66 protein-coding genes and 4 tRNA genes (1 of these 70 cut by a window edge) are annotated in these 54,870 nt (G+C 42.2%); 47 read left to right on the forward strand and 23 right to left on the reverse strand.

Features of this window, described 5'->3' with window-relative positions; translation table 11 throughout:
- On the reverse strand, positions 1-1,455 hold the 5' portion of the coding sequence (gene plsB / locus FTU79_RS06055) for a glycerol-3-phosphate 1-O-acyltransferase PlsB (RefSeq protein WP_180010517.1). It extends 1,119 nt beyond the left edge of the window; the window shows 1,455 of its 2,574 coding nt (coding positions 1-1,455); its start codon is at positions 1,453-1,455; the stop codon falls past the left edge of the window.
- A 287-nt stretch (positions 1,456-1,742) separates the two neighbouring features.
- On the opposite strand from plsB, the gene FTU79_RS06060 reads away from it, so the two are divergent.
- A complete protein-coding gene (locus FTU79_RS06060; RefSeq protein WP_180026061.1) occupies positions 1,743-2,615 on the forward strand; it encodes an acyl-CoA thioesterase II in 873 nt (290 codons plus the stop codon).
- A gap of 249 nt (positions 2,616-2,864) precedes the next feature.
- Positions 2,865-4,124: a dicarboxylate/amino acid:cation symporter gene (locus FTU79_RS06065; RefSeq protein ID WP_180049251.1), complete on the forward strand. Its 1,260-nt coding sequence runs from the start codon at positions 2,865-2,867 to the stop codon at positions 4,122-4,124.
- Here the strand turns inward: FTU79_RS06065 and FTU79_RS06070 are convergent.
- The 7 genes from FTU79_RS06070 to FTU79_RS06100 all read right to left on the reverse strand — a co-directional run bounded on the left by FTU79_RS06070 (position 4,121) and on the right by FTU79_RS06100 (position 11,504).
- Complete coding sequence (locus tag FTU79_RS06070) at positions 4,121-4,546, reverse strand: VOC family protein (RefSeq protein ID WP_180049253.1); 426 nt, start codon at positions 4,544-4,546, stop codon at positions 4,121-4,123. The genes FTU79_RS06065 and FTU79_RS06070 overlap by 4 nt on opposite strands.
- Before the next feature lie 220 nt (positions 4,547-4,766).
- Positions 4,767-5,711 carry a metal-dependent hydrolase gene (locus tag FTU79_RS06075; protein WP_180049255.1) on the reverse strand — a complete coding sequence of 315 codons (945 nt, stop codon included), beginning with the start codon at positions 5,709-5,711 and terminating at the stop codon, positions 4,767-4,769.
- Between the two features lie 157 nt (positions 5,712-5,868).
- The gene (gene yihA / locus FTU79_RS06080) at positions 5,869-6,729 is read right to left on the reverse strand and encodes a ribosome biogenesis GTP-binding protein YihA/YsxC (protein WP_180049257.1); all 861 of its coding nucleotides are present in this window, start codon (positions 6,727-6,729) and stop codon (positions 5,869-5,871) included.
- Between the two features lie 85 nt (positions 6,730-6,814).
- Positions 6,815-7,258: an Rrf2 family transcriptional regulator gene (locus FTU79_RS06085; protein ID WP_078192461.1), complete on the reverse strand. Its 444-nt coding sequence runs from the start codon at positions 7,256-7,258 to the stop codon at positions 6,815-6,817.
- Positions 7,259-7,344: 86 nt separating this feature from the next.
- Positions 7,345-8,553 carry an NO-inducible flavohemoprotein gene (gene hmpA / locus FTU79_RS06090; protein WP_180049259.1) on the reverse strand — a complete coding sequence of 403 codons (1,209 nt, stop codon included), beginning with the start codon at positions 8,551-8,553 and terminating at the stop codon, positions 7,345-7,347.
- A 150-nt stretch (positions 8,554-8,703) separates the two neighbouring features.
- Positions 8,704-10,287 carry a helicase HerA-like domain-containing protein gene (locus tag FTU79_RS06095; RefSeq protein ID WP_180049261.1) on the reverse strand — a complete coding sequence of 528 codons (1,584 nt, stop codon included), beginning with the start codon at positions 10,285-10,287 and terminating at the stop codon, positions 8,704-8,706.
- A 14-nt stretch (positions 10,288-10,301) separates the two neighbouring features.
- Positions 10,302-11,504, reverse strand: coding sequence for a PLP-dependent transferase (locus FTU79_RS06100; RefSeq protein WP_180049263.1), 1,203 nt, complete (start codon positions 11,502-11,504; stop codon positions 10,302-10,304).
- A 158-nt stretch (positions 11,505-11,662) separates the two neighbouring features.
- Between FTU79_RS06100 and FTU79_RS06105 the strand changes: the two genes are divergently transcribed.
- The 31 genes from FTU79_RS06105 to FTU79_RS06255 all read left to right on the forward strand — a co-directional run bounded on the left by FTU79_RS06105 (position 11,663) and on the right by FTU79_RS06255 (position 28,861).
- Positions 11,663-12,400 (forward strand): type 1 glutamine amidotransferase, encoded by a 738-nt coding sequence (locus FTU79_RS06105; protein WP_180008436.1) that lies wholly within the window; start codon positions 11,663-11,665, stop codon positions 12,398-12,400.
- Between the two features lie 268 nt (positions 12,401-12,668).
- Entirely contained in the window at positions 12,669-12,980 is a 312-nt protein-coding gene (gene rpsJ / locus FTU79_RS06110) for a 30S ribosomal protein S10 (protein ID WP_000070912.1), read from the forward strand.
- Between the two features lie 59 nt (positions 12,981-13,039).
- Positions 13,040-13,678, forward strand: a complete 639-nt coding sequence (gene rplC / locus FTU79_RS06115; RefSeq protein WP_078189280.1) for a 50S ribosomal protein L3 — start codon at positions 13,040-13,042, stop codon at positions 13,676-13,678.
- Positions 13,679-13,689: 11 nt separating this feature from the next.
- Positions 13,690-14,292, forward strand: coding sequence for a 50S ribosomal protein L4 (gene rplD, locus FTU79_RS06120; RefSeq protein ID WP_078189279.1), 603 nt, complete (start codon positions 13,690-13,692; stop codon positions 14,290-14,292).
- On the forward strand, positions 14,289-14,609 hold the full coding sequence (gene rplW, locus FTU79_RS06125; RefSeq protein WP_005012992.1) for a 50S ribosomal protein L23: 321 nt from the start codon (positions 14,289-14,291) through the stop codon (positions 14,607-14,609). The genes rplD and rplW overlap by 4 nt, the downstream gene beginning before the upstream one ends.
- 11 nt (positions 14,610-14,620) lie before the next feature.
- Complete coding sequence (gene rplB, locus FTU79_RS06130; RefSeq protein ID WP_078189278.1) at positions 14,621-15,445, forward strand: 50S ribosomal protein L2; 825 nt, start codon at positions 14,621-14,623, stop codon at positions 15,443-15,445.
- A gap of 19 nt (positions 15,446-15,464) precedes the next feature.
- Positions 15,465-15,740: a 30S ribosomal protein S19 gene (rpsS, locus tag FTU79_RS06135; RefSeq protein WP_004281508.1), complete on the forward strand. Its 276-nt coding sequence runs from the start codon at positions 15,465-15,467 to the stop codon at positions 15,738-15,740.
- A gap of 11 nt (positions 15,741-15,751) precedes the next feature.
- On the forward strand, positions 15,752-16,081 hold the full coding sequence (gene rplV, locus FTU79_RS06140) for a 50S ribosomal protein L22 (RefSeq protein WP_035265103.1): 330 nt from the start codon (positions 15,752-15,754) through the stop codon (positions 16,079-16,081).
- Between the two features lies 1 nt (position 16,082).
- Positions 16,083-16,835: a 30S ribosomal protein S3 gene (rpsC, locus tag FTU79_RS06145; protein WP_078189277.1), complete on the forward strand. Its 753-nt coding sequence runs from the start codon at positions 16,083-16,085 to the stop codon at positions 16,833-16,835.
- A 3-nt stretch (positions 16,836-16,838) separates the two neighbouring features.
- Positions 16,839-17,252, forward strand: coding sequence for a 50S ribosomal protein L16 (gene rplP / locus FTU79_RS06150; RefSeq protein WP_068909575.1), 414 nt, complete (start codon positions 16,839-16,841; stop codon positions 17,250-17,252).
- Positions 17,252-17,449 (forward strand): 50S ribosomal protein L29, encoded by a 198-nt coding sequence (rpmC, locus tag FTU79_RS06155; RefSeq protein WP_005012982.1) that lies wholly within the window; start codon positions 17,252-17,254, stop codon positions 17,447-17,449. The genes rplP and rpmC overlap by 1 nt, the downstream gene beginning before the upstream one ends.
- The gene (gene rpsQ, locus FTU79_RS06160) at positions 17,446-17,703 is read left to right on the forward strand and encodes a 30S ribosomal protein S17 (protein ID WP_078189275.1); all 258 of its coding nucleotides are present in this window, start codon (positions 17,446-17,448) and stop codon (positions 17,701-17,703) included. The genes rpmC and rpsQ overlap by 4 nt, the downstream gene beginning before the upstream one ends.
- 89 nt (positions 17,704-17,792) lie before the next feature.
- Positions 17,793-18,161, forward strand: coding sequence for a 50S ribosomal protein L14 (gene rplN, locus FTU79_RS06165; RefSeq protein ID WP_005012978.1), 369 nt, complete (start codon positions 17,793-17,795; stop codon positions 18,159-18,161).
- 9 nt (positions 18,162-18,170) lie between these two features.
- Positions 18,171-18,488, forward strand: coding sequence for a 50S ribosomal protein L24 (rplX, locus tag FTU79_RS06170; RefSeq protein ID WP_078189274.1), 318 nt, complete (start codon positions 18,171-18,173; stop codon positions 18,486-18,488).
- A gap of 15 nt (positions 18,489-18,503) precedes the next feature.
- Positions 18,504-19,040: a 50S ribosomal protein L5 gene (gene rplE / locus FTU79_RS06175; protein ID WP_180049265.1), complete on the forward strand. Its 537-nt coding sequence runs from the start codon at positions 18,504-18,506 to the stop codon at positions 19,038-19,040.
- A gap of 9 nt (positions 19,041-19,049) precedes the next feature.
- Positions 19,050-19,355 (forward strand): 30S ribosomal protein S14, encoded by a 306-nt coding sequence (gene rpsN / locus FTU79_RS06180; RefSeq protein WP_067762906.1) that lies wholly within the window; start codon positions 19,050-19,052, stop codon positions 19,353-19,355.
- A 12-nt stretch (positions 19,356-19,367) separates the two neighbouring features.
- On the forward strand, positions 19,368-19,763 hold the full coding sequence (gene rpsH, locus FTU79_RS06185) for a 30S ribosomal protein S8 (protein WP_078189273.1): 396 nt from the start codon (positions 19,368-19,370) through the stop codon (positions 19,761-19,763).
- Between the two features lie 13 nt (positions 19,764-19,776).
- Positions 19,777-20,310 carry a 50S ribosomal protein L6 gene (rplF, locus tag FTU79_RS06190; RefSeq protein WP_078189272.1) on the forward strand — a complete coding sequence of 178 codons (534 nt, stop codon included), beginning with the start codon at positions 19,777-19,779 and terminating at the stop codon, positions 20,308-20,310.
- A 14-nt stretch (positions 20,311-20,324) separates the two neighbouring features.
- Positions 20,325-20,675: a 50S ribosomal protein L18 gene (gene rplR, locus FTU79_RS06195; RefSeq protein WP_067762903.1), complete on the forward strand. Its 351-nt coding sequence runs from the start codon at positions 20,325-20,327 to the stop codon at positions 20,673-20,675.
- 2 nt (positions 20,676-20,677) lie between these two features.
- Entirely contained in the window at positions 20,678-21,175 is a 498-nt protein-coding gene (gene rpsE / locus FTU79_RS06200) for a 30S ribosomal protein S5 (protein WP_067762902.1), read from the forward strand.
- Positions 21,176-21,181: 6 nt separating this feature from the next.
- On the forward strand, positions 21,182-21,358 hold the full coding sequence (gene rpmD / locus FTU79_RS06205; protein ID WP_005012961.1) for a 50S ribosomal protein L30: 177 nt from the start codon (positions 21,182-21,184) through the stop codon (positions 21,356-21,358).
- 3 nt (positions 21,359-21,361) lie between these two features.
- Positions 21,362-21,802, forward strand: coding sequence for a 50S ribosomal protein L15 (gene rplO / locus FTU79_RS06210; protein ID WP_078189271.1), 441 nt, complete (start codon positions 21,362-21,364; stop codon positions 21,800-21,802).
- A 45-nt stretch (positions 21,803-21,847) separates the two neighbouring features.
- The gene (gene secY, locus FTU79_RS06215; RefSeq protein ID WP_171263746.1) at positions 21,848-23,167 is read left to right on the forward strand and encodes a preprotein translocase subunit SecY; all 1,320 of its coding nucleotides are present in this window, start codon (positions 21,848-21,850) and stop codon (positions 23,165-23,167) included.
- A 20-nt stretch (positions 23,168-23,187) separates the two neighbouring features.
- Entirely contained in the window at positions 23,188-23,304 is a 117-nt protein-coding gene (rpmJ, locus tag FTU79_RS06220; protein WP_000867907.1) for a 50S ribosomal protein L36, read from the forward strand.
- Positions 23,305-23,411: 107 nt separating this feature from the next.
- Positions 23,412-23,768, forward strand: coding sequence for a 30S ribosomal protein S13 (gene rpsM, locus FTU79_RS06225; protein WP_078189269.1), 357 nt, complete (start codon positions 23,412-23,414; stop codon positions 23,766-23,768).
- Positions 23,769-23,787: 19 nt separating this feature from the next.
- Positions 23,788-24,174 carry a 30S ribosomal protein S11 gene (rpsK, locus tag FTU79_RS06230; RefSeq protein WP_001040166.1) on the forward strand — a complete coding sequence of 129 codons (387 nt, stop codon included), beginning with the start codon at positions 23,788-23,790 and terminating at the stop codon, positions 24,172-24,174.
- 12 nt (positions 24,175-24,186) lie between these two features.
- Entirely contained in the window at positions 24,187-24,813 is a 627-nt protein-coding gene (rpsD, locus tag FTU79_RS06235; protein WP_078192454.1) for a 30S ribosomal protein S4, read from the forward strand.
- A 17-nt stretch (positions 24,814-24,830) separates the two neighbouring features.
- On the forward strand, positions 24,831-25,838 hold the full coding sequence (locus FTU79_RS06240; protein WP_004650465.1) for a DNA-directed RNA polymerase subunit alpha: 1,008 nt from the start codon (positions 24,831-24,833) through the stop codon (positions 25,836-25,838).
- Between the two features lie 18 nt (positions 25,839-25,856).
- On the forward strand, positions 25,857-26,222 hold the full coding sequence (rplQ, locus tag FTU79_RS06245) for a 50S ribosomal protein L17 (protein ID WP_005012953.1): 366 nt from the start codon (positions 25,857-25,859) through the stop codon (positions 26,220-26,222).
- A gap of 216 nt (positions 26,223-26,438) precedes the next feature.
- Positions 26,439-27,929, forward strand: coding sequence for an NAD(P)/FAD-dependent oxidoreductase (locus FTU79_RS06250; RefSeq protein ID WP_180049267.1), 1,491 nt, complete (start codon positions 26,439-26,441; stop codon positions 27,927-27,929).
- 134 nt (positions 27,930-28,063) lie between these two features.
- The gene (locus tag FTU79_RS06255) at positions 28,064-28,861 is read left to right on the forward strand and encodes an alpha/beta fold hydrolase (RefSeq protein ID WP_373685649.1); all 798 of its coding nucleotides are present in this window, start codon (positions 28,064-28,066) and stop codon (positions 28,859-28,861) included.
- 44 nt (positions 28,862-28,905) lie between these two features.
- Here FTU79_RS06255 and FTU79_RS06260 read toward each other — a convergent pair whose 3' ends face one another.
- Positions 28,906-30,078 (reverse strand): acyl-CoA dehydrogenase family protein, encoded by a 1,173-nt coding sequence (locus FTU79_RS06260; RefSeq protein ID WP_180049269.1) that lies wholly within the window; start codon positions 30,076-30,078, stop codon positions 28,906-28,908.
- A 182-nt stretch (positions 30,079-30,260) separates the two neighbouring features.
- Between FTU79_RS06260 and FTU79_RS06265 the strand changes: the two genes are divergently transcribed.
- The 5 genes from FTU79_RS06265 to FTU79_RS06285 all read left to right on the forward strand — a co-directional run bounded on the left by FTU79_RS06265 (position 30,261) and on the right by FTU79_RS06285 (position 35,574).
- Complete coding sequence (locus FTU79_RS06265; protein WP_078189264.1) at positions 30,261-30,518, forward strand: succinate dehydrogenase assembly factor 2; 258 nt, start codon at positions 30,261-30,263, stop codon at positions 30,516-30,518.
- Positions 30,511-30,897: a hypothetical protein gene (locus FTU79_RS06270; protein ID WP_180049272.1), complete on the forward strand. Its 387-nt coding sequence runs from the start codon at positions 30,511-30,513 to the stop codon at positions 30,895-30,897. The genes FTU79_RS06265 and FTU79_RS06270 overlap by 8 nt, the downstream gene beginning before the upstream one ends.
- Before the next feature lie 519 nt (positions 30,898-31,416).
- Positions 31,417-32,481 (forward strand): hypothetical protein, encoded by a 1,065-nt coding sequence (locus tag FTU79_RS06275; RefSeq protein ID WP_180049274.1) that lies wholly within the window; start codon positions 31,417-31,419, stop codon positions 32,479-32,481.
- Between the two features lie 43 nt (positions 32,482-32,524).
- Positions 32,525-33,097, forward strand: a complete 573-nt coding sequence (gene rrtA / locus FTU79_RS06280) for a rhombosortase (RefSeq protein ID WP_168379122.1) — start codon at positions 32,525-32,527, stop codon at positions 33,095-33,097.
- Between the two features lie 191 nt (positions 33,098-33,288).
- Positions 33,289-35,574, forward strand: coding sequence for a TRAP transporter large permease subunit (locus tag FTU79_RS06285; protein WP_180049276.1), 2,286 nt, complete (start codon positions 33,289-33,291; stop codon positions 35,572-35,574).
- An 87-nt stretch (positions 35,575-35,661) separates the two neighbouring features.
- On the opposite strand, the gene FTU79_RS06290 is transcribed toward FTU79_RS06285, so the two are convergent.
- The 6 genes from FTU79_RS06290 to rnr all read right to left on the reverse strand — a co-directional run bounded on the left by FTU79_RS06290 (position 35,662) and on the right by rnr (position 42,502).
- The gene (locus FTU79_RS06290; RefSeq protein ID WP_180049278.1) at positions 35,662-36,537 is read right to left on the reverse strand and encodes a DMT family transporter; all 876 of its coding nucleotides are present in this window, start codon (positions 36,535-36,537) and stop codon (positions 35,662-35,664) included.
- Positions 36,538-36,603: 66 nt separating this feature from the next.
- Positions 36,604-37,041 (reverse strand): hypothetical protein, encoded by a 438-nt coding sequence (locus tag FTU79_RS06295; protein WP_180049281.1) that lies wholly within the window; start codon positions 37,039-37,041, stop codon positions 36,604-36,606.
- Between the two features lie 15 nt (positions 37,042-37,056).
- Positions 37,057-37,266 (reverse strand): YheV family putative zinc ribbon protein, encoded by a 210-nt coding sequence (locus tag FTU79_RS06300; RefSeq protein ID WP_171256675.1) that lies wholly within the window; start codon positions 37,264-37,266, stop codon positions 37,057-37,059.
- Positions 37,267-37,306: 40 nt separating this feature from the next.
- On the reverse strand, positions 37,307-39,346 hold the full coding sequence (locus FTU79_RS06305) for a M3 family metallopeptidase (protein ID WP_180049283.1): 2,040 nt from the start codon (positions 39,344-39,346) through the stop codon (positions 37,307-37,309).
- Positions 39,347-39,420: 74 nt separating this feature from the next.
- A complete protein-coding gene (locus FTU79_RS06310; RefSeq protein WP_111885424.1) occupies positions 39,421-40,005 on the reverse strand; it encodes a hypothetical protein in 585 nt (194 codons plus the stop codon).
- Between the two features lie 79 nt (positions 40,006-40,084).
- Positions 40,085-42,502 carry a ribonuclease R gene (gene rnr / locus FTU79_RS06315; protein WP_180049285.1) on the reverse strand — a complete coding sequence of 806 codons (2,418 nt, stop codon included), beginning with the start codon at positions 42,500-42,502 and terminating at the stop codon, positions 40,085-40,087.
- A gap of 268 nt (positions 42,503-42,770) precedes the next feature.
- On the opposite strand from rnr, the gene FTU79_RS06320 reads away from it, so the two are divergent.
- From FTU79_RS06320 to FTU79_RS06335, 4 genes are all read left to right on the forward strand, one after another.
- A tRNA-Ser gene (locus FTU79_RS06320) sits at positions 42,771-42,860 on the forward strand.
- 15 nt (positions 42,861-42,875) lie between these two features.
- Positions 42,876-42,952 (forward strand) — tRNA-Arg (locus FTU79_RS06325).
- A gap of 45 nt (positions 42,953-42,997) precedes the next feature.
- Positions 42,998-43,074, forward strand: a tRNA-Arg gene (locus FTU79_RS06330).
- 496 nt (positions 43,075-43,570) lie between these two features.
- Positions 43,571-43,647, forward strand: a tRNA-Arg gene (locus FTU79_RS06335).
- A gap of 93 nt (positions 43,648-43,740) precedes the next feature.
- Here the strand turns inward: FTU79_RS06335 and FTU79_RS06340 are convergent.
- On the reverse strand, positions 43,741-45,024 hold the full coding sequence (locus FTU79_RS06340) for an SRPBCC family protein (RefSeq protein ID WP_257224258.1): 1,284 nt from the start codon (positions 45,022-45,024) through the stop codon (positions 43,741-43,743).
- A 184-nt stretch (positions 45,025-45,208) separates the two neighbouring features.
- Here FTU79_RS06340 and FTU79_RS06345 point away from each other — a divergent pair, with 184 nt between their 5' ends.
- Together FTU79_RS06345 and FTU79_RS06350 are read left to right on the forward strand one after the other, a co-directional pair.
- Positions 45,209-45,706: a YcxB family protein gene (locus FTU79_RS06345; RefSeq protein WP_180024361.1), complete on the forward strand. Its 498-nt coding sequence runs from the start codon at positions 45,209-45,211 to the stop codon at positions 45,704-45,706.
- 32 nt (positions 45,707-45,738) lie between these two features.
- Positions 45,739-46,380, forward strand: a complete 642-nt coding sequence (locus tag FTU79_RS06350) for a fumarylacetoacetate hydrolase family protein (RefSeq protein WP_180049289.1) — start codon at positions 45,739-45,741, stop codon at positions 46,378-46,380.
- Between the two features lie 52 nt (positions 46,381-46,432).
- Here the strand turns inward: FTU79_RS06350 and FTU79_RS06355 are convergent, their stop codons facing one another.
- The gene (locus FTU79_RS06355) at positions 46,433-47,206 is read right to left on the reverse strand and encodes a tetratricopeptide repeat protein (protein WP_180049291.1); all 774 of its coding nucleotides are present in this window, start codon (positions 47,204-47,206) and stop codon (positions 46,433-46,435) included.
- 95 nt (positions 47,207-47,301) lie between these two features.
- Complete coding sequence (locus tag FTU79_RS06360) at positions 47,302-48,117, reverse strand: helix-turn-helix domain-containing protein (RefSeq protein WP_180049293.1); 816 nt, start codon at positions 48,115-48,117, stop codon at positions 47,302-47,304.
- 103 nt (positions 48,118-48,220) lie between these two features.
- Between FTU79_RS06360 and FTU79_RS06365 the strand changes: the two genes are divergently transcribed.
- The gene (locus FTU79_RS06365; protein WP_180049295.1) at positions 48,221-49,150 is read left to right on the forward strand and encodes a DMT family transporter; all 930 of its coding nucleotides are present in this window, start codon (positions 48,221-48,223) and stop codon (positions 49,148-49,150) included.
- A 51-nt stretch (positions 49,151-49,201) separates the two neighbouring features.
- Here the strand turns inward: FTU79_RS06365 and FTU79_RS06370 are convergent, their stop codons facing one another.
- Positions 49,202-50,449 (reverse strand): YihY family inner membrane protein, encoded by a 1,248-nt coding sequence (locus FTU79_RS06370; RefSeq protein WP_180049297.1) that lies wholly within the window; start codon positions 50,447-50,449, stop codon positions 49,202-49,204.
- Positions 50,450-50,561: 112 nt separating this feature from the next.
- On the opposite strand from FTU79_RS06370, the gene wrbA reads away from it, so the two are divergent.
- Together wrbA and FTU79_RS06380 are read left to right on the forward strand one after the other, a co-directional pair.
- Positions 50,562-51,155 carry an NAD(P)H:quinone oxidoreductase gene (wrbA, locus tag FTU79_RS06375; RefSeq protein ID WP_111885937.1) on the forward strand — a complete coding sequence of 198 codons (594 nt, stop codon included), beginning with the start codon at positions 50,562-50,564 and terminating at the stop codon, positions 51,153-51,155.
- 317 nt (positions 51,156-51,472) lie between these two features.
- On the forward strand, positions 51,473-51,661 hold the full coding sequence (locus FTU79_RS06380) for a hypothetical protein (protein ID WP_180003478.1): 189 nt from the start codon (positions 51,473-51,475) through the stop codon (positions 51,659-51,661).
- A 108-nt stretch (positions 51,662-51,769) separates the two neighbouring features.
- On the opposite strand, the gene FTU79_RS06385 is transcribed toward FTU79_RS06380, so the two are convergent.
- The 4 genes from FTU79_RS06385 to FTU79_RS06400 form a co-directional block, all read right to left on the reverse strand.
- Positions 51,770-52,168, reverse strand: coding sequence for a hypothetical protein (locus FTU79_RS06385; protein WP_180049320.1), 399 nt, complete (start codon positions 52,166-52,168; stop codon positions 51,770-51,772).
- A 268-nt stretch (positions 52,169-52,436) separates the two neighbouring features.
- The gene (locus tag FTU79_RS06390; protein WP_078189246.1) at positions 52,437-53,012 is read right to left on the reverse strand and encodes a xanthine phosphoribosyltransferase; all 576 of its coding nucleotides are present in this window, start codon (positions 53,010-53,012) and stop codon (positions 52,437-52,439) included.
- A 90-nt stretch (positions 53,013-53,102) separates the two neighbouring features.
- Entirely contained in the window at positions 53,103-53,816 is a 714-nt protein-coding gene (locus FTU79_RS06395; RefSeq protein WP_078192434.1) for a DUF3108 domain-containing protein, read from the reverse strand.
- A gap of 157 nt (positions 53,817-53,973) precedes the next feature.
- On the reverse strand, positions 53,974-54,657 hold the full coding sequence (locus FTU79_RS06400; protein ID WP_078192433.1) for a hypothetical protein: 684 nt from the start codon (positions 54,655-54,657) through the stop codon (positions 53,974-53,976).
- Positions 54,658-54,870 lie beyond the last annotated feature (213 nt).

The raw sequence follows: 54,870 nt of genomic DNA on the forward strand, positions 1-54,870 counted from the left end.
CAAATGCACTTTACCGAAAATACGTTCGATCTTACGCAGAGTTTTCATAATCCCGATGATCGATTCGCCCTCTTTCGGCTTACCATTCATTTCGCCAACGTAGGTCGCACCTTCCATTAAACGCTCATAACCAATATAGGTCGGTAAGAACACGATCGGTTTGGCTGGATTACGTAAATGACCATGGACAGTCATGGCGAGCATGCCGGTCTTCGGTGGTAATAAACGACCAGTACGTGAACGACCCCCTTCGATGAAGTATTCAAGCGGCGTATTACGCGCCAAAATACTGTAGAGGTATTCTTTAAATACGGTGGTGTAGAGACCATTGCCACGGAATGAACGACGAATAAAGAACGCGCCGCCGCCACGTAAAATTTGCCCGACAAATGGCATGTTTAAGTTATCGCCCGCAGCAATGTACGGCACCATCAAGCCACGTTTATAGATCACATAAGACAATAATAAATAGTCGATATGGCTACGATGACATGGGGTGTAAATGATCTCGTAGTCTTTGGCTAGTTCACGAACGGTACTGAAGTTATGTACTTCGACGCCATCATAAAGCTGTGTCCATAGGCGAGTCAGGGCTAAGTCAGCAAAACGTACTGTTGATGCAGAATAGTCAGAAACGATTTCATTTAAATAACCAATCGCACGACGTTCAGCTTCAACCATGCTGATTTTACTGCGAATGCTTTCACGACGAATCGCATCTTGCACATCCGTAGATTTGATCAGGCCGTGCATCACATTACGACGGTCAGATAAATCCGGCCCCAAAACTACTTCACGCTGTGCATCTAAATAATCATTCAGTGTGCTGACAATATAAGTCGCAGGTGACAAGTTTGGATGTGTAGTTTTGGCATATTCAACCAAACGACGCAAAGACTGTGGCTCATGGAATTCAAGGTAGGATTGACGACCGTGCAAACCAATATTGACCAGCTGCTTCACTTTGCTTGGTGTAGACCATGTATCGGTAAATAATAATTTAAACCAAGAATCTTCTTTATCGGGTTCACGGCCCCACAGCACGGTTACAGGAACGAGCTCAACATCCGCATCAGGATTTTTTTCCAAAACCTCAATTAAACGTAATAAACGAGGTGGAAAGGCATGTGGCGGTGGATTGAGTAAATTGTCTTCATCATGATGTTGTAAAAACACCACAGAGGCTTTTTCTGTTTGCGTACCCACTGTCATTGGGTCGAGTGCAGGGTGTAGCTTTAAACGACGGGTTTCACCATCGACAATTAAAGCATTACTCCGTGAATGATTTTGCAGAACGTAGCAGGTAATTTTCGTTGTCTGTACGCCGGTATCTGTATCGGTTTCAGTCACTACAGGTTCTACAGGGACTTCACCTAAAACATGCGGTGTTACCACAAGGTCAAGCAGTTTACTCGAAAGCTTTCGATACATCTGACCAAAGCCGCTCTTGGACATACAAACTCCTACTTTTCATGACCAAACCACAGAGATTCTGAGGGGAATCTATTCTGCGTAATTGTACTTAAAAACTGTATGTCATTTTCTGACAAATTGCATAGATATTGTAAGATTTTATCGTTAAAAAACGTATTTTTAGCAGTTATATTGCATCAGTAAGGTGACAGATCAGTCAGCGAATCTTTAGGGTTTTAGTCTGGATTTATGGCAAAATGGAAAATATATTTAAACATCTGTTGATGTTGCCTGCGTTAGCTTAATCCCGAATGATAGATAGGTTTGTTATGAATGCCTTAACACAAGAGTTGGTTGATTTACTCAGTCTTGAAAAATTAGAAGAAAATATTTTTCGTGGGCAAAGCCGAAATTTGGTCGGGAAACGTGTCTTTGGTGGACAGGTTTTAGGTCAGGCGCTACGTGCGGCATCTTATACCACAGATCGACCTGCTCATTCCTTGCATGCCTATTTCTTATTCGGTGGTGATATCAATGCACCGATCATTTATGAAGTGGATCGTATTCGCGATGGACGCAGTTTTGTGAGTCGTCAGGTCCGTGCGATTCAACATGGTAAAACCATTTTCATGTGTATGGTGTCATTTGCAGAGCAAGAAGAAGGGTTGAACTACCAAGTTGCAGAGCCAGAATATCCAGCCGTTGAGGATTTAAAATCTGAAGCTGAGCTAAAACGAATGATGGTGGAGTTTGTTCCTGAAAACGTCCGTGCATCTTTTATGCGCGACCGCCATGTAGAAATTCGCCCGATTGATCCACAAAACCCGTACCAACCGCAGCCTGCTGCGCCATCGTATGCACACTATATTCGTACCCATGACACGATTGCTGCCGATGTTGATGACATCTCTTTACATCAGGCTATTGCGGCATTCTATTCAGACTTTACGCTGATGACGACTGCACTACGTCCACATGGTTTAAGTTATTTATCACCTAGTTTGCAGTGTGCGAGTATTGATCATGCCATGTATTTCCATAAGCCATTCCGTGTGGATGAGTGGATGCTTTATGACATGGATGCCACGGTCAGTGCCAGTTCACGTGGTCTAAATTTCGGTCGCATGTGGCAAAACGGTGAGTTGGTCTGTAGTACGACACAAGAAGGCTTGATTCGTTTACGTGAAATTGAAACCCAATAAGCTTTGAGCACTATGTGTTAAGTCGTGCATGTTGAAATACTGAAAAAACCGAATCTTCTGATTCGGTTTTTTATATCCGTCAATTTTTGATATGAAGCTACTTGCGGAATGGAGTTATCTAGTTAGGGGTACTGTACAAGTTGAATGGAGCTGAATTCATGCTTTGCAGAATTGTAGCAGTACATGTGACAAAAAATTCCTCGATTCCCGGTGGGTCGCATGGCATAGTGCCTGAATAAAGGATGATTAATGCAAGGCACAATGAGCTTAAATACGCAGATTTTAATTGCCGCAATATTGGGTGTGGCATTTGGGTTTTTATTAATTCAGTTTCCAGAGACGCAGTTTTTATCCGCCAGCCTGTATGGCTTGGGGATTGCCAGTAGTATTTTTATTGGCTTGCTGAAAATGATCTTGGTTCCGCTGATCTTTAGTTCGATTGTGGTGGGGGTATCGAATTTACAAGCGGGTGGTCAGCTGAGTCGAACGTGGAAAATTACCTTAGCGTGCTGCGTCACCACCACAACTTTGGCACTGATCTTGGGTCTAGCATGTGCGCATATTTTTAAAGTTGGGCAGGGCGTGGACATCGTCATGTTCCAAGATGCAATGCAACAACATCAGAGCCCTGACACCCTTACAGCAGGTTCATTCTTTACCAATTTTATTCAAAATACACTGATCAATCCGTTTAAAGCCTTTAGTGATGGCAATGTACTCGCAGTCGTGGTGTTTTCACTATTTCTAGGTGTGGCCTTGGTCAAAGGCGGTGAAAAGTTCCGAAGCGTGAGAAAGCTGAGTCAGCAATTTTTTGACATCATGATGATGATCATCGGCTGGGTGATGAAGCTTGCACCGATTGGTATTTTTGCATTATTGGCTAAATTGATTGCTACAGAAGATATTTCGGTGTTGAGTCGCCTCGCGGAGTTTGCTGCGGTGGTCACGGGCACGACGATTTTCCATGGGGCAGTGGTGTTACCTCTGCTGCTTTGGGTTTTTGGCAAAATGAGTCCTCTGACGTTTTTTAGAGGAACACGAGCTGCCTTAATTACTGCTTTTGCAACCAGTTCAAGTTCAGCAACGATGCTACTGTCGATGAAATGTGCGCAGGAAAATTTAGGTGTACGTCCTCAAACAGCAGGTTTTGTGATTCCACTGGGCACACAGTTGAATATGGATGGTACAGCGTTGTATGAAGCTGCTGCTGCGTTATTTATTGCTAACTTGATGGGCTTAGATTTAACCTTGGGGCAGCAGTTAATTGTCTGTGCAACCGCCATGATTGCTTCACTCGGTGCGCCAGGTATTCCAAGTGCCGGAATGGTAACGATGATTATGGTTTTACAATCGGTTGGGCTCCCTGCGGAAGCCATTGCGATATTGCTGCCGATTGACCGCTTATTAGATACGGTGCGAACTGTGGTGAACGTACAGGGCGATATGATGATTAGTGTGGTGGTGGATCGTCATACGCGAGATGTAGATGAACCAGCGTTGTCGAATTAAGCAGATAAAGAGCTAAAATGTGGGTTGTAGACGATCTCCCACAGATGCCCGTCTAAGTCTTGAAAATAGCCTGCATAACCACCGTAAAACGTGGGCTGTGCGGGCTTAATTGTCTTTGCACCTGCGCGTTGGGCTTGTTGCATGATTTGATCGACGACTGCGGGACTGTTAACGTTATGTCCGAGAGACATTTGAGTTGGACAAAACGCTGATGTACTGATTCCGGTGTCATGACTAAGGCTATCTTGCGGCCAGAGTGCAAGCTTTAAACCGTGTTGTAAATCAAAAAATGCCACAGCGCCATGTTCAAATTCAGTCCCAATAATCCCTGCGCTATTAAGACCTAAACCCTCCTGATAAAACGCGAATGCAGCGTATAAATCTTTCACGGCCAGTGTAATAACGGAGATGTGAGCGTGCATGGAGTGCTCCTGAACGGTGTATTTTTATTTTAGGATGAGACTGAGTATAGATGCATTTTAAAGAAAATAGGGAACTCGGAATACCTGTACTTTAAACATCGAACTTATGAGCCTATCCATCTTGAGTGTGTTGATTGCTCAATATAAAAATGGAGCGTAATGGATGTGAGCACAAAAAAAAGCAGGGCGAACCCTGCTTAATACAAATTTTAAATGGTGTTTAAGCAACTTTCAGTGCGGCACGTTTTGCAGCAGGAGAGTTGTCGAGATAGGCAATCGCATCTTCAGTTTTTGCTTCATGAACAGGATCGTACCAAGGCATTAAATACCCCAATTGCTGTGACACTAACCAAAGCGGATGTGGCAATAAGCGATTGTCTTTTTGCGCGATACGCGCCCATTCACGCCAAATCCACGGTTTGTATACGGCAGGTTTAATCGATGCATAGCGTGAGTCTTGCTGCATGATATGTGCAGCACCATCGACCCATAGACCAAGTACGGCAGCAATCACGATCACACTTTGATAATAGCGAGAAATATAGCCCCCACCGAGATGACGATACAAATCAAAAGCCACGGTACGATGCTCTATTTCTTCTGCACCATGCCATTTTACTAGATCGAGCATATTCGGATCGGCACCGAGGCGTTCCCACTCTTTGTTGTATAAAGCATATTTGCCTAATACACAGGTCATATGCTCAACTGTTGCAATTACGCCTAAACGAAAGAGATCCCATTGATGATCCAAGGCTTTGGGTACGTTGAGCCCTAAAGGTTGGTCCGCAAGCAGTTTGCCAAAGAGAAAGTCCATGATTTCAAGGTTGCGTTGAATACTGATATTGTGCTGAGACAGATATTCTTTATTGGCAGAGTTATGCGCCTGAGCATGCATAGCTTCTTGGCGGATAAATGCTTTAACGTCCTCGGCTAGTTTTTCATCTCTAATTTGTGGCAATACTTTGTTATACAGACGGCAAAACCAAAACTCACCAGCCGGTAAGATCATGTTAATTTCATTAATAAAATAGCTGACAAAAGCTTGGTTGGGCACCCAGTCAACTTGGGTATCTTGCCACTCAAATTTCACTTTACGTGGTTTAATTTTATATTCGATTGATGATCCAAGTTTTGTGTTTTTCAAGCGGGAGAGTAATTTCATGACCTATCCTTGTTTTTATGTGATCGAGTGCACATCTGATGTATTCAGTATCCAAAAAAAATCCTGCATTGTGATTAGCAATACAGGACATTTCATTATCTTCAGAAGATACTTTTTGTCAGACAATCATTCTTGCGCTGACTTTAAAATTACTCGATTAGTGGTCTGAATTTTTGCCTTCAGTTTGGGGTAAGTCTTCAGATGTAGTGTCGACGTCATCGAATGCTTCCGCGTCTGCATCGATTTCAATATCATCTTCTGATGCTTCAGGGATGCTGTCGAGATCAAACTCTGTCGATTGTTCTAGAGTGAAGTTGAGACGACCCGCCATGACACTCGCTAATTCTTCTAAACCTTGTTTATTCAATGATGAGAACAATTGGATAGAGAAGTTTAGCTTCATTTTTTTCAATGCTGCTTTCACTTCTTGTAGTGCTTTAGAGGCTGGGCCACGGTTTAATTTATCTGATTTGGTCAGGAGTACATGTACGAACAATTTACGTGAATGTGCCCATTCCAACATCATGACGTCAAAGTGTTGTAGTGGATGACGGATATCCATCAACAGCACAAGACCTTGTAAACTTTCACGGTGTATCAGATAGTTTTCTAACTCTTTTTGCCACACGATTTTCATCGCTTCAGGTACAGCGGCATAGCCATAACCCGGTAAGTCGACCAAACGTTGATCAGGATTTCCTAAACTGAAAAAGTTGATCATTTGGGTCCGACCCGGTTTTTTCGACGCACGAGCCAATTGTTTTTGGTTGGTGAGCGCATTAATGGCACTCGACTTACCCGCATTGGAGCGACCTGCAAAGGCAATTTCATAGCCGGTATCTTCAACGCAGAGGTTGAGTTTAGGCGCACTCATTAAGAACTCAGCTTTGCGTAGCCAGTTGAGCGAGCGCACAGCATATTCAGTAATCGCAGAGTCTACTTTTTTCTCGTAAGTAATCTTTTGCTTCGGCGCATTGGCCGCTTTACTGTTTCGTGATTTTCCTCTGTGCTGATGCATAACCCAACTTCAATAACTGATTTAACAACACGCATTATAAAGGAAGTCGGGCAGGCAAGCGAATTTTGTCGCAGGCAAAGTGAAATTAGAGATTGATCATTTGAATTGGAGATTGTGTTGTAAATTTAGATGCGCTGCTTGGTTGCAAGACATCGGCAAGTTTGTACTGATCGAGACTTTGATAAAACTGTTCTAAAGCTTGGTCTAAGATGCTTTTTAAACCACACTGACTGCGCAGTACGCAGGGTGGGTCGTTGCATTCAACAATCTGGTGATTACCTTGCAAAATTCGCACAATTTGACCGAGCTGAGCCTCAAGTGCTTCAGGGTTTAGGCGAATGCCGCCACCTTTGCCGCGGCTGGTGATTAACCAGTTTTGCTTTGCCATAAAATGCACAATTTTCACCAAGTGATTACGCGAAACGTGCAGGTCTTCTGCAATTTCAGCAATGTTATAAGGCACATCACGAGGACGTGCGATATAGAGCAAAATGCGTAATGCATAATCGGTGAATTTATTGAGTTGCATGATAATACTGTGAGTCTGAGAGAAATAAATAAGGGCTAGTCTAGCATAACTAAACTAACCCTTTGTATTTCAGGTGAATAGCTTAGTTAGTGTTTTACACCACCAGTGCCGAAAGCTTCGCTGTGAATATTGCTAGCAGGAATACCACGAGCAATTAAAGCTTTCTGTTGTTCAGCCATAAATGGCATTGGACCGCAAAGGTAATAATCCGCATTGATCGGTAACAGTGCAGTATCCATGCTGCCTAAGTCTAGACGACCAGCAGCATCATAATCTTCACCTAATTTATCATTAGCATGAGGGAACTCATACGCTGTAAAAGTGCTAAGACGTGGGTATTTTGCTTCCAAATCCTGAATGTGTTTATGCATTGCATGCACTTGTTTGCTACGGCAGGCATGGATAAAGGTTACAGGTTGTGGCATGTCTAAAGTCACCAACTGATTCAGCATCGCAATCATTGGTGTTAGACCTACACCACCACTGATAAAGACATTGCGTTTTTGTGAATCAATCAGGAAGAAATTACCTGTTGGTGCAGACACTTCGATTTCTGAACCGATCTCCAAGCCATGCAGTGTATTTGATACCCAACCTGGAACCAAGTCACCTTTCTGATCTTCACGTTTTACAGAGATACGTAAGTAGTTGTCTTGTGGGCTGGTCGACAGTGTATATTGACGTGGTTGTTTTAGACCCAGCTCATCGACCAATACACGTACAGAGATGTACTGACCTGCTTCATATTTTGGTAAATCACCACCATCAGAAGGCTCAAGGTAGAATGAGGTGATTTCATCACTTTCAGCCACTTTTTTCGCGATTTTGAAATTACGCCAACCTAACCAACTGCCTTTAGTTTGCTGATGTTGCTCATAAATCGCTTTTTCAGTGCTGATAAACAAGTCTGCCAATTGTCCATATGCTGCTGCCCAAGCTGCAATCAGTGGATCTTCCATTGAAATGCTTAATACTTCACTGATCGAGTGCAGCAAATTTTCGCCGACAATATTATAGTCTGGCGCTTGAATGTTAAGACTCACATGTTTATGCGCAATTAATTCTATAACTGGTAAAAGTACAGATGGGTCCTCAATATTTTCAGCATAAGCCAATACAGCACCCGCCAAGGCTTGTGCCTGAGCACCGCTGCGCTGATGTCCCATGTTAAAGGTTTCTTTGAGGTCAGGGTTATTGCCCAACATACGATTATAGAAGTAACCAGTCAGCGCGACACCATTTTCACGTAGAACAGGAACAGTAGCTTTTACTAGGTCAATTTGCTGCGGAGTCATAGCTGATCTCTCATGGCTGTTATTTATAAGATGTATTTAAAATACATTTTTAAATACATCCGCGCAATACATGTTTTAGTAAAAACCATAAAAAAATTATGGAATATAAAAAGATTCCATAATTTTGTACTTTTTAATTGGGCTTTTAGATTATTTCTTGCCGAAGATAGAACCTAAGAGGCCACGGATAATTTTCTGACCTGTCGACCCGCCCAAGCTGCGTGCAGCACTTTTTGCAAAAGTTCCTACCGTGTCTTGAATCAGTTTTTCACGTTGTTTGGCTGAACGCTCAGCTTCTTTTTGTTGTTCGCGCGCAAGGCGTTCTTGTTCACGTGCTTGCTGTTTGGCGAGTGCATCTGCTTCTTTTGCTTGTTGTTTGGCCAACGCTTCTTGTTCTTTGGCTTCTATTTTATCTTGTTCCGCTTGGACGGCTTGTTGTTGGCGCTCCGCCACTTTATTTTGTAAAAGTTCATAGGCACTTTCACGATCTGCTTCGGTGTCATACACACCTGCGACAATGCTATTTGCCATCAGAGCTTTGCGTTCTTCTACAGCAATTGGGCTAAATGAAGAGTAGGGTGGCATCACCCAAGCACGTTCAACAATTTGAGGTGTGCCTTGTTCATCTAGACAGCTAATCAGTGCTTCACCTACAGCCAGTTCCGTAATCACTTGATCGACTTTAAACGCAGGATTGGCTCGAAAAGTATCTGCTGCCGTCTTGACCGCTTTCTGATCTTTGGGTGTAAATGCACGTAGGGCATGTTGAACACGGTTACCCAGTTGTCCTAAAACACTCTCAGGTAGGTCAAGTGGATTTTGCGTTACAAAGTAAATGCCGACCCCTTTAGAGCGAATCAGACGAACCACTTGTTCAATCTTTTCTTGTAAAGCAGGGCTGGCATTATCAAATAATAAATGCGCTTCATCGAAGAAGAACACCAGTTTGGGTTTATCCATATCTCCAACTTCGGGCAATTGTTCAAACAGTTCTGACAGCATCCACAGTAAGAAAGTTGCATAGAGCTTAGGAGTATTCATTAACTTGTCGGCGGCGAGCAGGTTGATGTTGCCACGACCTTGTGCATCCGTTTGGATAAAGTCCATGATATTGAGCGCAGGCTCACCAAAAAACTTGTCACCACCTTGATCTGCCAATGCGAGCAAATTACGTTGAATTGCACCTAAGCTTGCAGGTGATAAATTGCCATATTCATTTTTAAATTCGGATGCATGTTCACTGACGTAGCTGATCATGGCTTTTAAGTCTTTAAAGTCGATGAGCAATAAGCCCTGATCATCGGCAATACGAAAGACCGCAGATAACACACCTTCTTGCGTGTCATTTAAGTTGAGAATTCGGGCAAGGAGCAGTGGGCCAATTTCAGAAATGGTGGTGCGAATGGGATGTCCTTGTTCACCGAACAAATCCCAAAACACCACAGGGGAGGCTGCAAAAGGAATGCTCTCGATATTTAAACTTTTAATTCGTTCGTCAAATTTAGGATTGTTTTCACCTGCTTTAGCAAGGCTAGAAACATCCCCTTTGGCATCGGCTAAAAATACGGGTACACCCAGCCGAGAAAAACTTTCTGCCAACACCTTCAACGTCACCGTCTTACCAGTACCTGTAGCCCCAGCAATCAAACCATGGCGGTTTGCAAATTGTGAATGAAGCACCACATCTTGTGTGGTGTCTTGTGTCTTTTTGCCAATAATAATTGGTGTACCCATAGATGTTCCTGTATTTATTCGAGTTGTTGTTTATTTAAATGTTGTAGTGCGTTTTCTATATCTTGTATTAAATCTGCAGGATGTTCTAGTCCTATACAAAAGCGAACCAGTAAGCCGGTTTGAATATGTGAATGTTCGAGTACACGCATATCTTTTAAGTTATATAGCATGACTAAACTGACTGGGCCACCCCAGCTAAAACCGAGCTTAAAGAGTTTCAGCGCATCGCAAAAGCGGCGTACATCTTGCAAACTATATTTTTCATTAAATATCACGCTGACCAAACCGGCACTGTGTTGTTCTGTACAAATTTCTTTCCAATACTGATGTCCTGCGGAAGCTTCATCAGCAGGATGTAAAACCTGTACAAAGGCTGGCTGTTGTTTTAGCCAATTTAATAAAGTTAAAGCACTTTGTGACTGGTGTTCATAGCGCAGGCGCATAGAAGCCAGACTGCGTTGTATTTGCGCGGCATCATCACCAGAGATGCTAATGCCTTGAATGGCATGCGCACGAAACAGTTTGTGATGAAGCTTTTTATCTCGTGTAATTACCGAACCCATCAAAATATCCCCGCCGCCACTTGGGTATTTGGTCAAGGCATGCACACTGATATCGACACCCAGGTGCTCAGCACTAAAATCAAAAGCATTAAAGGCAAGTCCTGCGCCCCACGTATTGTCCAGTGCAGTGAGAATGTTCTGCGCTTGAGCTTTTTTGACCAAGCCGACTAAATCTGGAAACTCTAAAGTGACAGAACCCGCCGCTTCTAACCAGATAAGCTTGGCTTGCGCTGAAGGGCTAAATGAATCGACATCAATAGGGTTATAAACCTTGACCACGATGCTATAGCGGGTTTCTAAATTGCGTAAATGGTCCATATTTGGGCCATAGATATTATCTGCGACCCAAACCTCATCCCCTTGACTTAAAAAACATGAATTGACCAAATTAATTGCAGATAAACCGCTTGGTGCGAGTAAGTGATACAAGCCACCTTCAATCTGAGCAATCTGATCCCCTAGGGTAAATGTAGTGGGCGTACCATGTGTGCCATAGCTATAGTCATAATCATCAGTCCAATGGCGATTAAATAGCGCATCTGTATTTTCGAAAATTATAGTGGATGCACGAAACAGGGGAGGTTGAACACTATTGATGTATTGCGGTGCCTTTCTTGGTGCATGAATGAGTTCGGTTTGAGGATTCTTTTTCACGTGGCGCTCTGAAATGATCAAAATAATAATGAATGTTCAAAAGAATACGACTAAAACGCATGGATTTACGATGCTTTTGTATAGAAAATTAAGTGAAAAGCAAAGTTGGCTTCATTCTTGCAAAACCGATATCAGAGCAACAACAATAGGTTTAGCGCATGAAGTCGCATTTAAAAGTACATTATTTTCAGCATATTGCTGGCGAAGGGTTCGGCAGTTGTTATGATTTTTTAAAACAGCATCAGGCCAAAATTACGGCCACAGAATTCTTTGCATTACCTGTCGATCAAGCCTTGGATCTCGAGGCTTTGCCGCATGTTGAAGATGTCGATTTACTTATCATCATGGGTGGGACCATGAGCGTAAATGATGAGGCAAATTTCCCATGGTTAAAAATAGAAAAACGATGGCTGCGACGCTATTTAGCACTCGGCAAACCCGCAATCGGGCTTTGTTTAGGCGGGCAATTGATTGCCAATGCTTTGGGTGGGGCGGTGAGCCGAAATGCACAACAAGAATTGGGTTGGACGACCATCCGTAAGGTCGCTAACGTACCGCATGACTGTTTCAAACTACCGGAAGAGTTTAAAGTCATGCAGTGGCACAGTGAAACATTTGAAATTCCGAAAGGAGCGGTATTGCTGGCGGAAAATGATGCATGTCGTAATCAAATGTATCAAATCGGGCAAAATGTTTTGGGCTTCCAATTTCATCCTGAAATTACCCCAGAAGTGCTCGATTTATTTTTGGAAAATGATGAAGAAGTGGCATTTTTTTCAGGAACACATGTACAGCCAGTACATGATCTACGGAAAAGCGCAAAGAACAAATTTATTGAGGGAAATCAAATACTAAACCAAGCAATAGAGTATGTATTAAGAAAAAACGCCTATTGATTAAAAGTTAAGCAATTGATCTTGCATAAAAAATGAAAAATATAAGAAAAACAGCAAAAGAGATTTGCTTATGCATTAAACAATAGCTATAATGGGCGACCCTTTGATGAAGGGGGTTAGCTACGAATAAAGTAGTTAACATCGTGACAGTCGCGGCATCGATCGTGACCTTAGTGATATTTCACTGCTCTTGACACTTGCCTCTTTTAAAGTGGGGTGAGATGCGTCAAGGGTGATTCTTTATATATTTGGCTTGGAGTTAACTGGTATGTCTAACCAGAGAATTCGTATCCGTCTTAAGTCTTTTGATCACCGTCTAATTGATCAATCAGCTCAAGAAATCGTAGAAACAGCAAAACGTACTGGCGCACAAGTTTGTGGTCCAATCCCGATGCCTACACGTATCGAACGTTTTAACGTTTTAACATCACCACACGTTAACAAAGATGCGCGTGACCAATACGAGATCCGCACTTACAAACGTTTGATCGACATCGTTCAACCTACAGATAAAACTGTTGATGCATTGATGAAGTTGGATCTTGCAGCTGGTGTTGATGTTCAGATCGCTTTGGGTTAAGGCTTTCGGTTAATTAACGCTCTAAGTTAATTAGGCCGCTTTTTTAGAGGTTTATGCACATGGCTATTGGTTTAGTCGGTCGCAAGTGCGGTATGACACGTATCTTTACAGATGCTGGTGTTTCTGTACCTGTAACAGTGATTGAGGTTGATCCTAACCGCATCACACAAATCAAAACGCTTGAAACTGATGGTTATCAAGCGATTCAAATCACTACTGGTGAACGTCGCGAATCTCGCGTAACTAACGCTCAGAAAGGTCACTTTGCGAAAGCTGGTGTTGCTGCTGGTCGTCTAGTTCAAGAATTCCGCGCTACAGAAGCTGATCTTGAAGGTCGTGAAGTTGGCGGAACTATCGGTGTGGATGTGTTCACAGTGGGTCAAATTGTTGACGTTACTGGTACATCTAAAGGTAAAGGTTTCCAGGGTGGTGTTAAGCGTTGGAACTTCCGTACTCAAGACGCTACACATGGTAACTCTGTATCTCACCGTGTTATCGGTTCTACAGGTCAAAACCAGACTCCTGGTCGCGTGTTCAAAGGCAAAAAAATGCCTGGTCACTTAGGTGCTGAACGTGTAACTACACAGGGTCTTGAAATCGTTGCTATCGACGCAGAACGTTCAGTTCTAGTTGTTAAAGGCGCGGTTCCTGGTGCTACTGGTGGCGACGTTACTGTTCGTCCTACTATCAAGGCCTGAGGGGAAATAACGTGAATTTAAATACTGTTTCCGGCTCTGCTGTTGAGTTATCTGAAGTTGCGTTTGGTCGTGATTTTAACGAAGCTCTTGTACACCAAGTTGTTACAGCTTACTTAGCTGGTGGTCGTCAAGGTTCTAAAGCGCAAAAATCACGTGCTGACGTTTCTGGCGGTGGTAAAAAACCTTTCCGTCAAAAAGGTACTGGCCGCGCTCGTGCTGGTTCTATTCGTAGCCCAATCTGGGTTGGCGGTGGTAAAACTTTTGCTGCTCGTCCACAAGACTGGTCTCAAAAAGTAAACCGTAAAATGTATCGCGGTGCTATGCAATGCATCCTGGCTGAGCTTGTTCGTCAAGATCGCCTTGTTTTAGTTGAAGAGATTGCAGTTGCAGCTCCAAAAACTAAAGAATTGCTTGCAAAACTTAACGACTTGAATGCACCTCGTGCATTAATCGTTACAGATGCTGTTGATGAGAACTTGTATCTTGCTGCTCGCAACATTCCACACGTTGATGTGGTTGATGCTGCTGCAATCGATCCTGTTAGCTTGATCGCGTTCGATAAAGTTGTTATGTCTGTTGCTGCTGCTAAGAAAATTGAGGTAGAACTCGGATGAACAACGAACGTATCTATCAAGTCCTACAAGGACCTGTATTCTCAGAAAAAGCACAAGTTTTAGGCGAAACTGCTGGTGTTCAAGTGTTCAAAGTTGCACTAGATGCAAACAAACTTGAGATCAAAAAAGCTGTTGAGCAACTATTTGGTGTTCAAGTTGTTAAAGTTAACACAACGATCACTAAAGGTAAGACTAAACGCTTTGGTAAAACATTAGGACGTCGTTCTGATGTTAAAAAAGCATACGTCACCCTGAAAGCTGGCCAAGATGTTGAAATGGCTGACTTGGGCGATACCGCTGAAAACGCAGCGGAATAAGGACGAAAATTATGCCGATTCAAAAATGTAAGCCAACGTCTCCAGGACGTCGCTTTGTAGAGAAAGTGGTTCATAACCACCTTCACAAAGGCGCGCCATATGCTCCGTTGGTTGAAGCTAAAAAACGTACTGGCGGTCGTAATAACAACGGTCACATTACAACTCGTCACGTTGGTGGTGGTCATAAACAGCACTACCGTATCGTAGACTTCAAACGTAACAAAGACAGCATCCCAGCTGTAGTTGAGCGTATTGAATACGATCCAAACCGTACAGCTCATATTGCTTTATTGAAATATGCTGACGGTGAACGTCGCTATATTATTGCACCTAAAGGCCTTCGCGCTGGTGATCAAGTTCAGTCTGGTAACGATGCTCCAATCCGTCCAGGTAACTGCTTGCCACTTCGCAACATGCCTATCGGTTCTACTCTTCACAACATCGAGCTTAAAATCGGTAAAGGCGCACAATTAGTACGTTCTGCTGGTACATCTGCTCAATTGTTGGGTCGTGACGGTTCTTACGCTATCATTCGTCTTCGTTCAGGCGAAATGCGTAAAGTACACGTTGAATGCCGTGCTGTGTTAGGTGAAGTTTCTAACTCAGAAAGCAACCTTCGTTCACTTGGTAAAGCAGGTGCATCACGCTGGCGTGGCGTTCGTCCTACCGTACGTGGTATGGCGATGAACCCAGTAGACCATCCACATGGTGGTGGTGAAGGACGTAACAAAGGTATTCAACCTGTAAGTCCATGGGGTCAAAAAGCTAAAGGGTACAAAACACGTACCAACAAGCGTACGACTAAGATGATCATTCGCGACCGTCGCGTTAAGTAACAAGTAAAGGAATCTGACAATGCCTCGTTCTCTGAAAAAAGGCCCATTCGTCGATGCGCACTTGTTCGCTAAGGTTGAAGCGGCTATCGCGGCTAATAACCGTAAGCCGATCAAAACTTGGTCGCGTCGTTCGATGATCTTACCGGATTTTGTTGGTCTAACAATTTCTGTACACAATGGCCGTAACCATGTTCCAGTGATTGTATCTGAGCATATGGTTGGTCATAAATTAGGTGAATTCGCGCCAACTCGTACCTATCGTGGTCACGGTGTTGACAAGAAGTCTAAACGTTAATAGGTGCTATGATGGAAGTAACTGCTAAATTACGCGGTGCCGCTATCTCGGCACAAAAAGCACGTTTGGTTGCAGACCTAATTCGCGGCAAATCTGTTGCGCATGCTTTGAATATCTTAAACTTCAGCAACAAAAAAGCTGCAGTTTTAGTTAAAAAAGCATTGGAATCTGCGATTGCAAACGCTGAACACAATAACAGTTTAGATGTAGACGACCTTAAAGTTTCTACGATCTACGTTGATGAAGGCATGAGCCTGAAACGTATTTTGCCACGTGCTAAAGGCCGTGCAGATCGTATTACTAAGCGTACTTGTCACATTACCGTTAAGGTAGGGGTTTGATATGGGTCAGAAGGTTCATCCAATCGGTATCCGCCTAGGTGTTGTGAAACGTCATAACGCTAACTGGTATGCGAATCCGAAACAATATGCTGAATATTTGCTAAAAGATCTTCAAGTTCGTGAGTTTTTAACTAAAAAACTTAAGAATGCGATGGTAAGCAATATTCTTATCGAACGCCCTACAGGCGCAGCTAAAGTAACTATTAGCACTGCACGTCCTGGTATCGTGATCGGTAAAAAAGGCGAAGACATTGAGAAATTACAACGCGAATTAACAGCCATTATGGGTGTTCCTGCGCAAGTAAGTATCAACGAAATCGATCGCCCAGATTTAGACGCTCGTTTAGTTGCTGAAGCAATCGCTTCTCAATTAGAAAAACGTGTAATGTTCCGTCGTGCTATGAAGCGTGCGGTTCAAAACTCTATGCGTGCTGGTGCTAAAGGTATCAAAGTAGAAGTTTCAGGCCGTCTAGGTGGTGCTGAGATTGCTCGTACTGAATGGTATCGTGAAGGTCGTGTACCTCTTCATACTCTTCGTGCTGACATCGACTATGCTACTATGCGTGCTGAGACTACTTACGGTACGATCGGCGTTAAAGTGTGGATCTTCCGTGGTGAGATCTTGGGCGGCATGAAACAAGTCATGAACCCAGCTCCAGCTGAAGAACGTCCAGCTAAACGTGGCCGTGGTCGTGGTGAAGGTCAAGAGCGTCGTGGTCGTCGCAATGATCGTTCTGCTGAAAAAGGAGAATAATCCATGTTACAACCTAAACGTACTAAATTCCGTAAAGTGCAAAAAGGCCGTAACACTGGTCTAGCACATCGCGGTAGCTCAGTATCTTTTGGTACTATTGCACTTAAATCAGTTGAACGTGGTCAAATGACCGCACGTCAAATTGAAGCAGCGCGTCGTACAATCAGCCGTCGTATTAAACGTGGTGGTAAGATCTTTATCCGTGTTTTCCCAGACAAACCAATTACTGAAAAACCATTAGAAGTTCGTATGGGTAAAGGTAAAGGTTCTGTGGAATACTGGGTTTGCCAAATCAAACCAGGTAAAGTCTTGTACGAAATTGATGGTGTTAACGAAGAACTTGCTCGCGAAGCGTTTACGCTTGCTGCTGCAAAACTTCCGTTTAAAACCACTATCGTGACTCGGACGGTAATGTAATGAAAACTAATGATCTACGTGAAAAGTCGGTAGAAGAGTTGACAGCTTTGCTTGATGAGCAACAGCTTAACCAATTCCGTCTTCGTATGGCGAAAGCAACTGGTCAATTGGGTAAATCGCACGAAGTTGCGCTTACTCGTAAGACAATTGCTCGTATTAAGACCCTCCTTACCGAAAAACAGGGGAACGGACAATGAGTGAACAAACAGTTCGCACGTTAACCGGTAAAGTAGTTAGCGACAAGATGGACAAGTCTATCGTTGTTCTTATCGAACGCCGCGTTCAACACCCGTTGTATGGCAAATCAATACGCCGTTCAACTAAATTACACGCTCATGATGAAAACAATGTTGCTAAAGTTGGCGACGTAGTAAGCATCAAAGAAAGCCGCCCAATTTCTAAAACTAAGTCTTGGACTTTAGTTGAAGTTGTTGAAGCTGCTGCTGAGTAATTAAACGTTCTTGCATCATCGGTCAATTTCGAGTACTCTTTGAGCCTTTCGAAATTGCGACCGGTGATGCTCGGTTTTGGAGTAGGGCAATGATTCAAACCGAAAGTATGCTCGACGTAGCAGACAACAGTGGTGCTCGCCGCGTACAATGTATTAAAGTACTTGGTGGTTCACATCGTCGTTATGCTTCTGTTGGCGACATTATTAAAGTTACTGTAAAAGAAGCTATTCCACGTGCACGTGTTAAAAAAGGTGACGTGATGAATGCTGTAGTTGTACGTACAAAATTCGGCATCCGTCGTGCAGATGGTTCAGTTATTCGTTTCGACGATAACGCAGCTGTTATTTTGAACAACAACAAAGCGCCGATTGCAACTCGTATTTTCGGACCAGTGACTCGTGAACTTCGTACTGAACAGTTCATGAAAATTATTTCATTGGCTCCTGAAGTTCTATAAGAGGCACTCATGGCTAAGATTAAAAAGGGCGATCAAGTAATTGTGATCGCAGGTAAAGAAAAAGGCAAACAAGGTACTGTTTTGTCTGTTTCAAATGACCGTGTTAAGGTTGAAGGCCTTAACTTGGTAACGAAGCATCAAAAGCCTAACCGAGCTACTGGCGCTGAAGGCGGCATCGTAACTCAAGAAGCTGAGCTTCATATCTCTAACGTGGCAATTTTTAATGCTACAACCCAAAAGGCTGACCGTGTTGGTTACCAAGTGATTGAAGGCGTGAAAACTCGCGTATTCAAATCTAATGGTGAATCAGTGGCGGTAGCGAAGTAATAGGTTGACTAGGCAATGGCCAGACTTAAAACGCGTTACAACGACGAACTTAAGGCTCAATTAAAAGAAACATTGGGCGTTAAGAATGCGATGGATATCCCTCGCATTACAAAAATCACCATCAACATGGGTGTTGGTGCTGCATCAGCTGACAAGAAATTGTTAGATGGCGCTCTTTCTGATATGCAAGCAATTGCTGGTCAAAAACCAGTACTTACTTTAGCTCGTAAATCTATCGCTGGTTTCAAAATCCGTGATGGTTGGCCGATCGGCTGTAAAGTTACTTTACGCGGCGAACGTATGTACGAATTCTTAGACCGTTTGATCTCTATCGCGATCCCTCGTATCCGTGACTTCCGTGGTTTCTCTGCGAAATCATTCGATGGTCGTGGTAACTACTCAATGGGTCTTAAGGAACAAATCATGTTCCCTGAAATCGATTTTGATAAGATTGATCGTATTCGTGGTATGGACATTACCATCACTACGACTGCTCGCACCGATGACGAAGGCCGTGCGCTTATGCGTGCATTCGGCTTCCCGTTCAAATAAGAGGTCGATATGGCTAAGAAAGGTATGATTAATCGCGAATTGAAACGCGAAGCTACTGTTGCTAAATACGCTGCGAAACGTGCTGAATTAAAAGCAATTATCGCAAATGTAAATGCATCAGACGAAGAACGTTTCGAAGCGATGATGAAATTTCAAGCATTACCACGTAATGCGTCTCCAGTACGTCTACGTAACCGTTGTGGTTTAACTGGTCGTCCTCATGGTTACTTCCGTAAGTTCGGTTTAAGCCGTAACAAATTACGTGAAACAGTAATGCAAGGTGATGTACCGGGCGTTGTTAAGGCAAGCTGGTAAGGAGCACTATAAATGAGTATGCAAGATACCGTTGCCGACATGCTAACACGTGTTCGTAACGCACAAATGGCAAAGAAACAAACTGTTTCTATGCCAAACTCAAAGTTGAAAGTTGCGATTGCTAACGTACTTCAACAAGAAGGTTATATCGCTGATGTAGCTGTTGCTGACAATGAAGGCAAAGCGACTTTAACGATTACTTTAAAATATTTCGAAGGCAAACCAGTTATCGATACTGTGAAACGCGTAAGCCGTCCTGGTCTACGTCAATATCGCGGTAAAGATGCACTTCCTAGCGTTAAGCAAGGTTTAGGTATTGCAATTGTTTCTACAAGCAAAGGCATCATGACTGATCGCGCTGCACGTGCTGCAGGTATCGGTGGTGAAGTTATTGCTTTTGTTTCTTAATAGGTGATTCCTCATGTCTCGTGTGGCTAAAGCCCCAGTAACTGTACCTAACGGTGTTACAGTTACTCAGAACGGCCGGCAGGTCGAAGTGAAAGGCAGCAAAGGTACATTGTCTTTCAACCTGCATGCGCTGGTCGAGCTAAAACAGGAAGACGGTACTCTAGTTATTGCTCCTAAAGCTGAATCTAAAGATGCTTGGATGCAGGCTGGTACTGCTCGCGCTGTGCTTAACAACCTTGTAAAAGGTGTTAACGAAGGTTTCGAACGTAAGTTACAGCTTATCGGTGTTGGTTATAAAGCTGCGGTTAAAGGTAACATTGTTAACCTTAACCTTGGTTTCTCTCACCCGATCGACTACAACCTTCCTGAAGGTGTAACTGCAGAAACTCCTACTGCAACTGAAATTGTACTTAAATCAGCTGATAAAGCTAAATTAGGTCAAGTTGCTGCAGAAATCCGTGGTTACCGTCCGCCAGAGCCTTATAAAGGTAAAGGTGTTCGTTATTCTGACGAAGTTGTACTTCGTAAAGAAGCTAAGAAGAAATAAGGCGCGAGGTTCTTATGAACGAAAAGAAACAATCCCGTTTGCGTCGTGCGAAAAGCACACGCTTGCACATCCGTGCATTGGGTGCGACTCGTTTGTGTGTAAACCGCACTCCGCGTCACATCTATGCTCAAGTTATCTCTGCAGATGGTGGCAAAGTATTAGCGCAAGCTTCTACTTTAGACGCTACTCTACGTGCTGGTACTACTGGTAACGTTGAATCGGCTCAGAAAGTTGGTGCTTTAATTGCAGAACGTGCTAAAGCGGCTGGTGTAACTAAAGTTGCATTTGACCGTTCTGGTTTCAAATATCATGGTCGTATCAAAGCCTTGGCTGATGCTGCTCGTGAAAACGGCTTGGAGTTCTAATCATGGCTAAAGTTGAACAAAACGAAGGTCTTGTTGAAAAGCTGGTTGCCGTTGATCGTGTAGCCAAAGTTGTTAAGGGTGGTCGTATCTTCTCTTTCACAGCATTAACTGTTGTGGGTGATGGTAATGGTCGCGTAGGTTTTGGTCGTGGTAAAGCACGTGAAGTTCCAGCTGCTATTTCTAAAGCACTTGAAGCTGCTCGTCGCAACATGATTACTGTTGACCTTGTTGACGGTACTGTTCAGCACCCTATCAATGCTCGTCACGGTGCAAGCCGCGTTTACATGCAACCTGCTTCTGAAGGTACTGGTGTAATTGCTGGTGGCGCTATGCGTGCAGTTTTAGAAGCTGTAGGTGTACGTAACGTATTAACTAAGTGTTATGGTTCTACTAACGCTGCTAACGTAGTAAACGCAACTTTTAACGGTTTGCGTGATATGACTTCTCCTGAGAAAGTTGCTGCGAAACGTGGTTTATCAGTAGCACAAATTCAAGGGTAATCAATCATGAAAACGATTAAAGTTACCCAGACTAAATCTTCATCGCATCGCTTGAAAAATCACAAGCTTAGCCTTAAAGGTTTAGGTCTGCGTCGTATTGGTCATACAGTTGAAGTGCAAGATACGCCTTCTAACCGTGGTATGATCAACCAAGTTTACTATATGGTTAGTGTAGAGGAATAAGCCATGACTCTGCGTTTAAATACAATTGCACCTGCAGAAGGTGCTAAGCGTGACAACCTTCGTTTAGGCCGTGGTATCGGTTCTGGCGTTGGTAAGACTGGTGGCCGTGGTGTCAAAGGTCAAAACTCACGTAAGAGCGGTGGTACACGTCCTGGTTTCGAAGGTGGTCAAACTGCGTTATATCGTCGTTTACCTAAATTCGGTTTCACTAGCCAAATGGCTTTGAAAACTGCTGAAGTACGTTTATCAGAACTTGCTAAAGTTGAAGGCGACATCGTGTCTCTTGAAACTTTAAAAGCTGCTAACGTTGTGCGTAAAGATATGTTACGTGCACGTATCGTACTTTCTGGTGAAATTACTCGTGCATTCACTGTTCAAGGTGTTGCATTGACTAAAGGCGCTAAAGCTGCTGTTGAAGCTGCTGGCGGTAAAGTCGAGGAGTAATCCCCAGTGTCTATGACTCCTAGTTCGACAGGTCATGTTAACATGATGAAAGGCCAACCTTTTCATGTGAAATATCGTGAAATTATCCGCCGTATGATGTTCCTCATCGGGGCGTTGTTGGTTTTTCGACTGGGAGCACATATTCCAGTACCGGGCATTAACAATGCCGCACTAGAGAATCTGTTTAATGCAAACCAAGGTACGATCCTTGGTTTGTTTAACATGTTCTCAGGTGGTGCATTAGAGCGTATGTCAATTCTTGCTCTTGGGATTATGCCGTATATCTCTGCATCGATTATCGTGCAGTTAATGTCTACGGTTGTTCCTTCGCTGGAAGCTTTAAAGAAAGAAGGCGAACAAGGTAAGCGTAAGATCAATCAATATACGCGACAAGGCACATTGTTTCTTGCACTTGTGCAAGCTGTTGGGATGTGTGCAGGTCTGATTAGTCAAAATATTACTTTGACTAGTGGACTTGCTTTTTACGTTCCTGCTGTAACCTCTTTGGTTGCAGGTACAATGTTCCTGATGTGGTTAGGTGAGCAAATTACTGAGCGTGGAGTAGGGAATGGTATTTCCATGATCATCTTCGCAGGTATCGTTGCTGGTTTGCCGAACTTGGTTCTGCAATCTTTAACCTCAGTAGATAATGGCCAATCTAGTTTAATTGGTCTTGCAATATTTGCATTGCTATCTGTTGCAGTGTTAGCAGCAATTGTGTTTATTGAGAAGGCGCAGCGTCGTATTCCGGTAAACTATGCTCAAAAACAACAAGGTCGTCGTGTATTTACCGCTCAGCAAACACATTTGCCATTAAAAATTAATATGGCGGGTGTGATTCCTGCAATTTTTGCGAGTTCATTGCTATTGTTCCCAGCGAGCTTAGGGCAATGGGTAGGCAGTGCAGATCCAAATGCTGGCGTGATTAAACGTGGCCTACAAGATTTGGCACTCGTATTGTCGCCGGGTCAACCGATGTATTTGGTGCTATTTGGTGCATTAATTATCTTCTTCTGTTACTTCTATACTGCGCTAGTATTTAGCCCTAAAGAAGTGTCAGAGAATTTAAAACGTAGTGGTGCTTATGTACCGGGTATTCGTCCTGGTGAGCAAACTGCACGCTATTTAGATCATATTTTGAATCGTTTGACTTTTATTGGCGCGGTTTATATCACAATCATCTGTTTAATGCCGATGATTCTACAAAGCTCATTTGGTATTCCATTTAGCTTAGGTGGTACGTCTTTACTGATCGTAGTGGTGGTGGTGATGGACTTTATGGCTCAGCTCCAAGCTCATCTCACATCGCATCAATATGACAATCAATCGTTAATGCGTAAAACGACTGCTCATCCGAAAGGATAAGCGCACTTAGAGGTTTCATTATGAAAGTTCAAGCTTCTGTAAAGAAAATTTGTGGTAGCTGTAAAGTTATCCGTCGTAATGGGGTTATTCGCGTAATTTGCAGCGCAGAACCTCGTCATAAGCAGCGTCAAGGTTAATCTGATCAAGACCTGTTGATTTCAGTAGGCTAATTAGGTTATTATCCGCCCCTCAAAGATTTTGTCGGGCGGTTGATTATCTTAACTGCCTTTTTGGAGAAAATTGAATGGCTCGTATTGCCGGTGTAAACATTCCGGATAACAAGCATGCTGTTATCTCTCTAACGTACATTTTTGGTATTGGTCGCCACACTGCAAAAGCTATCTTAGCTGCTGCTGGTATTGCACCAACAACTAAAATTCGTGAATTAGATGACGCTCAGCTTGATGCGATTCGTGCAGAAGTTACTAAGGTTCCTACCGAAGGTGATTTACGTCGCGAAATTTCCATGAACATTAAACGTTTAATGGATTTAGGCTGCTACCGCGGTCTTCGTCATCGTCGCAGCTTGCCTGTCCGTGGTCAACGCACCAAAACTAACGCACGTACCCGTAAAGGTCCGCGCAAACCTATTAAGAAATAAGATTTCTGGAAGCTAAAAGATGGCTAAAGATACTCGCACACGCAAGAAGGTCACTCGTACCGTCTCTGAAGGTGTTGCACACATTCACGCTTCTTTTAATAACACCATTGTGACTATTACCGATCGTCAAGGTAATGCACTGGCTTGGGCTACCTCTGGTGGACAAGGCTTCCGTGGATCACGTAAATCAACTCCGTTTGCTGCTCAGGTAGCTGCTGAAGTTGCTGGTAAAGCTGCTTTAGATTACGGTTTGAAAAACTTGGACGTCCTTGTAAAAGGTCCTGGTCCAGGTCGTGAATCTGCGGTTCGTGCTTTAGGTGCAGTGGGTTATAAAATTAACAGCATTACCGATGTGACGCCAATCCCGCACAACGGTTGCCGTCCACCTAAAAAACGTCGCGTGTAAGGAGAAACATTCATGGCTCGTTATATTGGTCCAAAATGCAAACTCTCTCGCCGCGAAGGGACAGACCTGCAATTAAAATCTGGCGTTAAACCATTTGACGTCAAAACAAAAAAAGCTGCTAAAGCACCTGGCCAACATGGTGGCGCTCGTGGCGGCAAACAATCTGAGTACTCACTACAATTACGTGAAAAACAAAAAGTACGTCGTATGTACGGTGTTTTAGAGCGTCAATTTAGTAACTACTACAAAGAAGCTGCTCGTGTTAAAGGCGCAACAGGTGAAAACTTGTTGAAACTTCTTGAAAGCCGTCTAGATAACGTTGTTTATCGCATGGGTTTTGGTTCTACACGTGCAGAAGCTCGTCAGCTTGTATCTCACCGTTCAATCACTTTAAATGGTCGTCGTGTTAATATCGCGTCTATCCAAGTTAAAGCTGGTGACGTTGTTGCAGTTCACGAAGGTGCTAAACAACAATTGCGTATCAAAAACGCAGTTGAGTTAGCGACTCAACGTGGCATTCCATCTTGGATTGAAATTGATCATTCTAAATTGGAAGGTACGTTCAAAGCTGCACCAGATCGCTCTGATTTACCTGCTGAAATCAACGAAAGCTTGATTGTAGAATTGTATTCTAAATAATCCTTGAGGTAGCAATAATGACGCGTACTGCAAATGAGTTTCTAACTCCGCAAGCGATCAAGGTCGAAGCGGCAAGCGGGACCTCGGCAAAAGTTATTCTAGAACCATTAGAGCGTGGCTTTGGTCATACTCTTGGTAATGCTTTACGTCGTATCCTTTTGTCTTCTTTACCTGGCGCAGCCGTGGTTGAAGTAGAGATTGAAGGTGTCGAGCACGAGTACAGTACTTTGGAAGGCTTGCAGCAGGACATCGTCGAGCTCTTGCTGAACCTAAAAGGATTGTCTATTAAGCTGTTCGATCAAAATGAAGCTTATCTGACATTGGAAAAACAAGGTCCTGGCGACGTTACAGCCGCTGACCTTCGTTTACCACACAATGTTGAAGTGGTTAACCCTGAACATTTGATCGGTACTTTAAGTGCTTCTGGCTCATTAAAAATGCGCCTGAAAGTTTCTCAAGGTCGTGGTTATGAGACTTCTGATTCACGCTTCCCTGAAGGCGAAACTCGCCCAGTGGGTCGTTTACAATTAGATGCTTCTTACAGCCCAATCAAACGTGTGTCTTACACAGTGGAAAACGCTCGTGTAGAACAACGTACTGACCTTGATAAATTGATCATTGATCTTGAAACCAACGGTACTGTTGATCCTGAAGAAGCAATCCGCAAAGCGGCAACAATCTTGCAACAACAAATTGCAATTTTTGTTGATCTTCAGAAAGATCAAGCACCAGTTGCTCAAGAGCCTCGTGAAGAAGTTGATCCGATTTTGCTTCGTCCAGTAGATGATCTAGAGCTTACTGTTCGTTCTGCTAACTGTTTGAAAGCAGAAAATATTTACTACATTGGCGATCTTGTTCAACGTACTGAAGTTGAGTTGCTTAAAACTCCTAACTTAGGTAAAAAATCGTTGACTGAGATTAAAGATGTTCTGGCATCGAAAGGCTTGCAATTGGGCATGCGTTTAGAGAACTGGCCACCGGCTAGCCTCCGCATGGACGATCGCTTTGCTTATCGTAGCCGTTAATTAAGTAGGACTATCACCATGCGTCATCGTAATAGTGGTGTGAAATTAGGCCGTACAAGCAGTCATCGTAAAGCGATGTTCCAAAACATGGCTAATTCTTTGTTCGAACACGAGTTAATTAAAACTACTGTTCCTAAAGCAAAAGAATTACGTCGTGTTGCTGAGCCTTTAATCACTTTAGCTAAAGTCGATTCTGTAGCAAACCGCCGTTTAGCGTTTGCTCGTACTCGTTCAGCTGCAACTGTTGGTAAATTATTTACCGTTCTTGGCCCTCGTTACAAAGAACGTAACGGCGGTTATCTACGTGTTCTTAAAGCGGGCTTCCGTGCAGGTGATGCTGCACCGATGGCTTACGTTGAGCTAGTAGATCGCGAAGTTAACTAATTTCGTGAAGAGCAGCGTACGTTGTTCTAAAAAAGGTCGGTTTTTAACCGACCTTTTTTAATGCCTGCAGTTTTGTGGTGGCTATATATTGTTAGACAATAATTTAATTTGTCCTTAAAAGATAAAAATAAAACGCCTTTTGCTTAAACTTGACATTGTGTATTGTCAAAAATGTGATTTAATAAATATAAATCTAAGATAGGTTAAAAGAACAACATGGAAAAACAAGTTGATATTCTCATTGTAGGTGCAGGGATCTCCGGTGTAGGTTTGGCTGCTCATCTTTCAAAAAATTGTCCTAATCGTTCATTTGAAATTATTGAACGTCGTGAAAGTTTCGGTGGTACATGGGATCTTTTTAAATATCCTGGTATTCGTTCTGATTCGGACATGTCAACTTTTGGCTTTAATTTTAAGCCGTGGAAAAAATCTAGTGTGCTTGCAGACGGTCCTTCGATCAAAGGCTATCTTTCTGAAGTAATTGACGAATATAAGATTAAAGAAAAAATTCATTTTCAACACCGTGTTGTGAGTGCAAATTACGACTCACAGACTCGTAAGTGGTCTGTTGTTATTGAAGATGCGAAGAAGAAACAACAAACCTGGGTTGCAAATTTCGTCTTTGGCTGTACAGGTTATTATAATTATGACCAAGGTTTCCAACCTGAGTTTAAAGGGCAGGAAAACTTTAAGGGTATCTTCATTCATCCACAACATTGGCCTGAAAATTTTAATTATGCAGGCAAAAAAGTGGTGATTATTGGTAGTGGTGCAACAGCGATTACATTAGTACCAGCTATGGCAAAAGGCGGTGCAGGGCATGTGACCATGCTACAGCGTTCTCCAACCTATATTGCCTCAGTACCTTCTATTGACATCATTTATGACAAGATGCGTAAAGTATTGCCTGAAGATGTTGCTTATAAACTTACCCGTGCACGGAATATCGGTGTACAGCGGGCTGTTTATGCTGTTGCGCAAAAGCAACCTAAATTACTCCGTAAATTTTTATTAAAATCAATTGAGTTGCAGTTGAAAGGTAAAGTGGATATGAAGCACTTTACCCCAGATTATAATCCTTGGGATCAGCGCCTTTGTGTGGTGCCAGATGGTGATTTGTTTAAAATTTTACGCGAAGGCCGTGCATCTGTTGAAACCGATCAAATTGAAAGTTTTACTGAAAATGGCATTCAATTGAAATCAGGCAAACATCTTGATGCAGATGTAGTAATTTCTGCTACAGGTCTCAACATTCAAATTTTAGGCGGAATCAGTGCCACAATTGATGGAGAACCACTGAATACCTCTAAACATATGTTGTACCGTGGCGTGATGGTCAGTGATGTACCAAATATGGCGATGATTATTGGCTATATTAATGCTTCATGGACCTTAAAAGTCGATATTGCTTCTGAATACATCTGTAAATTGATTAACTATATGGATCAAAATGGTTATAACCAAGTGATTCCACAAGGCGATGCGACCGAGTTGTTAGAAGATACCGTAATGGGCAGTTTGACTTCAGGCTATATTGCACGTGCAGCGGATGTGATGCCAAAACAGGGTAAACATGCACCGTGGAAAGTCAGTAATAACTATTTGGCAGATCGTAAAGAATTAAAGCATGCTTCATTTGAAGATGGAGTGCTGAAATTTGAAAAAAAGTCTGATCAAGTGGCTGCTAAACCCAGATTAGTTTCTTAAGTCTATTACATAAAAAAGGAGCATGATGCTCCTTTTTTTTACTTTAGATGTGTGACTTTAGGGTTTTATTTGATGCGTATTATTTGTTGAAAAATATATCATGTTGAAAATAAGGAAATGTACACAGGGTTAATGTGAATATTCAACAACATTCAGAATTTATAAAATTAAATGATTATGAGCTATATATTAAAGCTTGGCAGCCTGAAACAGCAGATAATGATGCAACTTTGGCTCCGATTATATTGATGCATGATTCTCTAGGCAGTGTGGATTTGTGGCGTGATTTTCCTGCGCAATTGGCTGCTGAGTCTAGCAGAACGGTAATAGCGTATGATCGCTTGGGCTTCGGGAAATCATCAGCAAATCCTGATGTATTAAGTACTGATTTTGTCTATGCCGAAGCACAGCAGGGCTTTAAGGCGCTTCTTCAACATTATTCCATTCAACAGTTTATTGTGATGGGGCATAGTGTCGGTGGGGGAATGTCTGTTGTGATTGCCAGTGAATATACTGAACAATGTCGAGGTCTGATTACTATATCAGCACAGTATGAAGTGGAAGAACTCACATTATCGGGTATACGTGAAGCTAAAACAGGGTTTGCGCAGCCTGGACAGCTTGAACGCTTGGCTAAATACCATGGGGATAAAGCCCAATGGGTTTTGGATGCTTGGACGGAAACTTGGCTTTCACCAAGTTTCCGTCAATGGAACCTCGAAGATTATGTTGGAAAAGTACAGTGTCCAAGCTTGATCATCCATGGAGAACTGGATGAATACGGGACGACAGCACAAGCTCAGAAACTTTTTTCGGGTATAAAAGCTGATGCAGAGCTAGAGATTTTGGAAGGGCTTCATCACATGCCGCACAAAGAGCAACCCGCATTGGTCGCTGCATTAATCTGTGATTTTGTGAATGATTTAAGTTGATATCGAAAGAATGAAAAAAGCCCATCATCTGATGGGCTTATTTGTTATAAAGAGCGGGAAATCAGCTCTTTCATAATTTCATTGGTACCGGCATAAATACGATTGGCTCGATTGTCAATATAAGCCCGTGCAATTGGATATTCAAGCATATAGCCATAGCCACCATGCAACTGCAGACATTCATCCACGACTTTGGAAAACATTTCTGAAATTTTGTATTTAGCAGCGGCTGCAGCGTCAATACCGAGCTGTTCCTCAAGTTGTAGTTCCATACAGCGATCTAGATAAGCTCGACAAAAATCGATTTCAGTACGTAGTTCTGCCAATTTAAAACGTGTGTTTTGGAAACTTGATACGGTCTTGCCAAATGCCTTACGTTCTTTGGTGTATTGAACAGTGTGCGCAAAGGCTGCTTCTGCACCGGCTTGGCAAATAATCGCAACCAACATGCGCTCCCAAGCCAATTCCTTCATCAGCATCATAAAGCCCATACCTTGCATGCCGAGTAAGTTACTTTTAGGGACGCGGACATTATCAAAGAACAGTTCACAGGTATCCTGACCTTTCATGCCAATTTTGTTTAAAGGTTTGCCTTTACTAAAACCGACGCGATCTGCCTCGACGATAATTAGCGATAAATTGGCTGAACCTTTTTCACTATTACCTGTCTTGCAGACCACAATTGCCATGTCACATAAATAGCCATTGGTGATAAAGATTTTTGACCCATTAATAATATAGTCATCACCATCTTCTGTAGCGGTTGTGCGTACGGCTTGTAGGTCTGAACCTGTGCCCGGTTCGGTCATTGCAATGGCAGTCACGGTTTCGCCAGATGCCATTTTCGGCAGCCAATGCAACTTTTGTTCTTCATTGCCAAAGTTATGAATGTAATTGGCCACAATGTCGGAGTGCAGTGAAAAGCCGGTAGAGGAGTCCATAGCATAGGCCTGCTCTTCAATCAGAATCATGCTATAGAGTCGGTCTACACCATAGCCGCCATAAGCTTCGGGCATGGTCGGGCAAAGCAAGCCCATGGCACCGGCTTTATTCCATAAGTCACGGTCAACATGTTGTTGTTTTTCATATTTTTCGATATTAGGTATAACTTCTTTTTCATAAAATTTTCGTACTGTTTCACGAAATGCATCATGTTCTGCATTAAATAATTGACGTGGCAGCATGTTATTGAGTGGGCGAATCGCTGCAGATTGCATTTTGAATATCCTATTCATTTTTATGGCTTTGTCTTCAACTTATAAGATGCAGCGTGTGACTGCAATGTGCAGAACATTCAAAAGCAAGAATTGCGATGAAGCATTCGGTCAATCTTTGAAAACACTCCACTTCAATGGGGTGGATGAGTTACACTAGACGGGTTCAACGATTGGGGAAGACAATGACTGATGAAATCAGCTTAGAAGAGCGTAAAGTGATCTACCGCGCACGTCGTGGTTTAAAAGAGATTGATGTTTATTTTGATCCCTACGTCAAAAATTACTATTTACAAGCCGATGCAGCTGAAAAAGACATGTTTGCAGAACTCGTTGCTGCAGAAGATCCAGATTTGTTGGATTGGTTTATGGAAGTTAGTGAACCGCCACGTCCTGAATTAAAAACGTTTATTCAAAAATTAAAACATTACGTTCATGGATAATCGGCAATTCAAACTGAAACGCAGTTTTTTATCGCATGCGTTTCAGTTTTTTATTTTTGCGGTATTGATGACGCTGCTTTATCAGTTACTAACACCTATGCTTTGGGGGGTATTTTTCCTCATTGGACTAGTGGTTTATGTACTGTTTTTCCGTAAGCATTTACACGTCGCCAGTCTAGATTATTTGGATGGAACTGATTGGTCTTTGCAACGGCTCAACCGTCCAGTGCAACGCGTTCAAATTAGCCATATTTTGGATCATCAAATGTATATCGTGGTGTATTTTATGCATGCGCGTGCAAAACCAGTGATTATTTGGCGCGATCAATTGTCATTGAAACAGTGGAAATCACTCAAAGTATTGGCCAAAATAATCTAATTGTTAGACAGCCTTTATTTTTAAAATTCAATAAAATGCAAATATTTCATTATCTTATGTTGTGGGTAAAATAATCTTGTCTGACAGGATTGAAATTTATTGGCAAAATATTTAAATTGTCTGACAATTTTAAGCTGTGCGGTGATTCTCTGCCTATATATTAGCCTTACCAACAGCCGTTAAGGGAAATCATCATGATGATGCCAACTTGGATGTTTCTGGTAATAGCGATTGTGTTAGCAATTGTTATAGGACGACTAGGAACAGTGCTGAAGGAACAGTTAACTCAAAAATAAGCAGTCAAACGCTTTCACAGTTAATAAGTAGCATGTGCCGAACCGTCGCTATGCTACTTTTTTTTGCCTAAAATTTAGTCTTTGTAAAAAATCAGTCAATTGCATTCAGCGTGATTCATGGCACAGTGTGTCGTTCAAATTAGAGCAAATACTCTTTTATTCATTTTTTGCTTCTGATATGTTTGTCGTGATGGACATAAACACAATTATAGAGGACAGGAAAATGTCGAGCGTCCAAAAAATATGCCAGGGTGTGGCAGTTGTAGTAATAACAAGTACATTATTCGCGGGTTGTTCGCAGGTTGTAAAAACCGGTGCTAATGTTGCACTCGGATTTACAGAAAAACATATTGTGCCACCAATTTTAGCCATGGAAGATGCTGAAATGGTGTGTAATTCAGGTAATTCATTAACTCCAGCCATTATGGCCACCAAAGATATGGGCGCAGACCCAACACGTGTGGCTGTGTTGATGTATTCAGCAGCAGGGATTTGTGCAGAACAAAAAGCCTTGGATGCAGAGTTACGCTATTTACGTGCATCTAAAGCTAACCAAGTATCCGAAGCACAGGATGCTCGTGTTGAGCAAAAGCGTTGGGCGGCACTTGCTGCACAGCGTCAATATACCGGCTATCAATTATTTCAAGATCGTTTTGAAAAGAAGTATAAGAAAAGTCTAGGTGAAGGCTGTCCAAAAATGAACAGCGACATTGACCAAACAGTGTATATGTTGGGAATGTTAAGTGGCTTACAGGCCATGACCAATGATATTAACTCAGGTGGGGCGGTAAACGTTCCAAAAGACATTGCTGCGATTGTTGAACGCGGTATGGTATGTCTAAATAATGAAAAATTCTGGGGCGCACCAAATGCAACCCGCGCTGTGATCTGGACGTTATTGCCGGGTGCAGGTGATGGAAAACCTGATCCATACCAAACATTGAAACAATCTACGCAAATTGGTGAGCAAAAGGGTGTGAGACTGTCACATGCTTTATATGCGGTTGCTGCACAAGCCAGTGGCGATGATGCGAAAATCCGTGATGCCTTACGTACCTTTGCACAAGCGCGTAGCGATGAGAAACCTGTTAATCCACAATTTAAGCTCATCGATAGCATGGCTGAAACCATGGTGAAAGGGATTTCAGATCGTTATTGGACTGAACATACAGGCGTTCGTACGGCTGATGATGGTATGGAACATTTCTGGGATGAAAGTGCCAATAGTTCTGAACTCGATGATTTGTTTAGTGGTGATATTGAAACCAGTGGCACAGCTGCAAATTAATCTTTGCAATAGCGTTTAAAAGTGAGGTACAGGAGGAGCGAAAATGAAACTACAATTTTTAATACCGAAAATTGTCTTTCTTGCCGTATTCGTTTCGATCTGTGCCTCGCTACAGGTATTTAAAGATTATTTTATCTATTGGCAAGATGACTTATTTCATGATTTTTGGCGCTTATGGACCGCACATTGGGTTCACGTCGGTTGGATTCATTTTGTTTTAAATATATTGGCCTTTATTTGCTTACCGTTTATTTTCCCACGAGTTTCGACATGGCATTTTGTTGCCATTTTATTGATTTTATCTCCTTTAATCAGTCTAAGTTTCTATTTTTTCTTACCCGATATTGAAGCCTATGCCGGATTATCTGGTGTCTTACATGGTGCCTATGTCGCGGTCGCTTGTGTGCATTTGATGTATCGACGGGAGCGAAATTTTGCAGCCTTTGTATTGTTGCTGATTTTGGCAAAATTGGTGTGGGAAAATACCGTGGGCAATACGGGAACGGCTGAATTAATTGGAAGCCCCATTTTAGTCGAAGCACATTTATTGGGGGTGATTTGGGGCATTATCATCGCCTTGTTCTATCTTGTTGGCAATTATTTCTGGGATCGTTAGCTCACTTTAGGTGATTGGGTTGACAAAAAAAACCGAAAAGAAAATACATATTGTCATTTTAATGTTTTGAATATTGATGCAAATTTAAACGTAATAATAAAACAGTTAGGTCAGGGAAAGGATCTTCTCGAGCCGCTAAGGAAAAGGATGCTTGGCTCCGCTAGGCTCCAAAATAAAAAATAGGAAGACTCATGCAAAATGATGCACAAAACAGATCCGGCATCGTCGGGCTGTTAAGGTATGTCTGGACAGAATGGATTTCGACTCTAGTCGTGTTGATCTTGCTTCTGCTTACATTGATTATCGGTACAGGGGAGATGATTCATGGTCAGCTTCTGCGTACTGGTGAGCGTTTGTATGGTAATGAAAGCATTGGGATGCAGTATTCATTTTTACGTGCAGAACCGACCAAGCCTGAATGTGACCGTAACCCGAATGTCGATGCGTTGGTGAAAACTCAAATGCAAGCCAATGCAGCAGATGAGTTTGCTGATTTTTTTGGTACGGCATCTGAAAATGACGTTCGTTCGTCTATTTTAGCGGGTGTGCAGCAGTGTGAAGAAAAGTATCAATTTTATGATAAAGCCATGCAACATATGGAGAAGCATCCGAGTATTCGCGCCTATCGTAATTTTGAAACAAGCTTCTTCGGTATCTTTAAATTTGGTACTGAAAATCGCGCCATTTTGTTGATTTTTATGGTGGTTATAGCTGCGATTAGTGCGACGTTGAAAATTCATCATATTGGTCTACGCGGTCCTGCAACCAAGAAGGATTATCGTGTTTATAGCCTGATGATGAGCTTCGGTAATGGACTGTTAACCTACTCAAGTATCAGCCAATTCAATTCAGTGAAAAATTCGGGAGTTCCAATGACCACCGAAACTGAACTGATTTATTGGATGTGGATGACGCTGTTCTCAATCCTGACATTGATCAGTGTTTTGCAATTGTTTAGTCCGCCAAAAGATGCCAAAGAGGGCGGTAGTCTTAGTTTCGCGTTCCTAAGCGTGCCTTTATATGCGTATATGGCGTTGATTACAGGTATCGCCTTTATCTTCTTTATGGACTACCCGATGGGGCAAGGCATCTATTTAGGGCAATTGGTCGAGTTTTCAAGTATTTTCCTGAATCTAGCGTTATTCATTTGGGCGGGTATGTTGTTGAAGCAAACCCGTGTCGTAGATTTATTCTTGAATATTTTACGCCCATGGAACTTAGCTCCTGAGACTTTAACATGGCTGATTTTAATCGCAGCAGCATTGCCTACAGCCTATACTGGAGCATCGGGGATCTTTGTCATTGCGGCAGGCGCGATTATTTATAAGGAAGTGTGGAACGCTGGCGGACGCCGTCAATTTGCCTTGGCTGCAACAGCAATGTCCGGTTCGCTTGGGGTGGTTTTACGTCCATGCTTATTGATTGTGGTTGTTGCATCGCTAAATAAAGAAGTGACCACGGATCTGCTTTATCAATATGGTATTTATACGTTCTTGCTGACATCTACGATGTTTTTAATTGTGTCGTTATTTTTTGCAGAACATAAGTTCCGTATTGCTCAAGCCAATGTGGCAGCGCCGCAGTCAGGACGTGCCTTCTTAGCCGTTATTCCTTATATTGTGATTTTCGTGCTGATCTGGATGTTCTATAAATATTTATTGAATACAGATTTAAATGAATTTACTGCACCAGTCATGATGCCTGTTATTCTGCTGATGATCGTTTTAGTGGATAAATTACGTCATCAGCCAGCACCATTGTCAGCAGTTGGGCATTGGGATGAAACACTAACAGCAAATTATAGTGCGAATGCTGAACCTGCTTTAGCCGGCGCACAGGTTGCACATGCAGAATACCGTGAAGGATTACATGGCAATAGCACAGATGATGGGCAGGCTGCGAATCATACAGTGGCTCAATCCAGCTCTATGCAGATTCTACGTCAAGTTGGTTTTTGGAAGTCGATGCATATTTCGACCAGTGAAACCGTTGGACATATCGGTGCTTTGGTTATTTTGATGGCGCTTTCGGTAAGCGTTGGTGGATTGCTAGAGCGTACTGAAGTCATGAGTTTATTCCCAACTGATATCAGCAGTACTTTTTTGGTTATCACATTGATTGTCGGATTGATGGTCTTTGTGGGTATGATTATGGATCCGTTTGGCGCAGTCATTTTAATTTCTGCAACTATTGCTCCTGTAGCCTATCAATACGGTATTCATCCTGTGCATTTTTGGATGATTACACTCATTGGTTTTGAGCTAGGTTATGTTACGCCTCCAGTTGCATTGAACCACCTCTTGGCCCGACAGTCGATAGGGGATGCTGAAGTCAATGAAGCGGATGCTGAAGTTCGTCACTTGTCGTTTTATTACCGTTATGAACGTTGGATTTTGCCGCTGATTGTGCTGTTCCCTGCAATGTTGATTATTGCGTATCTGCCGTATTTCTTTAAGCTGTTTGGTTGGTATCAATAAATTAATTTTGAAGCATTAAAAAAGCACCTTCGGGTGCTTTTTTATTGAATAAGGGGCTGTGCATTTGATGGTAAATGGTTTGAATCTTTATGACTTTTTAAACTTATTTTGTAGGATTGGACTACAGAGCAAAATCGCTAAAAATATAAAAGCAAAGCCGAATAGGCTGTAAATGTCTGGCAGTTCCTGCCAAAGAACAAAGCCCCAAATACCTGCAAAAATAATCGTGATATAGTTCACGGGGCCAATTTGACCTGCGGGTGCGAGCTTATAGGCATTGGACATAAAAATTTGACTGATATTGGCCAAAAGTCCCGCTGTAATCAGAAAAGCTAACTCTTTTAAACTATAGGGACGCCAGAGCCAAAACATTGGGATCATGGAAATAAGTGTGCCAAAAAAGCAGAAATAAAACACAATGCGTTCAGGCGGTTCTGTTGCTGTAAGCGCACGGACAGTGACAAATGCCATGGCTGTCAAGAAGCTTGCGCTCAGTCCGATGAGTGATAACTGATTGAACATTCCTGCATCGGGCTTTGCGACGAAGAGCACGCCGATTAAACCAATGACTGCGGCAATGAGCATACTCAGGGTCATTTTTTCTTTTAAAAATAACCATGCAATTAAGGGGATAAAGATCGGTGAGGAATAGGTGAAGACCATGGCATTGGAGAGTTTTAAGTGTGCAATGGCATAAAAAAAGCCATACATTGCCACCAAGCCTACGATTGAACGCCATGTATGCATCCACAGTTTTTCAGTTCTAAAAAATGTGCTCCCTTTTTGCAGGATCAAAGGGAGAAAGATCAATAAGCCAACCGCATTTCGAAAAAATACGATGGTGGCATTATCTACCGTGTGAGATGCGTAGCGTATGCAACCCCCCATGATGGAAAAAAGCAGCGCTGACAGCATGAGAAAGCCAATTGCTTTGGGGATATTCTGTGGTGTAGTAGTGTACATAACAAAAAGGCTAAAAAATCTGATGATATTCTAGCCTATAAGTACGCAGGGTGTAGCAGAAGTCGGTTATTTTGCTTGTTGTGCTAACTGTGCTTCGAGTAATTTAATTTGTTCTTCTTTCAGTTTAATCAGTTCATCTGCATCTGAATGTTGCTGTTTTAAACTTTGCTCCTGATCATTCAATTGTTGTTGAATGTCATCTAATTTGGCAATTTCTTCTTTGGCTAAAGAGGCATTTTCAGGCACAGCTGCATCTAAAATGTCTTCTTCGACCAATTTAATGGTGTCAGTCTCTGCGGCAGGGACTGATGCTTCAGTTTCAGATTGGACTGGGACTGCAACAGGCGGTTTAGCCGGTGCAGCGACCATTTCTTCTTGAAGTTCAGATTTATCTGCTGTACTGCTGCTTAACCATTGATATGCAAAAAAGATAGCAATCAATAACGTTAAGCCCCCAATGATTCCAACTAACAGTTTTGGATTATTTCTTTGATCTTCTGTCATTTTTGACCTTAATTTTTATTTAGGCTGACGTGGCTTAAATTGGATCACACCGATATCGTCTGGCACGGCAGGTTGTTCAGGTTGATCGACATGAGTCGGTCGATTTTCACTGTAACCACAATCAATGCATTCGATCCATTCGTCTTCGCCAGAGGTCAGCATGACAACCCGGTCCATCGCTTGGCATTTTGGACATTTTGCACCTGCAATGAAGCGTCGTTTAATGGTCATCATACTTACCTTGAATCTAACTAAGGTCCCTAGTTTAAGCGTTTTTAGATGCGTTCGTCCAACCTTGATGACGCAGCAAAGCATCTATTTTTGGCTCGCGTCCGCGGAAATTGATAAATGCGTCAAGTGCCGTATCTTTTCCGCCAACTGCTAGAATAAATTGTCTAAACGACTTGCCAGTCGAAGTATTAAAAATTCCTTCATTTTCGAATCGGTCGAAGGCATCACTCGCCAAAACCTCTGCCCATTTGTATGAATAATAACCGGCAGCGTAGCCACCTGCGAAGATATGACTGAAACCATGTTGGAAACGGTTGTACGAAGTGGTAGGTGCAACCGCATATTTTTGACGAATAGCATCTAAGGTTTGTTGGATGCCTGCAGCGTCCAAAGCAGGGTTGGCCTTATGGATATTTAAGTCAAACATGGCAAATTCAATTTGACGTAAAGTTTGCATCCCTGATTGGAAGAAACGTGCATCTTGCAGTGCTTTTAACAGATCGGCTGGTAAGGTTTGCTTTGATTCGATATGTTCACTGAGCAAATCTAAACTTTCTTGATCCCAAGTCCAAAATTCCATGAATTGACTTGGTAGCTCTACTGCATCCCACGCCACGCCATGTGTACCGGCAACAGCAATATTATCCACTTCAGTGAGCATGTGATGTAAGCCATGACCAAATTCGTGGAACAGCGTCGTTACTTCATCATGGGTAAGTAAAGCAGCTTGCTCACCGACAGGTGGGGTAAAGTTGCAGACCATATAGCAAATTGGTTTTTGCAGACCATTTTCAGTTTGCATGCGTGAACGGAAGCCGCTCATCCATGCGCCGCCACGTTTCCCACTTCGTGCATACAGGTCAAAGTAGAAACCGCCAATCACGCTGCCTTGATCTTCAAGTTCAAAGTAACGTGCATCGGGATGCCAAACAGGCGCTTCACGCTCGATTACATTGATGCCATAGAGGCGATGTACAATGCTGAACAAGCCTTGAATAATTTTAGGTGCAGGGAAATAGGGCTTCAGGTCTTCTTGTGACAAATTAAACTGTTGAACTTTGAGTTTTTCTGAGTAGAACGTGGCATCCCACGCTTGTAACTCAGTGATACCGTCTTGTGCAGCAATGCCTTTCAATTCAGCAATTTCTTTCTCTGCTGGTGCACGTGCATGTTCTGCCAGTTCAATCAGGAACTGATCTACAGTTGCCACATCGGGTGCCATTTTGCTTGCTAAAGACAATTCGGCATAGTTGTTAAAACCAAGCAGGCTAGCCATTTCCTGACGTAGTTTCAAGATTTCTTCCATGACTGCTGTATTATCAAATTCAGCAGAGTCTGCCTGATCAGAAGCACGTGTGGTATAGGCTTTATAGAGAGCTTCACGGACTTCGCGGTCTTCGGCATAGGTCATAATGGCAATATAAGACGGGAAGTCGAGTGTTGCTACAGCCTGTTCAAGTTCACGTTGCTGACCATATTGTTTCAGAAGTTCAATGCTGCCTTGAGGTAACCCTTTGAGCTGCGCTTCAGTTAAGGGTTTGAAGTAGGCTTGGGTGGCATCCAATACGTGGTTGGAAAAGTCTGATGATAACTGTGAAAGTCGTGCAGATATTTCTGCATAGCGTTTTTTCGGTTCACCTTCTAAGGCTACGCCTGAAAGTTTAAAATCTCGTAACGCAAGTTTAATCGCGCTTTGCTGTGCTGCAGGAAGCGTGTCGAAAACACTGTTGTCATGTACATGCTGATACGTTTGATACAATACTGTATGTTGACCTAGCTGCGTATAGTACTCACTCAGGACGGGTAGTAAAGATTGGTAAACTTCACGTGTTTCGGCATTATTCATGACAGCATTGAGGTGCGAAAGCACGCCCCATGCTTCACTCATGTTATTTTCAAGGGTATCGACGTGTTCGAGTACTTGTAGTTGTGCTTGTACGGATTCGGGTACATCCGTTAATTCTTTTAAAAATGCCTGACCTTGGGCAATGCTCTGTTCAATCTTTTGTTTTAAGTCTGCAAGGGTAATTTGGTCAAATTGTGGAACAGGCAAAGTTGCCTTTTCTAATGTCATGTCGGTCTGCCGATTTATTTCCTGTGTTATTTGTAGAAGTAAGGCTTCTAGAAGGATAAATCAAGCCTTGGGTGCTATTTATTCGCTCTTGTTTCACCGTGGATAGATTGAATATCTTGGATGTAGGTGCCAAAGCGCCCCTCAATGACCGATAATTTTATGAATAGATTTTGATTTTTGTAGTGTTCATATTCATCTACATTGATTCGAAACATACCAGTAGAGTCATACGGTGTTTCAATAGAATAGTAGACACTTCCTTTTTTACCATGTTTTTTAACAGCGCTTGCTTCCAATGTCACCACAGTAGGTGTACCCAAAACTAGGGTATGAAGCAGAGGAGGATAGACAACTAGATTTAAGTAAAGAAACAGAATTACAAAAATAGGGAAGAGGAGTAAAAAATAGAATTTTGGCTTTTTTTGTACATTTGTCCATGTACGTGGAATGATCCATTGTCCGTATCTATGCAGAACATAAAAGTAGATCAAAACAGCCAAATAAATCAACGTTGCAACAATGAAGGCTGTGATTTTGACTTGATTTGTTGGGGTGAAGTCTATAAAAAAGAGAGCAATCAGTGCTGAAATACTAAGTACAAAGACTAAGCATATTACATATTCATGGTAATAGTATTTAGTAATTTTCTGTGATGTCATGATTTTTAAGTGGTTTATTTTTATAGAGATATATTAAATGAAAAAGAGCGCCGTAGCACTCTTTTTTATTTAGTAAAATTTACTCACCCTTTGCTTTGGCATTGGATTTTTTCTTTTTTACTTTTAACTTTTTCTTCACTTTATCTTTAGCCTTCGCTTCAGATTTGCTTGCAGATTTTTTAGCAGGCTTTTTACCGAATGAACTGGGCTTAGATTTCGACTTTTTGCGTCGTATGGGCTGTTCTCCATCTTCAGCAGCGTTGGTTTTACGTTCTGAAAAGACTTCTTCTTTGGCTGTAGGTTTTGCAACACGAGGGGCACGTGCGCGAATAGCGCGACCTGCATGGCTCAATTGTTGAATCAATTCAAAGTCGATTTTGCGCTCTTCTAGATTTACACCAGCAACTTTAATTTTCACTTCATCGCCGAGACTGAAAACTTGACCTCGAGATTGACCAATTAAGCTCTGACTTGGTTGGTTATAGACAAAGAAGTCATCACCCAATTGGCTGACGTGGATCATGCCATCAACATATAAGTCTTTGAGCGTTACAAACAGGCCAAATTCAGCAGTCGCACTGATGGTGCCGACAAACTCTTCACCCAAATGCTGCTGCATGTAATGGCACTTCAACCATGTAGTGACAGAACGAGAAGCTTCATCTGCACGGCGCTCAGTCGCAGAGAAGTGTTCACCTGCATCATCCAGCGAAGCACCAGAAATTGGGTAAGGCTTTTTCTTCAATTGTGCTTTGATGGCACGGTGAAGTAACAAGTCTGGATAACGACGGATTGGAGATGTGAAATGCGTATACGCTTCATAAGCCAAGCCAAAGTGACCTGCATTGTTCGCGCTATAATAAGCTTGCATCATTGAGCGGAGTAAAACGGCATGAATACTTGGAGCATCAATACGGTCTTTAGTGGCATCAATCACGGCTTGATAGTCAGCTTGAGTCGGCTGTTCAGGGAATGGCAGCCCCAATAACTTCACAAAGTCACGAACCTTTTGAATACGTGAGAACTCAGGTGGTTCATGCACACGGTACAGCATCGGAATTTCGTTTTTTAATGCATATTCTGCCGCTGCGACGTTTGCCAACAACATGCATTCTTCAATTAACTTATGTGCATCATTACGGCTACGCGGTAAGATTTCATTAATACCGCCAAGCTCATCAAAAGTCATATAAGTTTCAACGGTTTCAAATTCCATCGCGTGGCGTTCAGCACGTAAGCCTTTCAACACTTGATACAATTGGAATAGGGTATTGACCGATTTACGCACATCACGGTTTTCAGGAATGGCTTGACTATTACCCTCAAAATATTCGGCCACTTGAGTATAGGTCAAACGAGCTTTTGAATGCATCACACCCGGATAGAATTCAAACTTAGTGACACGACCCGCGCGAGATAAGTTTAAATCACAGACCATACATAAACGGTCTAGGTGTGGGTTCAAAGAACATAAACCATTCGACAGCGCCTCAGGCAACATCGGCAATACAAAATGAGGGAAGTACACCGATGTACCGCGCTCTTGAGCTTCGTCGTCGAGCGGTTTACCCGGACGTACATAATGGCTGACATCGGCAATTGCCACGACAACACGATAACCACCACCCGGACGTTTTTCCGCATACACGGCATCATCGAAGTCGCGGGCATCTTCACCATCAATGGTGACAAGCGCTAAATCACGTAAGTCGACACGACCTTCACGGTCTTGTTCTGATGGCTCTTTAAAGCTGTCGGCTTCTTGTTGTACCGCTTCAGGGAATTCGTAAGGTAAACCAAACTCTAAAATGGTTTGCGGAATAATAATTTCAGTGTCTGCTTTATCTGCCATCGACTGAACAATATGACCTGTCGCAAATTCTTCTTTGGTTGGGTAGCTGTCAATCGCAATACGCACAGAGTCGCCGAGTTTGACTTTGGCATGCTCGATTAATTCTTTTTCTAAAGTAATCGGTTGGTGTGCATTGGGATTTGCCGGCTGAATAAAATATTCGCCTTCATACTCAGACACTTTACCAATAATTTCTTTGATACGATGCTGTAGAACTTCAGTAATAAAGCCCCATGCTTTGCCTTTACGGTCTACCGAAGTTTGGCGGACTTTAACACGGTCACCATTAAACACCTGACGTAACTCACGCTCAGGAAGTAAAAGGTCATCTTCACCGCTAATATTGGCTGTGCCTAAACCTTTTGAGTTGATATAAACCGTTGCTTCATGAGTCGGTTGCTCAGCTGCAAGCTGGAACTTAAATCCATCTTTCATCAACTGACCATCTCGAACCATCGCAATCAGACGATGACTCAGTGCATCAATACTTTTTTGATCGGCAATTTCAAAATGTTCTACAAGATCGGCATGCGACATTGCAGTTTTCAGTTGTTCAATCGTCTCTTGAATTAGAGTACGGCTTGGAATTGGATTGTCATAACGTTCGGCTTCAGCTTTTGCTTCAGGGTCGACCCAGTTTTTCATATGTATTTGGCTTCAAATCAGAAGATTAGGATTAGCATAAGTCATGCAAGCAGATACTGCACGCAATTGATTGCAATAAAGTGTTTTATGCCGATATTTTATAATGTTTAAAGCTGAAAAGTAGGGGACAGCAGTGTGTGCTGAACTAATTTTGCACTAATTTTTTGAAAATCGTTTAAAAAATATCTAATTGAGTAAAAAAATGAAAAAAATATAACGACTGTGCTTGCAGTCGTATCATGATCTTTGTATTATGGCGGCACGTTACGGTGAGATGGGTGAGTGGCTGAAACCACATCCCTGCTAAGGATGCATACGGGCAACTGTATCGAGGGTTCGAATCCCTCTCTCACCGCCACGATTTACTTATGTCGCGCTCATAGCTCAGCTGGATAGAGCACTTGGCTACGAACTAAGGGGTCGGGAGTTCGAATCTCTCTGAGCGCACCAATAAGTAAATCTGAAAACGTAGTCTTTTAAGACGACACAAGTTACGCGCTCATAGCTCAGCTGGATAGAGCACTTGGCTACGAACTAAGGGGTCGGGAGTTCGAATCTCTCTGAGCGCACCAACTTGAACAAATTACCGCACATGTTGTGGTTTTTTTGTGCCTGTGATTTATCGTTTTGATGCAGCCTGTCTTTTGTCTTTTGTCTTTTGTCTTTTGTCTTTTGTCTTTTGTCTCTTACTTAGATTGTATAAAGCGTTCTATTTCATAAGACGATCCATCAGTAAATTTGATTTTGCTTTTTTCAGCAGATAAACCCTCATTTCAGATGTTCATGGCGATGCATTTTTTAAAGCTAAGATAAAGAAAAGTTGGGTGAGTTAAAGCCGTGATTCAATGATGGCAATATATTTGTTATCTATTTTGAGCATTTATAAGTGAGTACAGCTACCTGTAGATTCCAAACTTGTGATGAAAAAGCCATTAAAAAAGTAAATCTGGCTGATTTTTAGCGTGTTTAAAGGGTAATTGTTTATTTGCTGTGCGTTTGGTTAAATTTATATGAAAAAGCTCTTAACAAAAAATAAAAATCACGTATAATGAGCCTCATCAAGACGTCGCGCTCATAGCTCAGCTGGATAGAGCACTTGGCTACGAACTAAGGGGTCGGGAGTTCGAATCTCTCTGAGCGCACCAACTTGATCAAGATTGAAAAAACCGCATATGTTGCGGTTTTTTTGTGTCTGAAATATAGCTAAAACCAATAAATTCAGCTCATCAATCAAGGTTCTAACTTAACTTCTGTTTAACTTTGAGTGCAAAGACCGTATTGCCCCCTAAAGCCGGTAACATGTCGTGATACGGCATACTGCGCATAGCACGAAGTAAAAAAGGTGCTTTATCATCAATCTTCACCGCACTGGTCAATTGTAATAACGACCCTTGTTGTAAGGGGCGAATATGCATTGCACCTCGGACAAACTTTAAGTCCCCACCTGTCGCAGTGTATTGATTTTGCAGTAAGTCTGGATAGTTAAAACGCATTTTAAAATCAAAGGGAATATTGATCACACCTAAACCCACCGAAATTTTATAGTCGGCATCCATCAGGTGTGGATTAATTTTCTGTACTTGCATATGTTTGACTTGTCTTGGAAATAAGTGCTTGAACGAAGACACATTAATCCAACGCTGTAAGCTCGAAGGCTCTTGTGCATAATATTGAAAACTGGTGCTAAAGCGCATCAATTCATAATTTTGCCCAAAGGGAACGCGCTGCGCTGTCAAAATAAAGGACACAGGTTCTTTCGAGCTTTGACTTAATTGGGTGACTTTGTCGAGTTGAGAGGCATTTAATTTGAGTTCAGGTAATTGATTTGCAGCGAGAGTTTCGCTGCTAAAGGCTTTAAATCGACGCTGTAATGATTCGAGTAAAAAACCATTGGCTCCCGCAGGAATCCCTAATTTAGCATCGGGTAAGGCATTTAATATTTTGCTAAACAAAAAACCTTTGGGCTGATTTAAATCGCCCCATTGGGTCACACTAATCAAGGTGTGTTGAGCATCGATCTCAAACCATTCAATTTTCCCTGCACCAAAGGGCACCGGTGCTTGTAGAACCAAACTATTAATGCTGTTGTGATCAATTTGGTGCTGCATCACCACGGTTTCTTTAAAGTTTAAAACCGGAATAGGTGTCGGGATATGGATGCGGTATTCAACTTGGCTGGTTGAACCTTGCTGTTGCAAAACCTCAGCAGATTTTAGCGTGGGAAATAAGCCAGCATAGTTTGGATAATTACTGAGTAATCTGGACACATTTTTGCTGTTGGTTGGGACAACCACGGCGGCACTTTGAAATTTACCAACGACTTTTTGACCTGCTTTCATCGTGGGCAGACTAATCTGCTGTGAAGGATGTGCAAAAATCACGATGTGATCACCGGCAAGATTTGCCAAGGCTTTGGCATTGCCATTAAACAAGTCCAAACTACTAGGAATCTGGGGTTGCCATTGAACGAATTTGGCCCAACTGGTCGATATGCTCAGTCCACTCAGAAACGCTAGCATCATGATTATTTTTGTTATCTGCATGTCACATCCTGCGTATGCAATCTTTTATTTGTTGCTGTTTTTAACGTATTTCTAGGTGGAAGGGAAGTAGTGAAGTGTTACAACCGACCATTAAAAAGCATGAAGCAAGTTTGAATTGTGGTGTAGTATTTAGCGCAATTCATTTTTAAATATTCATACGCTTATGTCTGAGAATCTACCTGCATTATCGCTGCGCTATTTTTTAAATCTAGAAGAATCACAGGATGGTTTTGCACTAGCTACTTTTGGCAAAAAGCAATTTACGCGTTTTTTAACGCCAGCTATTAGCCTTGGGATTATCATCTGGGGTTTTTACTTGGGTGTAGATGGAGTTGGTGCCTACTATGTTGGGCTGGGCGCTTTCTTTTTACTTCTTCAAGGCATCATGCGTTATTGGTTTTTACCGATGATGTTTAAACGCCAGTTTGTAAAATACCAATTAGGCAAAAGTGAACAAGGTATTGATTTATTTCAAGACTATGCAGAAATTCATGCCAATGGGCGTAAGAATGTCTTTCATTATGCTGAAGTGGCAAATTTTGCTGAAGGCAAATTGACCTATATGCTTGAGCTGAAAAATAAAACCGTGATTATTGTGCCGAAAAGTGCATTTAAAAATACTGCGGACCAAGCGACTTTTAGCAATACTTTTCAGCACTAAGACAATCTATTCATAACAAAAGAGGGAGTAGTATGCAGTCACGTCCATCTAAAATTGTTTGCGTCGGTCGTAGTTATGCAGATCATGCCAAAGAATTAGGCAATGCAATTCCTGACCGTCCTGTACTTTTTATGAAGCCGCCAAGTGCATTAACCGCATTAGAGCAAGGCATCTCATGGAATCCTGCATGGGGCAGTTGCCACTATGAATGCGAATTAAGTTTACGTGTTGATCGTCCTTTATCGGCTGAAACTGATCCACGCAAAGCCTTAGAAGCAGTCGGAGCTGTGACTTTGGGGCTAGACCTGACCTTGCGTGATCTACAAGATGACTTAAAGAAAAAAGGTCAGCCTTGGGAGCGTGCCAAAGCTTATGATGGTTCTTGCATCCTTGCGGATTGGGTCGATGTTCAAGAGGTGGTTCAAGATTGGAAAGATGTGCATTACACCTTGCATGTCAATGATGAACTGCGCCAGAACGGTGATACTGCATTGCTGATTTTTGATGTGGGTACTTTGTTGGCAGATATTAGCCAAGTGTTTAGTCTTGAAGCGGGTGATGTGGTCATGACGGGTACGCCTGCGGGTGTCGCGGCACTACAGTCAGGTGAGCAGTTGAAAATGACCCTGAAAGGCAAAAATCAGGATTTTGTTTGGACAACTTTTGTCAAATAATCTGTGAAAAAAATACAAAAAAGGCTGCTTAATGCAGCCTTTTTTGATTGATCTATTCGGTACTGCTTGATGGCGGTGGCTCATTCGGTTGTAAAGGACCAGTATCTTTCCATGCTTCATAGGTCTCGGCCATATGCTGTGAGTCAGTGTCTCCCAATGCACCTGCTTTGGCATACCATTGTCGCGCTTTTTCACCATCTCGAATATCATAATGATAATAATGTGCCATTTTCATCGCCGCGTCAGCATCTTGCCCTTGTTCTGCGGCATAGCTTAAATATTCAGCTGCTTTGTCGGGTGTAGACGAAGGATGTTCAGAAAAATAATGTTGATTTCCCAAGACTTTGATTGCTTCGACATTCTTTTGTTTGGCAGCTTTTTCATACCAAATTTGCGCTTGGTGCTTATCTTGAATTAAGCCTTTTCCAGTGTCGTACATCCAACCAACGGTATATTCAGCAGCAGGATCATGAGTCTTTTTTGCAAGGTCTAGCACCCAGTGTGCAAGGAAAATATTGCCATCTTGCTGCATCTTTCGAATCACTTGATCTGCATGCGGGTTGCCTTGATAAGCTTGGGTCATCAACCATGCGAATGCGTCCGTAGTGCCTTGATCCGCAGCAGCTTTGTACCAATGTACACTTTGTTCGATATTTTGTTCTGTGCCCGTTCCACTGAGGTATAAATCACCCACTTTCATTTGCGCAGTCGCATCACCACTTTGAGCGGTTTTGAGTGCAGATTTAAATTCACGCTGTTCTTTGGAACTACAAGCCGTTAAAAATACGGCAGATAAACACAGCGCTAAAATGGTTTTTTTATTCATTTGAAATGGAATTATTATCATTTTCGTAGATTTTTTGATCTTAACGGATTGTTGAATCACTTTATAGAGACACTTATAGCTAAATTTAAACACATTTAGGGCTTTAAAACGGATTTCCTAAACTGATCTGGGGTGCAAAGCATCCATTTTTTAAACATATTTATAAACGCTGAGGCATTGGCATAGCCAAGTTCTAAGGCAATATTTTCGACGGTTTGGCCTGCGTTGAGCATGGACATGGCTTTCATGACTTTGAGACGTTGTCGCCATTCATGCAGGGACATCCCAAGTTCTTTTTGACAATAACGCGCCAGAGTACGTTCCGTCATATTTATCCGCTTTGCCAATTGCTCAAGCGCGCTCTGATCTGCAGGATGTTGATGTAAATAATCAAGCAGCTGTTTGAGGGCAGGGTGATCCGAATGCGGTAAATAACTACTGACCAGTTTGGCTTGATGCAGTTGATCTAAGATCACATGGAGTAAGCGTTGATACTCGGCCGTATTTTCCATGAGATCGGCTTGTTGATGCAACAGACGCAAATGGCTGAATATCGCTGTAACTAAAGGTGAGCTGAGTAAAATCCCCGGTTGTTTCGGCAAGTGGGTGCATAGAGATTCATGTACATATAAGGTGCCATGTGAAACTGCAGTACGATTTAAACCACTATGTTCTAAGTGTGGGGGAAGCCAAATGCCATAAGGTGGTGGGGTAATATAGTCTATCTGGTTGATGTTCACTTCCATTACGCCATTAAAGGCATAGACAAACTCGCCCCAAGCATGTCCATGAACGGGATAAACAGACAGTGCAGGATCGTCACGAAAACTGATCCACAGTGCTGCTTGAATTTCATCGTTGGTGGGAAGTTGTTGCAACTGCGTATGATCTGCACGAGCTTTATGACGCATGAGAAATTTTGCCTGAATAAGAAGATCACTTGTCTATTTTGAAGTATATATTTTATTTCTGACAGTTCTATAGTGTTGCTTGTCGTATTGTCGAGTAAAAAGTGTGGAACAGCGCAAGGCGCTAGATGCAAAAGCTTCTGGTCTGATGATTATTTTGTGCATGATTTTAGGGATTCAGCAGGTCATTTTGAAATTGGCCGCGGTTGATATTGCGCCGATCATGCAAATTGCCATTCGATCAGGTCTGGCTGCGCTGTTGGTCTTTCCACTGATGCGTCTCAAGCCGGGTACACATTTATATACACGCGAATACTTGCTACCGGGTATCTGGTTGGCGTTTTTATTTTCAGCTGAATTTATTTTAGTGGCAGAATCCCTGCGATATACCTCTGCATCACATACTGTTGTCTTGCTCTATACAGCACCGATTTTTGTGGCATTAGGTTTACATTGGAAACTGCCTGAAGAAAAACTCACAGCGATCCAATGGGGCGGTATTTTTATTGCCTTTTCAGGTATTGTCCTGTCGTTTATGGGACGTGAAAGTAGTACTACAGTCAACACTCAAGCACTGTTGGGGGATGCGATGGCATTATTTGCTGGGGTGATGTGGGCCTTGACCACCATTTCATTAAGACTCACCAAACTCTCTGATGCACCTCCGACTCAGACGCTGTTTTATCAGTTAGTCGGTGGTTGCGTGTTTTTATTACCCGTAGCATGGCTGACAGGACAAATGACTGTACATTGGACGGTGCTGTCCATCAGCAGCATGATTTTTCATGTGCTCATTATTTCATTTTTTAGCCTGATGTTGTGGTTTTGGCTGTTAAGTAAATATCTGGCCAATGGTCTGGGCGTTTTTTCATTCCTTACTCCAATCTTTGGTCTAGTCTTTGGCGTATTGATCTTAAACGAAACGATTGAGCTGAATTTTATCTTGGGGACAGCCTTAGTAATGGTCGGGGTGATGACGGTAACCTTGCATCGATGGTTAGCTAAATTGATGGGACGTCAACGTACAGCGATCTAAGATCATGTATAAATAAAAAAGGAGAGCTACGGCTCTCCTTTTTATTTAAGGTTATTTTTCTTCAAAAATAGTCGCAAGCGGAATCGAGAGTTTGGCCGCAAGATAATCATCCGATTCGACCAGTTGCGGTCCAATTTTTTCCATCCAGACATCATCTGGATCGACGCGACCTAGGTCTTGGCGCTTAGGGAGCGGATAGGGCAGTTTACTGTAAAAGCTCCAGAAGTCTACTTGGGTTAAATTGCGAACCAAAACATAATGATCATCGTCGGTACGTTTAATCAGGTGCTGCTTTTCAAATAATAAAATATAGCTCGGCAGGCGACCGATTTCATCACGCCCTAAAACCTCAAGCGCTTCTTTTTCTGTCACGCTCTGACCGAGTTTTTGCTTCTTATAAAATAATTCAAGCAAATCCATCAACATAATCACAGGATGACGTTTTTGATCTTTGCCTGAATTGAAAGCGGTCAGTGCATAACTAATTTCTACCCCAATCAGCACGATATTCCATGAAAGGAATATCCAAAGTAGGAAAATTGGCACCGCAGCAAAAGCACCGTAAACGATTTGATAACTGGTGAAATTGGACATGACAAAACCAAAGAGGTTTTTGAGTAATTCAAATACCACGGCACTAAAGACACCCGCGATCAGCGCCGCCTTGATCGGCACACTGCGGTTGGGAATCGTCCAATACAGAATGAAAAAACCTAAAATGGTCAATGAAAAAGACAAGATCCACAGCAGAAAAGCCCCGTCTAGTTCATAGCCGGCAAAATTATTGCTGAGGACATTCATAGAGGCCAAGGTAGATGACACAACAAATGCGCTACCCAGTAAGATCGGGCCTAATGAGATAATAGTCCAATAACGCATGAAGCCAATTATGCCGCCACGTGTCTCACGCACCCGCCAAATTCGGTTAAATACCGTTTCAATACTGGTCAGCATCATGACTGTGGTAATGAATAAAAACAGCACACCAATCACGGTCAAGTTACTGGATTTATCGGTGAAGGCATTCAGTGCTTTATCGAAAGCAATCGTCGTTTTCGGTAGAAAATTACTATAAATCAATTGTTGAAGCTGTTGACGAGCAGGCTCTAAGGCATTGATTGATGAGATGATGACCAAAAATACAGTCAACATGGGCACCACTGCAAACAAGGTGGTATAGGTCAATGATCCTGCTTGTTCACGGCAGCGATCGGCTTCAAAACGTCGAATGACAAATAAAACAAACTGAAACCATTTCTTGTCGTAAAAGGGAAGTTTTTTTAAAAATGCTTCGATCATGCTTTCAAGTCTCGAGTTATTTTAGTCATGTTTATGCAATTTTCATCACTTAGCTTAACCAAAAAATAGGAAAAATACCGTATAGTTTTCTTTTTTCATTGAATTTATAAAAATGACGCAAGCTTATGTACTGGTGCTGTATTACAGCAAATATGGTTCAACACGTGAGATGGCACATTTAATTGCCAATGGAATTGAAGCTTCTGGGATGGCGGTAAAAATACGAACCGTTCCAAATTTATCCACCGTGGTGACCGACGTGCAGCCCAGTATTCCTGCCGAAGGCGATATTTACTGTAGCTTAGATGACTTAGCGCATTGTTCAGGTCTAGCGCTAGGTTCACCGACCCGTTTTGGTAATATGGCGTCGGAAATGAAATATTTCTGGGATCAAACCACAGCGCTTTGGCTCAATGGCGCATTGCATGGTAAACCTGCCTGTGTGTTTACCAGTTCAGGTTCAATGCATGGCGGACAGGAAAGTACTTTGCTGACCATGCTGCCACCTTTGTTTCATCATGGAATGATGGTTATGGGTTTAAGTAATGCCCTTCCTGCATTATCGAATACCAAAACGGGTGGCACGCCCTATGGTGCAAGCCATGTCAGTGGTCCACGTCATGATCAGTCATTGAGTCAAGATGAGCGAAACTTATGTGAAGAGCAGGGTAAACGCCTAGGCGAAGTGGTCAAAAAGTTGATTTGAAACGTGCTTGATAAAGGCAATAAAGTAAACTTTGTAGCGAACGGGCAAGAAAAGGCTTAAATATTGCACTTTTCTTGCTTTTTTACGTGTGACTTCTCTTTATTTATGACGTTGTATTGCCGCCAAAAATATAAAAATAAATCTGTCGAACTATTCTTAAAATACCCAAAATAAGTGATATCAATAACATATTGAAAGTTTTTAAATACAGCCTGCTCAGTGATGGCCTTGAGTCGATTATTGCTGTCTCTTTGGGCGCGCTATTTTTATTTTTTGATTACATGATTTGTATTTAAATTTCTTCTTTGGGGTGTGTGATGTCTATTATTAATTTTCGAATGATTTTCCTGTGTTCCGCATTGGCTGCTTCTTCCTTGTGTACGGCAATGCCAGTTTTATACAGTATGGATTTCCCGCAAGAGAAAAAAGCCGAAGAAAAAGAATTTTTGGCGAAACAAGATCAAGTCAAAGCGGACTCAAAATCTTTAACCGATGCTTCAAAATAATTGATTCACTATGGTTTCGAATAGCATTTCAATAGGCTAGAAATACATGCTAGAAAAACAATAACCCATTAAAAAAGAGCACTGCTGCGCTCTTTTTTTACATCGAATTTAGTCTTGATCCGAAGTCTTTGCAGCATCTTCAGGCTGTTGCTCAACTTCAAAGCGCTGTTTGCAGTCTAAACATTGGTAGTCGAGAAAAATATTTTGATCGACGATCACGCCGGCTTTTTTACCAAAACGGTGTCCGAGAAAACCGCCTGTGATACCGACGCTAATCGCACCGACAAAAGTCCCGATGGTTCCGCCCATAATCACGCCAAGTGGGCCTGCAGTCACACCACCAATCGCAGCACCAATAGATGCGCCAGATGCCGCACCACCGACAGTCCCTGCAGCAGTTCCTGCACCACTGAGTAAGACACCACCAATTTTTTGTAAGTTTTGTTCATGGTTACGCTTTTCAATATGGGTTGATCCACATTTTGGACATTTAACTGTCGTTTCCATGTTTTGCTCTTCTGTATTCATAACTTTCCATAGCCTTAAAAAATAAAGTGGCCGAATTTATGGTGCAGCATAATGTAATTTGACAGATGAGTAGTTGACCCATTCGATCAAATGCAACGATTTTCCTGAATTTTATCGAGTTTTGCACACCGATGTTTTGTCTGCTTGTAACTAAGGCGTTAAAAAGTGCGCTTTATGTCACCTTAATGGCAAATTTTTAGCAAAAAAAAGAACACCCGATGTGTTCTTTTTTCTTTTGAACGCAAACTTAGTCACGAACAAATTCAACTGTACCATTCGCCAGTGATTTCACACGTGCCAATGATTCAACGCGATAGCCTTTTTCAAGCAAAATATCACGACCAGGTTGGAATGATTTTTCAATCACGATACCGATACCCAATACTTCAGCACTTGCTTGATGAATAAGATCTGCAAGACCTAAAGCCGCTTGACCATTGGCCAAGAAGTCATCAATCACTAAAACTTTATCTTCAGCATTGATGTGCTTTTTAGAAATCGCGATAGTGCTTTCAGTTTGTTTCGTAAAAGAAAACACTTTTGAGCGATACAAATCATCTTTTAAGGTTAAAGATTGATATTTACGTGCAAAAATCACAGGAACACCAAGTTCAAGACCAGCCATTACTGCAGGTGCAATACCTGATGCTTCAATCGTAATGATTTTTGTGATGCCAGCATCTTTAAAAAGACGGGCAAATTCTTGACCAATTTGCTGCATCATCACAGGGTCAATTTGGTGGTTCAGGAAAGAATCGACTTTCAGAACTTCTTCAGAGAGAACGATACCTTCAGCTAAGATTTTCTGTTCCAGAGCGTGCACGGGAGAATCCTCGAGGGGCAGGTGCTTTTTAAAGCAAAAGCGTATTTTAAAAAGCACCGTGAAAAATGCAAGCGAAATTGATCAAATCAATTAATTTGTTGCACCTTTATAGCCCGTTAACAATAAACCGTAAGAGGTTTTATTGTCTTGGTGGGAAACTTTGACAGGTAGATAATCTAGTTTTGGTGCTAACCAGAAAGTCGTTTGACGGCCTGGTTTGTCATGACGCATCACGACTTTAACGGTGTCAAAAGTTCCATAAGTGGTTTTCACTTTTTCAGTGCCTTGTTTCACGAACTTACGAGCTTCAACCTCTTTGGCATCGGCAATGTAGTAATTCGATTTCAAACCACCATTTTTTAAATCTTCACGAATTTGCAATTCAGCATTGAGTTCATCTAACACACCTGATTTCCACGCAAATGAACGCGCCTTATCATCTTTTTTGGTATTAATGGTTTTTGCGCCAGCATTAAAATTAATATTCATGGTGTTGTTGTGCACCAAAATTTTGCTGCTGCGGCTAAAGCTGTTCGAGTGAATTTGGCTGCCATTTAAACTAAAACGACTGGTTTCAGTTGCAGAGGCCATCGCACCAGCTTTTGCTGCGAAAACATACGTCCAGTTATTCCCAGATTGTTTTAGGGTACGTGTTGCAGAACCCAAGTTTTTGCCGTTGTAGTTAAATTGGTAGTTGGCTTGGAATGGACTCATGGCAAATGACTGACTTGAGAAACCAGTCAAAAGCAGTGTAGTCGATACCCCAGCAACAAGACCTAAATTTTTCAAAACTGAATGTGCCATAAGTATGGTTTTCCTATTCAATAGAAGTGTGGTGGGCTAAACCACCTGATATATTTATTATGCGGCTGGATTGTGGAGAATCTCGTCGCAAATCCGTGCCTAATGTATATGTTGTGTAGCGTTTTATAGGCTCAAGATATCTAAGTACAGGATAAGTCTAGCTTTCCTTTTGCTTAATTGGCGTGACTTCATCGTCTTTTAAATTTGAATCATCCCAGTCTTCAATCCGTTCTTGCGACATCTTGGTGAACAATGCGGTTAAATTAACATTACCAATCACCACCAATTCGGCCTCACGTAAAACAGCATGGTTGACATGGACTTTGCCAAGTGTGTCGATAATCGATCGACTTTTACCGAGCCAGCGATTCAGGTCTAAATACAGTAAATCATCTTTAACTTTGATCACATTGAGCTTTTCCAAAATCATACCCAATGGATCTTGGTTGAGTACTTTTTGATAGAACCATAACGCCATGCGCACGCCCATCTTATACAGAACATTTGGATACTTTGCTTCAATCACTTGTGTATCACTAATTTGTTCAAATACGATCAATTGGGTTTGTTTGTTCAGTTCCATCTGTACCAGTTTTAAATCAACAGAGAGTGTTATGATCAGCCCGTTATAATCCAATGTGGCATACAATCGAAGCCAGTCATCATGCAGGTCAGCATGCAAGTCTTTGAGCATTTTCACATTATCGGTGACAAAGCGCTGAAATGTCGCATTTAAAAACACTTGAGACATTGGGAATTCACGCTCATCTTCAATAAATCCTTCAGCTTTTTGGTACACTTGGCGTATACGTTTAGCGATATTGGAAACTAGCGTTTGCATAAGAAGTGCATCCTGACAAATTATGTTTTTTGACGATGTTTATCTTGTCGATTTCTATAAAAACACAAGGTTTTGATCTTGCAGTTTAGCAAAATAAATTGCACCATTTTCATGATTTTAATTGTGCATTATCTATGTGTTGATGGATTTCTCGTTTTCATCAAAAAATGAATACGAGTTTTATTTTATACTGTTTTAAGCAGTTTGGGGAAT

The sequence above is a fragment of the Acinetobacter sp. YH12144 genome (assembly GCF_013418345.1).
In the GTDB taxonomy this organism is placed as follows: Bacteria; Pseudomonadota; Gammaproteobacteria; order Pseudomonadales; family Moraxellaceae; genus Acinetobacter; species Acinetobacter amyesii.

What these genes read in the sequence shown, in the direction of transcription:
- FTU79_RS06250 (WP_180049267.1), top strand. Translation starts at nt 26,439, where the DNA reads ATGGAAAAACAAGTTGATATTCTCATTGTAGGTGCAGGGATCTCCGGT.
- rpsM (WP_078189269.1), top strand. Translation starts at nt 23,412, where the DNA reads ATGGCTCGTATTGCCGGTGTAAACATTCCGGATAACAAGCATGCTGTT.
- rpsQ (WP_078189275.1), top strand. Translation starts at nt 17,446, where the DNA reads ATGAGTGAACAAACAGTTCGCACGTTAACCGGTAAAGTAGTTAGCGAC.
- rplO (WP_078189271.1), top strand. Translation starts at nt 21,362, where the DNA reads ATGACTCTGCGTTTAAATACAATTGCACCTGCAGAAGGTGCTAAGCGT.
- FTU79_RS06355 (WP_180049291.1), bottom strand. Translation starts at nt 47,206, where the DNA reads ATGAATAAAAAAACCATTTTAGCGCTGTGTTTATCTGCCGTATTTTTA.
- FTU79_RS06260 (WP_180049269.1), bottom strand. Translation starts at nt 30,078, where the DNA reads ATGCAATCTGCAGCGATTCGCCCACTCAATAACATGCTGCCACGTCAA.
- FTU79_RS06060 (WP_180026061.1), top strand. Translation starts at nt 1,743, where the DNA reads ATGAATGCCTTAACACAAGAGTTGGTTGATTTACTCAGTCTTGAAAAA.
- FTU79_RS06105 (WP_180008436.1), top strand. Translation starts at nt 11,663, where the DNA reads ATGAAGTCGCATTTAAAAGTACATTATTTTCAGCATATTGCTGGCGAA.
- FTU79_RS06340 (WP_257224258.1), bottom strand. Translation starts at nt 45,024, where the DNA reads ATGATGCTAGCGTTTCTGAGTGGACTGAGCATATCGACCAGTTGGGCC.
- rplW (WP_005012992.1), top strand. Translation starts at nt 14,289, where the DNA reads ATGAACAACGAACGTATCTATCAAGTCCTACAAGGACCTGTATTCTCA.
- rplP (WP_068909575.1), top strand. Translation starts at nt 16,839, where the DNA reads ATGTTACAACCTAAACGTACTAAATTCCGTAAAGTGCAAAAAGGCCGT.
- rpsJ (WP_000070912.1), top strand. Translation starts at nt 12,669, where the DNA reads ATGTCTAACCAGAGAATTCGTATCCGTCTTAAGTCTTTTGATCACCGT.
- rpsN (WP_067762906.1), top strand. Translation starts at nt 19,050, where the DNA reads ATGGCTAAGAAAGGTATGATTAATCGCGAATTGAAACGCGAAGCTACT.
- FTU79_RS06085 (WP_078192461.1), bottom strand. Translation starts at nt 7,258, where the DNA reads ATGCAACTCAATAAATTCACCGATTATGCATTACGCATTTTGCTCTAT.
- rpsS (WP_004281508.1), top strand. Translation starts at nt 15,465, where the DNA reads ATGCCTCGTTCTCTGAAAAAAGGCCCATTCGTCGATGCGCACTTGTTC.
- FTU79_RS06095 (WP_180049261.1), bottom strand. Translation starts at nt 10,287, where the DNA reads ATGGGTACACCAATTATTATTGGCAAAAAGACACAAGACACCACACAA.
- rplF (WP_078189272.1), top strand. Translation starts at nt 19,777, where the DNA reads ATGTCTCGTGTGGCTAAAGCCCCAGTAACTGTACCTAACGGTGTTACA.
- FTU79_RS06275 (WP_180049274.1), top strand. Translation starts at nt 31,417, where the DNA reads ATGTCGAGCGTCCAAAAAATATGCCAGGGTGTGGCAGTTGTAGTAATA.
- rpmD (WP_005012961.1), top strand. Translation starts at nt 21,182, where the DNA reads ATGAAAACGATTAAAGTTACCCAGACTAAATCTTCATCGCATCGCTTG.
- rpsE (WP_067762902.1), top strand. Translation starts at nt 20,678, where the DNA reads ATGGCTAAAGTTGAACAAAACGAAGGTCTTGTTGAAAAGCTGGTTGCC.
- FTU79_RS06065 (WP_180049251.1), top strand. Translation starts at nt 2,865, where the DNA reads ATGCAAGGCACAATGAGCTTAAATACGCAGATTTTAATTGCCGCAATA.
- rplX (WP_078189274.1), top strand. Translation starts at nt 18,171, where the DNA reads ATGGCTAAGATTAAAAAGGGCGATCAAGTAATTGTGATCGCAGGTAAA.
- FTU79_RS06305 (WP_180049283.1), bottom strand. Translation starts at nt 39,346, where the DNA reads ATGACATTAGAAAAGGCAACTTTGCCTGTTCCACAATTTGACCAAATT.
- rnr (WP_180049285.1), bottom strand. Translation starts at nt 42,502, where the DNA reads ATGAAAAACTGGGTCGACCCTGAAGCAAAAGCTGAAGCCGAACGTTAT.
- rrtA (WP_168379122.1), top strand. Translation starts at nt 32,525, where the DNA reads ATGAAACTACAATTTTTAATACCGAAAATTGTCTTTCTTGCCGTATTC.
- rpmJ (WP_000867907.1), top strand. Translation starts at nt 23,188, where the DNA reads ATGAAAGTTCAAGCTTCTGTAAAGAAAATTTGTGGTAGCTGTAAAGTT.
- rpsK (WP_001040166.1), top strand. Translation starts at nt 23,788, where the DNA reads ATGGCTAAAGATACTCGCACACGCAAGAAGGTCACTCGTACCGTCTCT.
- FTU79_RS06370 (WP_180049297.1), bottom strand. Translation starts at nt 50,449, where the DNA reads ATGATCGAAGCATTTTTAAAAAAACTTCCCTTTTACGACAAGAAATGG.
- rplE (WP_180049265.1), top strand. Translation starts at nt 18,504, where the DNA reads ATGGCCAGACTTAAAACGCGTTACAACGACGAACTTAAGGCTCAATTA.
- wrbA (WP_111885937.1), top strand. Translation starts at nt 50,562, where the DNA reads ATGACGCAAGCTTATGTACTGGTGCTGTATTACAGCAAATATGGTTCA.
- FTU79_RS06070 (WP_180049253.1), bottom strand. Translation starts at nt 4,546, where the DNA reads ATGCACGCTCACATCTCCGTTATTACACTGGCCGTGAAAGATTTATAC.
- FTU79_RS06265 (WP_078189264.1), top strand. Translation starts at nt 30,261, where the DNA reads ATGACTGATGAAATCAGCTTAGAAGAGCGTAAAGTGATCTACCGCGCA.
- hmpA (WP_180049259.1), bottom strand. Translation starts at nt 8,553, where the DNA reads ATGACTCCGCAGCAAATTGACCTAGTAAAAGCTACTGTTCCTGTTCTA.
- rpmC (WP_005012982.1), top strand. Translation starts at nt 17,252, where the DNA reads ATGAAAACTAATGATCTACGTGAAAAGTCGGTAGAAGAGTTGACAGCT.
- secY (WP_171263746.1), top strand. Translation starts at nt 21,848, where the DNA reads ATGAAAGGCCAACCTTTTCATGTGAAATATCGTGAAATTATCCGCCGT.
- FTU79_RS06295 (WP_180049281.1), bottom strand. Translation starts at nt 37,041, where the DNA reads ATGACAGAAGATCAAAGAAATAATCCAAAACTGTTAGTTGGAATCATT.
- rpsC (WP_078189277.1), top strand. Translation starts at nt 16,083, where the DNA reads ATGGGTCAGAAGGTTCATCCAATCGGTATCCGCCTAGGTGTTGTGAAA.
- FTU79_RS06395 (WP_078192434.1), bottom strand. Translation starts at nt 53,816, where the DNA reads ATGGCACATTCAGTTTTGAAAAATTTAGGTCTTGTTGCTGGGGTATCG.
- FTU79_RS06380 (WP_180003478.1), top strand. Translation starts at nt 51,473, where the DNA reads ATGTCTATTATTAATTTTCGAATGATTTTCCTGTGTTCCGCATTGGCT.
- FTU79_RS06345 (WP_180024361.1), top strand. Translation starts at nt 45,209, where the DNA reads ATGTCTGAGAATCTACCTGCATTATCGCTGCGCTATTTTTTAAATCTA.
- FTU79_RS06290 (WP_180049278.1), bottom strand. Translation starts at nt 36,537, where the DNA reads ATGTACACTACTACACCACAGAATATCCCCAAAGCAATTGGCTTTCTC.
- rplN (WP_005012978.1), top strand. Translation starts at nt 17,793, where the DNA reads ATGATTCAAACCGAAAGTATGCTCGACGTAGCAGACAACAGTGGTGCT.
- FTU79_RS06075 (WP_180049255.1), bottom strand. Translation starts at nt 5,711, where the DNA reads ATGAAATTACTCTCCCGCTTGAAAAACACAAAACTTGGATCATCAATC.
- FTU79_RS06400 (WP_078192433.1), bottom strand. Translation starts at nt 54,657, where the DNA reads ATGCAAACGCTAGTTTCCAATATCGCTAAACGTATACGCCAAGTGTAC.
- rpsH (WP_078189273.1), top strand. Translation starts at nt 19,368, where the DNA reads ATGAGTATGCAAGATACCGTTGCCGACATGCTAACACGTGTTCGTAAC.
- rplC (WP_078189280.1), top strand. Translation starts at nt 13,040, where the DNA reads ATGGCTATTGGTTTAGTCGGTCGCAAGTGCGGTATGACACGTATCTTT.
- FTU79_RS06270 (WP_180049272.1), top strand. Translation starts at nt 30,511, where the DNA reads ATGGATAATCGGCAATTCAAACTGAAACGCAGTTTTTTATCGCATGCG.
- FTU79_RS06240 (WP_004650465.1), top strand. Translation starts at nt 24,831, where the DNA reads ATGACGCGTACTGCAAATGAGTTTCTAACTCCGCAAGCGATCAAGGTC.
- FTU79_RS06285 (WP_180049276.1), top strand. Translation starts at nt 33,289, where the DNA reads ATGCAAAATGATGCACAAAACAGATCCGGCATCGTCGGGCTGTTAAGG.
- rpsD (WP_078192454.1), top strand. Translation starts at nt 24,187, where the DNA reads ATGGCTCGTTATATTGGTCCAAAATGCAAACTCTCTCGCCGCGAAGGG.
- rplQ (WP_005012953.1), top strand. Translation starts at nt 25,857, where the DNA reads ATGCGTCATCGTAATAGTGGTGTGAAATTAGGCCGTACAAGCAGTCAT.
- yihA (WP_180049257.1), bottom strand. Translation starts at nt 6,729, where the DNA reads ATGCATCAGCACAGAGGAAAATCACGAAACAGTAAAGCGGCCAATGCG.
- FTU79_RS06385 (WP_180049320.1), bottom strand. Translation starts at nt 52,168, where the DNA reads ATGGAAACGACAGTTAAATGTCCAAAATGTGGATCAACCCATATTGAA.
- FTU79_RS06310 (WP_111885424.1), bottom strand. Translation starts at nt 40,005, where the DNA reads ATGACATCACAGAAAATTACTAAATACTATTACCATGAATATGTAATA.
- FTU79_RS06360 (WP_180049293.1), bottom strand. Translation starts at nt 48,117, where the DNA reads ATGCGTCATAAAGCTCGTGCAGATCATACGCAGTTGCAACAACTTCCC.
- FTU79_RS06350 (WP_180049289.1), top strand. Translation starts at nt 45,739, where the DNA reads ATGCAGTCACGTCCATCTAAAATTGTTTGCGTCGGTCGTAGTTATGCA.
- rplB (WP_078189278.1), top strand. Translation starts at nt 14,621, where the DNA reads ATGCCGATTCAAAAATGTAAGCCAACGTCTCCAGGACGTCGCTTTGTA.
- rplR (WP_067762903.1), top strand. Translation starts at nt 20,325, where the DNA reads ATGAACGAAAAGAAACAATCCCGTTTGCGTCGTGCGAAAAGCACACGC.
- rplV (WP_035265103.1), top strand. Translation starts at nt 15,752, where the DNA reads ATGGAAGTAACTGCTAAATTACGCGGTGCCGCTATCTCGGCACAAAAA.